Source organism: Klebsiella sp. HMSC16A12 (assembly GCF_001808265.1).
Classification (GTDB): Bacteria; Pseudomonadota; Gammaproteobacteria; order Enterobacterales; family Enterobacteriaceae; genus Klebsiella; species Klebsiella pneumoniae.
Genome location: NZ_KV792528.1, coordinates 1 through 54,661, shown reverse-complemented (window position 1 = coordinate 54,661; position 54,661 = coordinate 1). Strand labels below are relative to the sequence as shown.

Sequence of the window (54,661 nt, the reverse complement as noted above, 5' to 3'; positions counted from 1 at the left end):
GGCTGAAAAATAAGACCCGTGATGCTCGCTGGCGAAGAAATATCCTTGTGGTTCAGTAAAATATATCCGGAATGAGTAAAAGTTCCGCAATCGCATGCAATGTGCAAGAAAAGTGACGTTTACCTCTTGCCACATCCCCTCCCTGCCGCTAATATGCGTCCCCGTTGTCACCACAACATTGCGTTCGTAGCTCAGTTGGTTAGAGCACCACCTTGACATGGTGGGGGTCGTTGGTTCGAGTCCAATCGAACGCACCATAATGCGTTTATAGCTCAGTTGGTTAGAGCACCACCTTGACATGGTGGGGGTCGATGGTTCGAGTCCATTCAGACGCACCAATCATCTTTCCTTCTGTAATTCCTGAATTTTATCACCTGCTCCCCGTTGGTATTGCTGACTTAAAATGTTGTGTTTTGGCAAAGCGTTTTCCTTGCATAGTCCATACTAGTCCACATGAGTGCTAAGGAAGCCAACCCTTTTAATGAGCATCAAAAATCGATCAACAGACCACGCCGTTTAATTTCTTAATGATAATCATTCCATTCATCATAAATATATGCATATGCAAATCGATATATCAGATACCCCACCAGGAATTCCACAACTGAAAGTAAACCCCAGAGAAATTTATATTCATTTACTGAGAAAAAAAAGAACCAGCCAGCCAGCGCGATACCTGAAGCACCTAATCCCATCCCAGCCCCTCTGATAACACGGGAAAGCAGGATGAGTAATGTTCGTTTTATATTCATAGTCCACCAAAGAAATATTCACATATTTTGTTAAATTCTGCTGGATTCTTATCACTGACCATACACGCTGTTTCGAAAGGTTTTACAATATCCTCAACAAGAAAATACAGAAGATCCAGATCTCCCAGATTTTGCAGTTTATCATGCAGTACCGGATTTCTGCGCTTCAGATATCGGGACGTGTATATTGCTCTGGATGTTTCAGCTCCAACGGATAATAATAATCCGGCAAGACTTCCTGCAAAAAAAGCGGACACTCCTCTTGAGGCGTTCCCCTCTTCCTCATCCCGCTCCGCGTCAGGTGCTGCGGCTTCGGTCCTGCCGCCATATGGGTTAACAGTTGCTGATTCAGCAGGCTGTCGATATTGCGCCCCCCCAGTGAACAACCATCCGGTAGCGTGACTGCCCCGGCGGTTGCTTTACCAAACTGGTTGCATCGTTTGTCAGCCTGTTCCTCATCGCTTCACTCCATCTTTTCTGGCGTTAAAATTCATCATTACGACCTCCATTCGTTACCCTTCGCCACCCACTGGCCGCGCTATCGCACCCGCCTGCTTTCGCGAACGCTACCGCCCGTCGCTGTCTCCCTACAGGAATCCAAAGCGCACTGGGTAAGGCAGAACGGTGATCTTTTATTTAACGCCCGGAATAGCAGTCGCTCAGCAATACATGCACAAGAAAATCCCGTTCGTATCCGCGTACTGCCGGAGTATATTCAGTTTGAATTCAGCGGAATCTCGGTTCAGATCGGGAGTGACTGCGTAATGCTGAAAAAGACGATAAACAGAATAAAACAAATAAACTGATAATATTTTGTAAGACGAGAGATGGAGGCCGTCTGGACGCAGGGCGGAAGCGGTGGCTTCGTAACAACAATATTCCATACTGAAAACTATTCCCTGGTGTAAAAAAGCGAGCGCGCGGTACAACCGGGAGGAAACCATGCCACAGTAAAATAAAGAAAGTCCAGCCCCGACCGGGCCAGACTAACTTTTTAAGATTAACGCCCGAATTACATTGAGAATTTACATATAAATGACCTGAGCCATTGATCATCTAATAATATAGCGGACGGATCGCACACATCCAGAATAAGCTACGAAAACGCACCATGAAATACATTGCTGTCCTGATTTATATCAGTAAATCTCCCCCGACCGTATATCGTATAACAGCTCATATTATCCAGGCGATCCTGACAGGGATAATATTCCCCGACCATAAAGCGCAGCGGCAGCTTGCGCACCCACCGTCTGACAGACAAGTCCCGCATATTGCCTTCAGACAAGGCGATGACTGGCCTGCGCCATCGCCAGGGCGTCTTCCCCTGCCGGCAGCCGCGAAGGGGCATCAGCATCATGCACCATTCGCCAGACGGCCTGAGCGACATCCGTCGCCTGCGTCACGCTGGCGTTATCCTGCATGCTGTCGAAGATCTGCTGGCCGAGCGCCGCATAGCTCTCCGGGAGCTGCCCCATCGTCCGGCGGGCGTTTTCCTCGAACCGGGTCTGCGGGGCGCGTCCCGGGAGGATCAGCCCGACGCGAATATTAAAAGCACGGAGCTCCAGCGCCAGCGACTCTGTGAAGGCATTCACCGCCGCCTTACTCGCGGTGTAGACAGCCAGCAGGGGCATCGGTTGCAGGGTGACCGCCGAGGTAATATTAACGATGGTCCCGCTTCGGCGCGCTCTGAACCGGGGGATCACCGCCTGGGTCATGGCAATCGTTCCCAGGGTATTGGTGGCAAACAGGTTGGCTATCGCCTCGCGCGGGGCGCCCTCGAGGGCATTAAGCATCCCCACCCCGGCGTTGTTAACCAGCACATCAATCTCTCCAGCCTCGGCAATGGCCTCTGCGATACTCTGCGCCGAAGTGACGTCAAGACGTACCAGCCGCAGGCGGTCGCTGGCGGGTAACACACCTTCCTGCGGAGCGCGCATCGTGGCAATAACCTTCCAGCCTTGCTCGAGAAAATAACGCGCCGTCTCCAGGCCAAAACCCGATGAACAGCCGGTGATCATTATCGTTTGCATATCTCTGTCTCCGAATGGCTTCTTCCTTTTCATCATAGACAGGCCGTGCCGGACGATATAGGGTCAATAATCCATCATTCTTTAGCAGGAGTCCGGAAATGAGCGATCCGCTGGCGGAGGTCATCGCGATGTTAAATCTCAGAGCGGTGCTGACCAAAACCATCGAGGGGGCGGGAGACTGGCGAGTCCGGCGCTCGGATCAGGGGTTGTCATTTTATGGCGTCGTGCTGGAAGGCGGCTGTCGGCTGGAAATTGACCAGCATGAGCCGCAGATCCTGCGCGCCGGGGATTTTATTCTGATCCCGGCGGCGTACCGCTTCTCGCTAACCAGCCTGACCCCGCCTCCTTCACCGGCGCTGGAAACCATCCCGGTGCAACTGGCGGAGGGACACTTTCGTCTGGGCGCCCTCGACAAGCCTGCGCAGATGCAGGCGCTGATTGGCCACTGCGCTTCCGGTTCAACGAACGCCAGCCTGCTGGCCTCGCTGTTGCCAGCCTTTGTGGTGGTCCGCAATCAACCGCGGCTGGCCATCTTTGTCGGGCTGCTGAAAGAGGAAGCGCAGGCGGATCGCGCGGGCAAATCTTTCGTTCTGGCGCGAATGGTTGAGCTGCTTTTTATCGAGGCCATCCGTTCCTCCGGCACGCTCGCGACCCCCGGTCTGATGCGCGGGCTGAGCGACCCGCGGGTCGCCCAGGCAATCCGTCTGCTGCATCAGGCCCCCGCCAGACGCTGGACGGTCAACGCCCTGGCCGCCGACTGCGCGCTGTCTCGCTCGACGTTATTTGAACGCTTTACCGACCTGACCGGGATGACCCCGATGGGCTATCTGTTAGGCTGGCGAATGACCCTGGCCATGCAGTGGCTGAGCGAGACGGGCATCAGCATTGCGGATATCGCCGAGCGCATCGGCTATGGCTCGGCCAGCGCGTTCAGCGTAGCTTTTACCCGTTATACCGGGATATCGCCGGGCAAATATGCCCGCCAGCGGGCGGCGCGAAATGTCTCCCGGCCAGCTCTGACTTAACCTGCCGCAATCTCCGTCTGCAGCCAGCGCTCAAACATCTGCAGCGCTGGCTCCCCCTCCCCGCCGCCGGGTTTGATCAAGCAGAAGCGCTTAGCCAGCGTCGGGGAGCCCGGCCACGGGGCAACCAGCGTTCCGGCGCTCAGCTCGCTTTCCACATACATCTTCGGCACCAGTGCCACACCCTGCTGGCTAAGTACCGCGGCGATCGCCATCTCATGCAGATCGTAGCGCGGCCCCTGGGCGGGGTTATCCAGCGCCAGATCGCACTCGCGGGCATAGTGCAGCCAGGCGTCCGGGTTTTGCCGCCGGTGAATGCGCGTTAGCCGGTTAAGCAGCCCCGGAAGATCGTCATCCGTCAGCAGCGCAGCATGGCAGACCGGCAGCAAATACTCCGCAAATAAAAACGTCACCTCCATTCCGGTCCACGCCGGGTGTTCAAAATGGATGGCGGCATCAAATCCGCTTCCCGGCAGAATGAAGGGATCGCTGCGGGCGGCGATATTGACCACGATATGCGGATGCTGCGCCGCAAAGCGCCCGAGCCGGGGAATTAACCAGCGGCTGGCGAAGGTGGGGAGCACGGCGATCTCCAGGCTGCGGCCATCGACGGGCATCCCGCTGACGTCATGGGTGTCCCGTTCCAGACGAGCGAGGATCTCGCGGACCTGACGAGCATAGCGGGCGCCTGCCGGATTGAGCCGCACCCGGCTCCCCGTCCTGTCGAAGAGTTTACTGTCGAGGAGCGCTTCCAGACGGGCAATCTGCCGGCTGATGGCCCCTTCCGTTAACGCGAGCTCCGCCGCCGCGCGGGCAAAGTTGCCGTGACGAGCCGCGGCCTCAAAAGCCAGTAGCGCAGCGCTGCTGGGGATTTTACGACGCATAGCCAATGCTCCTTGTGCAGGCTCACCGAAAGTCAGTGACAGAATATCACTAAGCCTTGAATTAACATCGTTTTTCAGCACCATTTTTAGCCGATAGGATGATGAAAACTCACTAAAGCGCCTTGTGCGCCACATCATCTGTTCATCGAGGTCACTATGCTCTATGTCGTCGAATGCGCCTACACCGATCCCCAAAGTGAAGCGGCGTGGAATACCTTTTACAATCAGGAAAAACTACCGGCGCTGGTCTCTGTGCCCGGTTTCTACGCCTCCCAGCGCTTCCGCGCTCTTAGCGAGGGCTGCCCCTGCTACCTGGCGCTGCACGATATCCACGATGCTACCGTCATCGACAGCGACGCCTACCGCCGCAACGGCGGCGGCCATTTTGCCCGCTGGCAATCGGCGATCGCCGACTGGCATCGCCATCTCTATCTAACGAATAATACGCTGCGGGAGGTTGCCCCGGATGAAGTGCTGCTGCTGGGCGATACCGCGGAGGACTTGCCCGTCGCTGCGCCGATACACCTGCAGCCAGGCGGCCTGGCGACTGAACAAACCCGGTATGCCGCCATCCTCCCACGAGACAACCTGCATCACCTGGCCACGACTGCCGCCGTCTTTATCTATCAGCCCATCACCGCCCGGTTACGCAACCCGGCGCAGCGCGCGTGAGGTCGCCATGTCACCTGCTCCCTTTTATACGTTGACCGCTGGCGACCTGACGGTGACTGCCGTGAGTGATGGTCTGATGTCAGCGCCGCTGTCCTTACTCTCGGGTATCTCACGGGAGGAGGCGGAACATCTGCAGCGGCATTCAGGATTAGCCTCACCAGAGACCATTGCGATTGGCGCCTATCTGATCCGCGGTCGCGGGAATACGGTGCTGGTGGATACCGGCACCGGCGGAGCCAATGGCGTTGGCGGCGAACTTATCGCCAATCTGGCGCGGCTCGGCGTTGGTCCCGAGGAGATCGACGCCATCCTTCTCACCCACGCCCATCCGGACCATATCGGCGGCCTGCTGTCCGCCGCTGGTACGCCAGCGTATCCCAACGCCACGGTGTTCCTGCCTACGCGGGAAAGCGCTTACTGGCTGGCAACATCCACGTTCGACAACGCCAGCGATCGCGGCCGGCGCAACGTGCTGCTTGTTCGCCGTGTACTGGCGAACTGCGCGGCGCAAATCAGCGGGGTTGATGATGAGGAGGTGATCGCCGGGATCCGCCCGTGCCCTCTGCCCGGCCATACGCCCGGGCATACCGGGTATCGTCTCGAAGCGGGCGATACCTCGCTGCTGATCTGGGGGGATATCGTCCATTTCCCGTCCATTCAGTCTGCGCGGCCAGAAGCCTCGGTCGCCTTCGACGTCGATCCTGAACAGGCCCGGCGTACCAGGGAGATCCTGCTGCGCCAGGCCGCCAGCGAACGGTGGTTGATTGCCGGTATGCATCTTGGCCTGCCGGGATTCGCCAGAGTGGAGAACACCGCCTCAGGCTATTGTCTGCGCTCGGTGTGATCGTTGAGCAGAACAATGACCACAGTAAAACCCGGGTCGCGGCATGAGCACGACCGGGGCGTTTTGTCCGGGAAAGTGGACGAGCCGTTAACCGCGGCTCTTCCAGCCTTTTTTACTTTTGCAGCTAGCTTTGGTGGCGACCCACGGGTGACGTAGCTGAGTCAACTGAAGATCCTGGGAGGCCGGGCTGGCCGACCAGCGTTTGTTGCACAGAGGCTTACGAGTTGCAATGACCATAAAAACGCTCCTAAAAAAAAATGAAACATTCCCTGGGTAGTTCCACAAGTTCAGAATTAGCGTATCACCGCGTAACGGAAGTTATTTCAATCTTTGTTTTAGAATGTAAATGGTCATCGCCCTCTGAAATAGCTTAAATTGATCCAAATCAATTTAAGTGCATTTATTTTTCGATGCCACCTATATTTTCAAGCGCTTACCTTCGCCAGTCGCCTGATTAAGACTTTTCCTATACCGCATAATACAACACAATCAAGCGATATTATCAGATTTTTATTCTAGTTATGTATGGCTGTGTGGTTATTTGTTTTGATTATTCTAACTGATAAAATTCACTTGGTCAGTCAGCAGCGGGCAGGTACTCTGCACCGGCAAGAAGAGGATTTGTCAGGGAGTGGTGGATGACTAAAGGCTATAAACTACTTGGCTATAAGTTAGCGGATAATATTTTCTACTGCCTGCATCATCGGGAAATTATCACGCTGCGCGGGACACGGACGCAAGTCCAGCTACGCAGCACCATGGCCTGTTTACTGGAGTACCTGCTGGCGCACGGCAGAGAACGTCTGGTCAGCGATGAAGAGTTAATGATTAACGTTTGGGAAAAAAATAATCTCCGCCCTTCCGCGCAGCGCCTATGGCAGGTTATTCAGAGCTTAAAGTCTCGCTTACACCAGGCTGGCGTGGAGAGCGCGTTAATCATCCGCGTTAAGTGCGCGGGGTATTATATTAATAACGTTTACGTAGCCGAAATTTATTCATACAAACCGCCGGGGATGATGAATTATATAAACACTTCGCCTGCTGATATGAATAAGCTTCTGGTACGCAGCTAATCCCCTCCCCGCGCCGTTTACATCGCCAGCAACAGGGTTTATTCGTTGAATATTTTAATTCACAGCAATAATATTTATTTTAATATCGGTATCGCCCAGTGTTTTCGGGATATTCAGAAAACAGCGCCCGAATTAAAGGTTATTCACTCCCTGCCCCTCAGCCATCTTCCAGAACTGTCCGGGCTGGATGTGATTATTTTGTCACTGGAAAACTATCATGATTACCTGGCTGCCGCTGAAATCGCTCAGCACTTTCAGGGCCTGGTCATTGGCTTTACGTCAGCCGGCAATGTAAGGCGCGGACGCGCCTTTTTCGCGGATACCCTACTGTGGGTCAGCCAGCGCGAAGCGGTACGTGAAGTGAACCGCCTTCTGCGCTGCCTGGCCGAGCGCCGCTGGCCACTCGTGCCGCGTCACCAACGTCAGAGCGTTTCTTTCCGTCAACGAGCCCCGCTCAACCGCCTGGAGATGCGGATGATTGATGCCACCATGAAGGGTCAGTCGGTTCATCAAATGGCCGCTACGCTGGGGATTAATCGCAAGCGGGTCTATAACGGCCTGGAAAGGATTAAAGTGAATTTCCGCCTGGTCAGTCATAGCCATTTTCATCATTTCATGACCGACAGGCTCTCTTTTAGTCGCCTGTCTGCCGACCTCCGATGCCTGACCACAGCAGCTAATGCAACCCTGCCGCCGCGCGCAGACTCGCGACCGGCGGAAAATCATTCATATTATTTGAAATAGTTTCGCAAATTGTTTTGATTTTAGGCTCCAGCAATCAAGCGTATTCTTTATCACATCAGGGCAACAGGCCCTTTATCAGACACCAAATTAAGGAATACGACCATGAAATTCATCAAAACTTTCGTTGCTGTTGCTGCGCTGTCTCTGTTCTCTGCTGCCAGCTTTGCTCAGAGCGTCAGCGCCACTGCCTCCACGCTGGACCGCGCGGAAGCTAAAATTGCCGCCCAGGCCGCAGAACAGGGTGCATCCTATAAAATTACCAGCGCCCAATTTAACAACCGTGTTCATATGACGGCTGAACTGAGCAAATAAACCCTTGCCCCTAAACGTTTCCTAAAGCGCCGCCTGGACGGCGCTTTAGTTTTTCCCCTTCCTGACCTTTCCCGGCAGGTCCATGCGGCATTCGCCGGATCCCGGACAATACTGACTCTCAGCACAAAAAGAGCCTGATAGCAATAAATACCCGATTGGCTGGATTATCTGCGGCTTGTCGGCGTAAAGCGGAGAGGTCTGTCGCCGCGAATCAGTCGGAGGCCTTCCGCTGTCTGCAAAGCGGCGCCCATTTTGGCAAAATTTGCGTGGCGTGGTGAGGGTTTGCAGGGCCTCCGTGCCCTGGAAAGACTTTATTCGAAAAAGACGTCCGGATTTTCCGACAGCGAAACAAAGGATTTCGTGTTTTTATCCAGCGCCTGAATATCGCCGGTTTCGATGTCGTAGAACCAGCCATGCAGGCGCAGGGTATGGTCGCGCAGACCAACCGCCACCGAAGGATGGGTCTTGATGTTATTCAGTTGGGCGATGACGTTTTCCTGCACCATGCCGTTGACCTTATCGGTTTCGCTAGCCCAGGTTTTCTTTTCCACCACCGCTTTCGCGGCATCGGCATAGCGTAGCCAGTGAGACACCGCCGGCATCGGCTCAAGGCACTGACAGGTGGCGATCGCTTTCATCGCGCCGCAGTTGGAATGGCCGCAGATCACGATATCCGTCACGCCCAGCGCAACCACGGCATATTCGATGGTCGCGGAAACGCCGCCCGGCTCCGGCCCGAAAGACGGCACGATATTCCCGGCATTACGAATGACAAAGAGCTGTCCCGGCTCCTGCTGGGTAACCAGTTCCGGCACCAGACGGCTGTCAGAACAGGAGATGAAAAGCGCTTTGGGATTCTGGCTGGAGGCCAGGCTGCGGAAGAGTTCTTTACGCTGGGGGAAGATCTCTTTCTGGAAGTTGAGGAAGCCCTCAATGATATGTTGCATAGCAGTGTCTCTTCTCTGTAGTTATTACGGTATGACAAAGATCACAGTTATTCAGTTTACCATCGATGACAAGAATGGGAATCGTTATTCAAACAGTTGCGCAGAAAACGCGCGCCGCCAACGCCTGCTTCTCCCCGTCTAATACACACCTTTTTGACGTGCTTTCCTGAACCAGTTTGCTACTCTGTCTGCTCCAACCGTCCACACGTTACCGACCGCCTGCCTGCGGCGGACATAACAGGAGTCGCTATGTTCCTATCCAGCCTGATGGCCATTGCCGCGGTGCTGATCATGGGCGTGATCAGTCCCGGCCCAAGCTTTATTTTTGTCGCGCGCAATGCCGTCGCTCGCTCGCGTCTGCACGGTATGGTGACCGCCCTCGGTACCGGCGCCGGTGCGGCCATTTTCTCCATTATGGCGATGCTGGGCCTGCAGAAGGTGCTCACCGCGGTGCCGGAGCTGTTTATTGGTTTGAAGGTGGCGGGCGGGCTCTATCTGCTGTGGCTGGGCTATAAAATTTTTCGCGGGTCGGCGCAGCCGATGGACTTTTCCGCCAGCGGGATGGCCGGCAACCGCTCTTTGCTGAAGACCTTCCGCGACGGGCTGTATACTCAGCTCAGCAATCCCAAAACTGCGCTGGTGTTCGCCTCAATTTTTACCGCCCTGCTGCCGGCGCAGATCCCCACCGCCTTCTATTACATCGTGCCGCTGATGAGCTTTCTGATCGACGTCAGCTGGTATTCGCTGGTGGCGCTGGTGCTGTCTGCCGACCGCCCGCGCCGCGTCTACCTGCGGCTGAAGCGGCGGATCGACATCGCCACCGCGACGGTGCTGGGGGCGCTGGGCCTGCGGCTTATCGCCACCTCCCTCACCCGCTAGCGGGTTACACGGTATAGATGCGAATATCGTGCTGCTGAAAGGCAACGCGATATTCGCGACTGATATTCTCTTCCACCACCAGCACATCGATATCGCTGCTGGCGGCCACCACAAACCGCGCTGCGGCCGGAATTTTATCCGAAGTCAGACCAACAATAATTTCGCTGCACTGTTTAATGACCGCTTTCTTGAACTCGCAGTCGGCATAGTCAAAGCCGGTCAGGCCCGACTCTGGCGCCATCGCGCAGCCGCCGATAAACCCCTGGTCGAATAACATGCCCTGCACCTGAGCCACCGCCGCGGCGCCGACGCAACCGCCGCTCGCGCGCTGTACCTGGCCGCCAAGCATCACCACGTCATACAGCGGTTTTTTCACCAGTACCGCGGCGATCTCCGGCGAGTTCGTTACCACCGTCAGCGCCAGCTCGGTGGGCAGCGCCTCGGCCATCGCCAGATTGGTGGTCCCGGTATCAATGAAAATAGTGCCGCCGGGCTTCACCAGCCGGGCACACTGTTGCGCGATCCTGAGCTTTATCGCGCGGTTTTTATCTTTCCGCTCACTGTAATCCCCCGCTTCCGGCAGACTCAGCACCGCCCCGCCATACACCTTTTTACAGAATCCCTCGCGGCTGAGCTCATGCAGATCGCGGCGGATGGTATGCTCCGACACCTGAAGACGCGCCGCCAGCTCCGCGCACACCACTCTGCCGTTTTCCTGCAGGATCTGGCAAATCAGCGCTTGTCGCTGTTGAGGGAAAGCAGCATAATCGAGCATAACACAATCCTTAAATGATCAAAACCGAGCAGTAGCAAGCATGATCGTCTGCCCTGCTCTGGTTGTCAACGTTCCTGCCCGGAGGTTTACCATGAAAATTGCCCATTTCGCCCTGTGGACCCAACAGCTCGACGTCCAGGCCCGCTTCTGGGTGGACTTCTTTGCCGCCAGCATCAATGAAAAATACCTTAGCCAGACCAACCCCGGCTTTGCCTCCTATTTTGTTACTATCGACGACGAGGTGGTGATCGAGCTGATGACCAAGCCTGGCCTGCAGCAGGCCAGCGCGGATAACAACCATACCGGCTGGGCGCATCTGGCCCTCTCGGTGGGCGGGGCGGAACAGGTCGATGCCATCGCCCAACGCGCCGGGGCCGCCGGAATACTGATTTCGCCGCCGCGCACCACCGGCGACGGCTATTTTGAGGCGGTGATCGCCGATCCCGATGGCAACCTGATCGAAATCGTCGCATAGTCAGCAGAACGCCAGTATTCAGGAGGCATCCATGGCACATTACCGGATTATCGACACCGCATCCTGGCCCCGCCGGGATCATTTCACTTTTTACCGCCAATTCGCCAACCCCAGCTTTAATCTCTGCGTGCCGATAGCGGCGCAGCGCCTGTACGAATGTGCGAAGGACCGTCGGGTCTCGTTTTTTCAGCTCGCGCTCTATGCCCTGCTGCGCGCGGCCAACGGGGTACCGCAGCTACGCCAGCGCGTGCGGAACGATGAGGTGATTGAATATGACAGTCTGGCAGTAATGACGCCGGTGATGACCGTCGGAGAGGGATTCCGTCAGGTGTGGTGCGACAACGCCCCCGAGTTCACCGCCTTCAGCGCCGCGGCCACGCCGAAGATTGTCGCGGCAAGAGAGACATCCCCGGCGCCGCTCATCGTCGATGGCGAGCATTTTATCTGCGCCAGCTGTCTGCCATGGCTCCATTTCACCTCGATGACCCATGCGGAATATGCCGTCGGCGCGGCGGTCCCCGCGCTCACCTGGGGAAAACTGCAGAATGGCGTTGTCCCGGTGGCCGGGCGGTTTAACCATGCCTTCGTCGATGGTCTCCACGCCAGCCGCTTTTATGCCCTTGTCGAAGAGGGATTTAATGACCCCGAGCGGCTCTGGTTGCCGCTAACCGAAACCGCACCCTCCCTGCTGCCCCCAGCGGTGAAGGAGCGTTAACGTCTGCCCGGAACTGACCGCCAGGGAGCCTTACTCCCTGCATGGTGGTCGGTACGGGGCCACTATCATCGTTCCCTTTCAGCCGGCGAATACCGCGCAGGTGTGACGCCTGTTCAGAACCTCGCGATTGAAAAGCTGGGTCGCAGACAGCATGCTGACCAACCATCATCAGACAGCGGAAACCACTGCTTCATAGCCATAAAATGGGATTATATTGCCGATCCTTTGCTAAGGATAATTAGTTATAAATCATAGCGTTTCAGTGTTAGACAGGGCGAAGTGCGCCTCTTATCTTTCGTCATGAATTGTAAATAACCACGCAATCATTTGATGAGGTAGCACTTTTGTCCAGATTACAACAAGGATTAAAAACCAGACAAACCCGCTTCGCCCTGGCGCTAAAAGTGGCCCTGCTCGGCGGCGTGGTAGCATTTTCTTCTGCTGTCTTTGCTGAGGGTCTCCTGAAAGAAGGTATCACCCCGGCCACTGAAGCCAGCCAGATCCCGGCCAGCGCCAAACTGCGCACAGACACGGTGGTGGCCGGGATCTCCGAGCCGCAGGGGATCTTTAACCCCTACTTTTTCGTCAACGGCTGGGATGAGAACGTGACTAACGTCATTTTTTCACGCCTGATCGACTGGGACAGCCAGGGCAAGCTGGTCCCGGGACTGGCGGAGAGCTGGACGGTCAGCCCGGATAACAAAGTCTATACCATCAAATTGCGCCCTGGTCTCACCTTTAGCGACGGCTCACCGCTGACGGCGGAAGATGTCGCCTTTACCCTGACGGTCCTGCTCGACCCCAGCTATGATGGCGATACCGACATCACCCTGGCCAATATCGCCGGCGGGGCGGACTACAAAGCCGGCAAGGCTGACAGCGTCAGCGGCCTGAAGGTCATCGACCCGCTCACCCTGCAGGTGACCACCACGCAGCCAGGCGCCACCACGCTGGCCAAAATTGGCGGGCCTGTACTGTCGAAAGCCTGGTACGGCAAAGGGTATCAGCGGGGGAATCTCGACTATCTGCGCTCACTGCACGGCAAGCCGCTGGGCAACGGCCCTTACGTGTACGACAAATATATTCCCGGTCAGGAAATACGCTTCCATGCCAATAGCCATTTTTACCGTGGGACGCCGCCAACGCCGCGCTTTATCTATCGCGTGACCAATCCGTCCACCAACTTCCAGCTGTTCCAGACCGGGGAGACCGACTACGACGCCTTTACCTCGCGCCCCGACGATATTGAGCAACTGAAGATGCTCGGCTTCGCCAATATTAATCTTTACGGCTCCAGCGACTACAGCCAGGTGGAATTCAACGTGCATCGCCCGGCGCTACAGGATAAGCGGGTGCGCCAGGCGCTGATTTACGGCCTGGATAGGCAGAAGCTGATCGACGTGGTCTATCAGGGATACGGCAAAGTCGCCATCGAACCGATCGCGCCGATCTCCTGGGCCTTTAACGCTGAAGGCGTCAACCCTTACCCTTACGATCCGGCCCAGGCCAAAAAGCTGCTGGATGAGGCCGGCTGGAAACCAGGCGCCGACGGTATCCGCGCCAAAGACGGCCAGCGCCTGGAGCTGACCCTGCTGGTGAGCAAGAAGGTGCTCAACGATGCGCTGATCCCCATCGCCAAGGAGAACTGGCGGCAGATCGGCGTGCTGCTGAAGCCGCAGGTGGTGGATTTCAACGCCCTGATGGCGCAGCGCAAAGCCGGAAATTACGATTTGGCCTCGTTCAGCACCAGCACCCTCAACGACCCGCACGACGGGGTATGGGATTTCTACAGCAGCGAAGCTAAAGAGTCCGGCTACCATAACGCGGAAGTCGATAAGCTGATTAACGCCGGCAACGCGGTGCTCGACATCGAACAGCGCAAGCCGATCTACCACCAGCTGTATAAAGTGCTGGCCGACGATCCGCCGGTGATCCTGCTCGGCTATCGCGAGATCCTTTCCGCCAGCAGCGCCCGCGTCAGCGGCTTTAAGCCGGATATCTACAACGGCCTGACCGGCAGCCTGCCGGATGTAAAAATCGTCAAATAAATCCCTGGCCGCCGGGTTAACCGGCGGCTGATGTGAGACCGTCATGAGAAATTTCATCCTGAGGCGCCTGCTGCAAACGCTGCCGATGCTGCTGCTGGCCTCCTTCATTATTTTTTTGCTGTTTGCCAAAACCCCTGGCGACTTTATCGATGGCAATATCACCCTGACCGCTGCCCGCGCCGCGGAGCTGAAGGCGATCTACGGCCTCGACCAGCCGCTGTTGACCCGCTACCTCCACTGGCTGGGACAGTTGCTGCGCGGTGATTTAGGCTTTTCGCTGCAGTATCAGATCCCGGTCAGCCAGTTGCTCAACCAGTACATCTGGAACTCTTTTCTGCTGGCCAGCGTCGCGCTGGTCTTTTACTGGGGCATCGGCCTGGCGGTGGGCGTGGTTTCTGCCCTGCGCCCTGGCTCCTGGTTTGATCATCTGGTGAGCGTCGCGGTGTTTGCCGCCATGTCGTTCCCCACCTTTTTCCTCTGCCTGCTGCTGATTAAATGGTTCGCCGTCGATCTCCACTGGCTGCCGGTAGGCGGGATGACCAATACCGGCAGCGACGAGAGCGGCTGGCAGTATGTGCTGCAGGTGGCTGCCCATCTGGCGCTGCCGGTGCTGGCGCTGGTGATGCTGCAGGCGGGCAGCCTGACGCGCTATGTGCGCGCCAGTATGCTCGACGTGGTGAAAATGGATTTTATCCGTACCGCCCGCGCCAAGGGGTTGCAGGAGCGCACGGTGATCCTCAAACATGCCCTGCGCAACACCCTGCTGCCGATTATCACCCTGCTGGGCTTCGAGCTGCCGGGGCTGTTCTCCGGGGCGATCATTACCGAAAAGGTATTCAACTGGCCGGGGGCGGGCCACATTCATATCGACTCGCTGGCCGCCCGCGACTATCCGGTACTGATGGGGTTTACCCTGTTTCTGGCGGTGCTGACGATAGTCGGGAATCTGCTCGCCGACGTGCTGTACGCCTGGGCCGATCCGCGTATTCGGGTGAGGTCATAATGATCCTGTCTTACTTAGCTTCCCGTCGCCGCCAGCGGCAGGCGGCTATCCCGGCGCTGGCGCACATTACCCCCTCTCCCTGGCGCCAGGGGTGGCGACAGCTGCGCCGTAACCGGCTGGCCATGTTCTGCCTGCTCCTGCTGGCGGTGATGGCGGTGTGGTGCGTGCTGGGGCCCGTCTGGTCGCCGTGGAGTGATGATGCCACCGACGCCCTGAGCATCAACCAGCCGCCCGGGGCGGAACACTGGCTGGGGACCGATTTCCTCGGTCGCGATGTCTACACCCGCCTGCTGCTGGCCGGGCGCATCTCGCTGATTATCGGCCTGCTGACCATGGTGATGTCGGTGTGCCTCGGCTACCTGCTCGGCGCCCTCTCGGGTTACGTCGGCGGGTTAACCGACAAACTGATCATGCGCGTGGCCGACCTGGTGATGACTATCCCTGGGTTACCGCTATTGATCGTCGCCGGGGCGATGCTTTCTGAGCTCGATTTTTCGCCGGACTCGCGCATTTATATGGTGGTGGTGATGCTCAGCCTGCTGGAGTGGCCCCGACTGGCGCGGCTGGTGCGCGGGCAATGTCTATCCCTGCGCGAACGCGATTTTATGCTGGCCACCCAGGTGCTGGGTCTGTCGGCGCGTCGCCGGCTGTTTGGCCACCTGCTGCCGAATACCATTCCGATTCTGGTGGTGATGGCGACCATGGCCGTCGCCAACGCCATTCTCAGTGAATCCGCGCTGAGCTATCTCGGCCTCGGCGTGGTGCCGCCGACGCCGTCGTGGGGCAATATGATGGATGCCGCTAACAGCCTGATCGATTTCCAGCGCCGCCCCTGGCTGTGGATGCCGCCGGGCATCGCCATCTTTATCACCGTGATCGCCATCAATGTGCTGGGCGATGGCCTGCGCGACGCCATGGATCCCAATATGAAACCGAGGCTGAAATGACCACGCCGTTAGTCTCCTTTAATCATCTCTCCGTCTCTTTCGCCGGCGAACGCTCTCGCGTGCGCGCGGTGCAGGAGGTCTCTTTCACCATTCAGGCCGGGCAAACCGTTGGCGTGGTGGGTGAATCCGGCTGCGGCAAAAGCGTCACCGCCATGGCGCTGATGGGCCTCCTGCCGCCGCAGACGGCGCGCATCGACGGCGGCGAGATCCGCTTCGCGGACCGCGATCTGCTGCGGCTGAAAGCCAGACAGATGGCCGATCTGCGCGGTCACCAGCTGGCAATGATTTTTCAGGAACCGATGTCGGCCCTCAACCCGGTGTTGACCATCGGGGAGCAGCTGTGCGAACCGCCGATCCGCCACCTCGGCGCCACGCCGAAAGCCGCCTGGCATCAGGCCATCCAGCTGTTAAGCGAGGTCGGCCTGGCGCGCGGGGACAGCCTGATGACCCGCTATCCTCACCAGCTTTCCGGCGGCATGCTGCAGCGGGTGATGATCGCCATGGCGCTGAGCTGTCGGCCCAAACTGCTGATCGCCGACGAACCCACCACCGCGCTCGACGTGACCGTGCAGGCGCAGATCCTACGCCTGCTGCGGGATCGGGCGCGGGCCAGCCAGATGGCGATGATGCTGATTACCCACGACCTGGGGGTGATCGCGCAGATGGCCGAGCAGGTGGTGGTGATGTATGCCGGACGAATTGTGGAACAAGGCGCCACCGCGGAAGTGCTACGGCATCCACAGCATCCCTACACGCGGGGGCTGATCGCCTCCCGACCGGTGCCCGGTGAGCGGCGTCGGCGGCTGTACTCAATTCCCGGCCAGGTGCCGGATCTGGCCGCCCTGCCGGCGGGCTGCGCCTTTGCCGGGCGCTGCGAGCGGGCGACGGCGCGCTGCCGGGAGGCGATTCCGCCGCTGCTCGGCGACCGCCAACGTGCCGCCTGCTTTTATAGCGAATTTGCGGAGGTGAAAGCATGAGCGAACGCTATGTCATTGAAGTGGATGGATTGAAAAAATATTTTCCGCTACGCGACGGCCTGTTTGGTCAGCAGACCGGCGAGCTTCGCGCGGTGGACGGCGTCAGCTTTAATATCCGTCCGGGCACCATTTTTGGCCTGGTGGGCGAGTCCGGCAGCGGTAAAACCACCGTCGGCCGGACCCTGCTTGGCCTGTACGAGAAGAGCGCCGGCAGCGTGAAATTTCACGGTCAGGAGCTGGCCGACCTGACCGCGCCTGCCCTGCGCGCTATCCGGCCCAGGATGCAGCTGGTGTTTCAGGACCCCTATAGCTCGCTGAACCCGCGGCTGCGTATTGGCGACGCGATTGGCGAAGCCATGCTGGAGCACAAACTGTGCGCCCGCAATGAGCTATATGACCGGGTAATCGACGTGATGAAGATCTGCGGCCTGGCGCCGGAACACTATGCCCGCTTCCCGCATCAGTTTTCCGGCGGCCAGCGTCAGCGGATCGGTATTGCCCGGGCGCTGATCCTCAACCCGGATTTTATCGTCGCCGATGAACCCATCTCGGCCCTTGATGTGTCGATTCAGGCGCAGATCATCAATTTGTTTTCCGACCTGCGCGACAACCGCGGGGTCACGTTTCTGTTTATCTCCCACGACCTCGGGGTGGTGGAGCATTTATGTGACGATGTGGCGGTGATGTATCTCGGGCAACTGGTGGAAAGCGCCAGCCGCGATGCGCTGTTCAACCGCCCCCTCCATCCCTACACCCGCGCCCTGCTGGCTGCGGTGCCGACCCTCGACCCGCACAGTGAACCGCAGGCGCTGGTGCAAGGCGAGATCCCGGATCCGGCCAATCCCCCCGCCGGCTGCCGCTTTTCATCCCGCTGCCCGCTGGCCAGCGAACGTTGCCGCAGAGAGCCTCCGGCGCTGCGCGAGGTGGCCCCGGGCCATCGGGTCGCCTGTCATTGGGTCGCATCCTGAGCGCGGTCAATGGGGTTATTTATTTCTAAACAACCGACCGATTGTGCGCGGCAGCGCCAGGATTTACTATCCGCCCCGTCTTGTGAGACGCGCGATAAATGAAGCGGAACATCTTTGTACTCTTTTGCCCAATGGCTTCGGGCATTTTTTCTCCACGCCCGGGAGCGATCCTCCCGGCAAGATATTTAGCGGGGCGCGGTCGCCCGTCTGTCAAAACGCAGCAATGGAATTGCTCGTCCGCGTCCCGCTACCCTTTTCCCGCCGCTAATTAAATAAGGGCAAAAAAATAAGACAACATGAGATTGCCTGGGGTATAGCTTTATCTTATTTTTTAAGCGTGTACTCCCTGTTAAGGTATCAACATCATGCTTAAGCGTCGCACTCTCAAAACAGCACTGGCGGCGGTTATTTCCCTTGCCGTCATGGCCGCGCCAGCGTATGCCAACCCGGGTAATGGCAATGGCAACGGCGGTGGGAATCACGGGAACAGTGGTAACCATGGCAATAGCGGCAATCATGGTAACAACGGTAACAGTGGCGACCATGGCAATAAAGGGCAAAATAAAGGCCAGTCCACTGAAGATCACGGCAAACGGAAAAACTACGGCAAGCCCGACCACGTCGACAGCGATATTAGCTTCTCACGGGCGCGCTCCCTTGCCGTGAACTACGGTCTGGTCGGCTATCAGGCGCTGCCGCCGGGTATCGCCAAAAATGTCGCCCGCGGCAAACCACTCCCTCCGGGGATCGCCAAAAAGACCCTGCCAGCTTCTATGATTAACGACCTGCCCTATTATCCGGGCTATGAATGGCGGGCGGTCGGCGATGATCTGGTGCTGGTGGCCCTGAGCACCGCGATCGTCACCGCCGTGATTAACGGTGTGTTTGACTAAATCATCTGCTTATTGAAAAGCCTCGCCTCGGCGAGGCTTTTTTGTGCCTGATGCCGGTGAGTGACGGCTCACCGGCATAACCAGTATGATAACGGTTCAACCAACCCGGGACCGACTATGGACAAAGACACAGTAGTAACGCTGTTGAAATACAAGCGCTGGATTGACCTTGCCACCTTACAGGCGATCCGCGCGATTGACGGAACGGTACATGGCGAAAAGCGTCACCTGACCATCAGGCTGATGAACCATATCCATGTCGTTGATATGATTTTCCGGGCGAACCTGCGCGGCAGGCCGCACGGCTACACCGCGCTGAATACCCCTGAGACGCCAACCGTTGATGAGCTGGAAACGGCCATGACCGCCTGTACGGACGAATACATTCAGTACGTCAGCGCCATGACCCCCGCCGATTTCCACGAACGTATCGCCTTCAAATTTGTCGACGGCGGCGACGGCAATATGACCGCGATGGAGATGCTGAACCACATGCTCTTTCACGGCGCCTATCACCGCGGCGCGGTGGGCTGGATGATTGGCGAATGCGGCGGCGTGCCGCCGAAAGAGGTGCTGACCGTTTTCCTGCGCGACCATCATTCCTGACCGAGCGAAACCATTCACCGTCGATTACGCGGAGAATCAGCAGGAGCTCTGCCTGATGTCGAGTATGGGTTTTCTGGTACAGGGCGCTAAGGTGGGTTCTGATCGTGGCGATAGATACGCCCAGATGTAAGGCTATCAAGGGGGTTCAGGATCCACTGTCGCGGGTTTGGATAGCGCCCCCCTTCCGGCATAACGTCAGCCAGATCGTCAGGGCGCACAGCAGGGTGACGACCGCCAGCCCGCTAAACAGTAGCGTATAAGCAGAGTCATAGCTCTCGCGCAGCACCCGGAGGGAAAAATCAGGCAAAAGCGCAGCCGCCTGCGGCATATTGCCGGCCCCCAGCCAGCCTGCGGCGCGGTGAATCACCTCGGGGGCATACCCGTGAACGCGACTCTGCAGGGTCAGGGTATTGCTTGCCGTTAATACCGCGGAGACGACCGCCAGGGCGATCCCCTCGCCGGCAACGCGTACGGTGTTGAACAGGCCTGCCGCCATACCGGCTTTGGCGACCGGCACAGCGGATATCGCCATGCCATCCATCAGTCCCCAGGGAAGCGCCGCCCCCGCCCCACAGAGGATCAGCGCCAGCACCAGTTGCGGGAGGTGGTTACTGTGAAAAGCATCGCCCAGCAACAACAACCCGACGGAGGCCATCATCAGTCCCGCCGTGGACACCTGCCCCGGTGAAAACCAGCGGGTGAGCAGGGCCGCAACGGATGGGAAAACCAGCATCGGCGTGGTCAGCGCCATCAGATACAGTGCGCTCTGCGACTCACTCATCCCCTCTCCGCCCATAAAATGCAGTGGAACAATAATCAGCAGGACCACGTAGCAACAGCAGGTGGCGACAGGCAACAACAGTACGCCGACAAAACGCGGATGACGCAGCAGGGAGAGTTCCAGCACCGGGTTGTTCACCCTCCGGCAGCGTACGACAAAGGCCACGAACAGCCCCCCCGACGCGATGAGCAAGGCCAGCGTGGTCAGGGATAAAAAACCGCGGGCCGGAATGACCATAAGCGATGCAGTAAACAGCATCAGGGCCAGCGTAAACAGGGTTAAGCCCAGGTTGTCGGGTGTCCGCGGCTCGCTTTTTTCTGTCGCAGGCAGAGATACCAGGCCTATAAGCAGAACCCCTGCCGAGAGCAGCGCAAACAGGGCGTATACGCCGCGCCAACCCACCGCGTCGATCATGAAGCCGATCAGCAGCGGACCGAACGCCAGACCAATGCCGAACACCGTGCCGAGGATGCTGAATGCCCTGGTCCGCTGGGCGCCATCATACAGCTGGGCCAGCGCCGCACTGCCGCTGGCTAAAATCATCGCCGCGGCCAGGCCCTGCAGCGCCCTCAACACGCCTGACAGGAAGAGATTGTGCGTCAGACAAAACAGCAGGCTGCTCAGGCAAAACAGCGCGGCGCCGGCGATAAAAATACGTTTTCTGTCGATGGCATCCGCCGTCACCCCTGCGGCCAGCAAAAAGCTGCCGAAAGTCAGCATAAAGCCATTGGTCAGCCACGACAGCGCAGCGGGAGAGCCGCCCAGCGACTGCTGTATCGCGGGGGTGGTCATGACGCCGCCGGTAAAACTTAACGGCAGCAGCAAGGCCGCCATAAAGACAGAAAGCGCGGCCAGGGCGCTGGCGTATCGGGAAGGTGTTCTGGCGGTGAGTAACATCGGGCGGCCCTCATCAGTCGGCAAGAAAGAATAAACTGTCGCCATCCTATTGCGGATGTTAATGCCGATAAATAGACTGAAAATATCTTCTTAAAAGACATAAGGTTTATAATCAATGGACAGCCTCACCTCGCTGACGTCCTTTGTCCGCACCGCCGAAACGCTAAGCTTTGTTCAGGCCGCCAGGCTGCTGGGCATATCTGCCTCGGCGGTGGGTAAGAATGTCGCCCGGCTTGAGCATAAACTGGGGGTCCGGCTGTTCAACCGCAGCACCAGAAACGTCAGCCTGACGGCGGAGGGGGCCGCATTTCTGACCCGCTGTCAGAGTATCCTGGAGCTGATCCAGGAGGCCGAGTCAGAGCTGACCAGCAGTCTCTCACAGCCCACCGGCAAACTGAGGATTTCACTGCCTGTCATTGGCTACCGCCTGTTACTCCCCGCCCTCACCGCCTTTAGCCGTCTTTATCCGCAGGTTGAACTGGATCTCGACTTTAGCGACCGGCTGGTCAATCTGATCGATGAGGGAGTTGATGTTGCTATCCGCAGCGGTGAATTAGCGGACTCCCGCTTGATCGCCAGAACGCTGGGAGGCTTTCGTTTTGTGCTCTGTGCCAGCCCGGCCTATCTGGCGGAATACGGCGTTCCCGGCTCACCAGCGGAATTGGCGGCGCACAAGTGCATTTTTTTCCGCTTCCCCGCGACGGGGCTGATCCAGCCCTGGGAACTGCGCGGTATGCGACTGACGGCAGATTTCAGGGCCGCTGCCGTGATGACGGTCAATAACATTGAGGCCGCCATTCGCTTAAGCGCGGCGGGGATGGGCATCGCTTATGTGCCTGATTTTGTCGTGCGCGAGGCAATGGATGAGGGACAACTGCAGGAGGTGTTGCCCGGCTGTTGCGTCAAGGATGGGCATTTCTCGGTCCTGTGGCCCGCCAGCCGCTACCTGTCACCAAGAATACGCTGTTTTATCGATTTTATAGCTGCGGCGGAGATACCTTTGTCTCCCGCATCGGCAAGCCCTACCACCTGAAAAGCCCAACGCCAGATATCCTGCCGCCCGGCCAGCGAAAGCCGGCGGCAGGTATACCATTCAAGAGCGCATCTTACCCTTTGGCGAAATTGGCCTGGATCCGCTGCTGCAGATAATCCTCGGCGCTGATGGGCGGGTACTTCCTCTGCGGCCCGAGGATCTCGACATCTTTATTGGCCTGGCAGAAAAACGCCAGGCTGTAGCGCGGCCCCTGATATTCGTGGGGCAGCGGGTTTCTCACCCGGTGGAAGTTAGACGGCAGCTGGTCGTCGCTCCAGCGCATCAGCATATCGCCGATATTACAGGTGATCACCTCCTCGCGCGGCTCAATGCTGGTCCACTGCTGGCTTTCGCGGTCTTTACCGGGACAAACCTGCAGGCCGCCCTGGCCGGGGCGCTGGAACAGCAGCGTCAGACAGTCAAAATCGGTGTGCGCGCCGGCCCGCCACATCCCCTGCTGCGACTGCTCGGTTGCATAGTAATGCAGCATGCGCAAGGTGCTCTGATAGGTGTCACGCTGCGGATCGTGCGCGGTGGTGAAAAACGATTCCGGAAAACCGAGCTTCAAAGCAAAGCAGGAGAGGATCTTCATCCCTAGCTGCCAGCACTGCGATTCAAACCCGAGCATCGTCTGCCGGAAGCCTGGCAACTCCCGATCGCTGGGCCAGCGCCCGGCCATCAGCGGCCGGGTGATCTGATACGACTCTTTTTGATCCGGGGGGCGGGTCGACGGCCGAACCTGCGCTTTGCTTTCCCAGCCGGCGTTGCCGGCTAGCGGATACTGGCGCTTCACCTCGTCGGGCAGGTCGAAAAACGCCTCGGTCATGCTGAACGCCTGGCGGATATCCGCCAGCGGAATACCGTGATGGCTGACCTGGAAGAAGCCAATCTCTACCGCCGCCTCCCACAGTTGTTCGGCAATGTCATTTTTTCTTGCGGCAAAGTTCGACAGGTCGATACAGCGCACTTCGCGGGCGAAGGTCTCTTCGCCCTCGGCGCCCATCAGCGCCTCTTTTTCCAGTTCCTGTAAGGCATAGCGTTGATTCTGGGTGGTTGCGTTCATCGTCATTATCCTGTTATCAGTTAAACAGCGGCGCGCTGTTGGAGGGTACGGACGGCCGCCAGCGCGTCGTGGCGCATCGCGTCAAGGTCGAGACCGGGAATGGCGTCGTCTTCCACGATGGGGCGGCCATTGAGCAGCAGCGCCTTTAGCGCGGCGCGCCCACCGCAGGCCACCGGCCCAATGGCCATATCGTGCAGGCCGAAGTAGCGCGGATCGTCCAGCCGGTAAATGGCAAGGTCCGCCTGCATGCCGACCTGCAGGGTGCCGCTCTGCGCTAAGCCGAGGATCTGCGCCCCTCCGGCGCTGCCCCAGCGCACTACATCCTCCACCGTGGCCGCATCGGCCCCACCCTCAAAGGTGCCCCCGGCGTAGCGCGGCTGCGCCAGCATCCCCTTGCGCGCGCGCTGCAGCAGCCATGCGGCATGGGCTTCGCTTTGCATATCCGCCGCTTCATTCGAGGCGGCGCCGTCCACCCCCAGCGAGACCGGGACCCCGGCCTGCTCTAACGCCAGCAGATCGGCGATGCCGCTGCCCAGCCGGCCGTTGCTTTGCGGGCAGTGGGCGATGCCGGTTCCGGTACGGCCCAGCAGGGCAATCTCCTCCGGCAGCAGCTTCACCAGATGGGCAAACCACACGTCATTTCCCAGCCAGTCGTGTTCCGCGCAGAACTGCACCGGCGTCATGGCGAATTTCTGCCGCGCGGCGTCGAGATAATCGACGGTTTCCGATAAATGGCTGTGCAACCGGATCCCCAGCTGGCGGGCCAGCTTTGCCATCTCCCGCAGCTGGGCGCCCGGCGCGGAGTGCAGGACGGTAGTGGGCGCCATCACCACCCGGCGCAGAGACTCGGGCCGGGGGTCGTGATAGCGGCTGACCAGCCGTTCGACATCCGCCATATAGCCGTCGAAGGTTTCCGGACGCAGCGCCACCGGCAGATCCTGTTCCACCGCCCGGCCCTGGGTCGCCCCACCCCGGCACAGGACGATGCGCATCCCCAGCGCTTCCCCTTCGCTGAAGACAATCTCCGAGGTATCGAAAGGCATATCCGGCCAGTACAGGTAGTTGTGATCCGCCACGCTGGCGCAGCCCGAGCGCAGAAGCTCCACCAGGCCAATGCGCACCGCCAGACGAAAGGTATGTTCATCGAAAGCCGCGCGAAAGCGGTACGGCGTGGCGCTCAGCCAGGCCGTCAGGCTCTGGTTCAGCCCCTGCGGCTCGCCCTTCAGCAGCGACTGAAAAAGATGGTGGTGCGTGTTCACCCACGCCGGATAGATCACGCAGTCGCGGGCATCGATCTGTCGCTCTTCCGGCAGCGGCGTCAGGCTGCCGATGGCGGCAATCTTGCCGTCGCGGATGCGAATATCCGGCCCGGCCAGCCGCGCCGCCTCTCCGGGCAGACCGCTGAGGATGGCATGGGCATTTTTAATCATTAATGACATGGCGTCGCTCCTCAGGGTTTAACCTGCATGGCCTGAACAAATTCGGTGGTGTAGGCCTGTTTCCAGTCGGTAGCCGCCGCCAGCAGACCGGCGCTGACCATAAAGTCGCGGGTCTTCTGCCAGCGCGCGTCGGTCATCGTCCCCCAGCCCTGGCTGGCGGCATCCCCGCCGTCGATCAGGTGATGCTCACGGATCTGGGTCACGCCCCAGGCGAGCAGATCGTCGGTCATTTTCGGGTTGTCCTGCTTAATCAACGCATTTCCCGGCGCCGGATTGTTGAGGTAACTCACCCAACCCTCCATTGAGGCGCGCACAAACTTCGCCATCGCCGCTTTACGCTCGGCGATGGTATCCGGGCGGGCGATAAGGATGCCGCCGTAGGGGGGATAGCCGTGTTCGGAAAAGAGGAAGAAGTTCGCCTTCACTCCGGCCTTCTGCACCTGGAACACCTCGGAGCTGACATAGGCCTGCTGGGCGACAGCGTCATCGACGACAAAGGGTTGAATATTGAAGGTATAGGGGCGAACCTGCGCGTCGCTCAGCTGGTATTGCGCCTTCAGCCACGGCCACCACGTCGCCTGACCGGAGCTGGAGACCAGCAGGGTTTTGTCTTTCAGCCCCTGCAGGGAGGTGACATCGGCATGGGTCAGCAGCCCCTGGGGATCGTACTGAAAGGGCGCGGCAATGGCCTTTGCCTGGAAGCCGCGCTGAATGCCTTCCAGCAGCTGCAGGTCGTAACCGATGATCACATCGGCCCGCTTCGACAACAGCAACTGCATGCCGTTGACCTGCGGTCCGCCGGAGCGGATCTCGACGTCGAGACCATATTTTTGTACAGCCCGGTGGCCTGAGCCTGATAATAACCCCCCTGCTCCGCCTGGGCGTACCAGGAGGTCAGCAGAACGATTTTCTCCTCGGCCTGAACGGCCAGCGAGACACTGCCGAGAGCCATCAGGCCCAGCCAGCGTATGCCCCGGGGAAGGCGTGCGCCTGTTTTCATATCCCTCTCCTCTTTACGCCGGGAGGGGGAGCGAGCGAATGTGGCTCAGCCTCCCATCCCGGTCAACATTGAACCGCGACATGGTGACTGAGCAATGTCCCGTATGGATAACCCGTACTGACCGCTTCTACTCACACTCAGCTATACAAAAACAATGCCAGATTTTATCGCCCGCGAGCGGCCGCGAGAAATCGCCTGCGCCGCCCCCCTTGGGCATGCAACCTTTGATTCATGCCCACAAGAAACGCACCATAATGGTGCGCTAATGAATGATTTTAGTGCCTGCCCGACATTTCACAGCTGGCTGAAGAGCATCTCCAGCTGGTTCAGCATCATCGAGGCGGCAAGGGAAAGCTGGCGGGCGGGCGAGACGCACAGCGCCAGGGTGAAAGGCTTAAGCTGCGGATCGGTTAGCGGCACAAACGCCAACTGGCCGGACTCAATCTCATCGAGAATATCCAGCCGGCACAGAATGCCGATGCCCATCTGCTCTTTGATCAGGGTGCGGATCATGTGAATGTTATTCGATACCGCCACCTCCTTTACCTCGTTGCCGCTGATGTTCACCAGCGCCTCCACCGGCTCGCTGATCATCAATGGGGCGGACGGCAGGATAAAGGGGTAGTCGAGGCACTGACTAAAGCGCACCGCGCTGCGGCTGGCCAGCGGATGGCCGGTGGGCACCACAATCCCCATATTCATCTCGGCAAACGCCCGCACCTGCAGTTCACGAGAGGTCTGGGGATTGAGCATGATGCCGAAATCCGCCTCGCCGGAGATCAGCGCCTGCTGGATGTGGATATTGTTGATGGTGGTCAATGTAAAAGAGATGTTGGGATAATGTTTATGCACCTCTTTGAGCATCGTCGAAAAGAAATGCCGGTTAATGGCATCGATGGTGGCGATGCGCACATGCCCCCGCCGCAACCCGCGCAGATCGTCCAGCTGCTCACAGACCCGGGTAAAGTCCTTTTTCCAGTTATTGGCCGCGTGCAGGAGCAGCTCCCCGGCGGCGGTCAGCCTCAGCCCGGTGGGATGGCGCTCGAAGAGCGGCATCGCCAGCTCCTGTTCCACGCGCAAAATCTGACGGTCGATGGAAGACGCCGACACATGCAGCGCCTCTGACGCTTTACGAAACGATCCCTGACGGGCCACTTCGGTGAAATAGAGCAGAAATCGGGAGAAGGCAAACATGGTTTGGGTGCTCTCTTTTTTGCAACGGGTTGTGCGAATCAAAGCTCTGGACGCAACAGTTTTATCACAATACCGTAGCATTCATAGCGGAGAAACGATCGTTTCACCCATTTTCTTGCACGCCGGACAGTTCACCGCGAAGGGGAGTTATCTCTTCGCCGCCCCTGGCCGCCCTGCAGACAGCGGAGTGAGGGAGAGTAAACGGTAATGCACAGCCACGATCTTATTTCGGTCTCGGTCGGGGAAATACGCCCCAATGGACAGGGAAATCTATCATTAATATTGCAGGCGGCGGCCGGGGAAATATTACCGGCCTACTCCGCCGGGGCGCATATCGATATTATTATTCCCGGCGTCGGTCCGCGGCAGTATTCCCTGTGCGGCACGCCTGACCGCAGTAATACTTATGAAATTTGCGTCAGGCTGACTGATGCTTCCACCGGCGGCTCACGCTATTTGCACCAGCAGCTCAAAGCCGGCGATCGGCTCGCCATTTCGCCGCCGCGCAACCATTTTCCCCTGCCGCAGGCCGGGCGCTACCTGCTGTTTGCCGGCGGTATCGGCATCACGCCTTTGCTGGCGATGGCTGAAGCGATTGCCGCCAGAAAGGGGGCGCTGGAGCTGCATTATTATGTCGCCAGTTCGCGCCAGACCGCCTTCTCCCCGCGCCTGAACCAGCTGACTGCGAACGGCACGGTGGCCATTCACTGCAGCGAGGAAGGCGCGTCGCTTCGCCAGCGGGTCCCCGAATGCTTAACTGTGCCCCACCCTGATACCGCAGTAATAGCCTGCGGCCCGGAGGGTTTTATTCAGAGACTGCGGTCGGTCATGGAGGAATATCGCTGGTCGCCGTCGCAGTTCGTATTCGAGCGTTTTACTCCCGCGGCGGAAAATAATACTGCGGCGAAAAATGCGTTTTATATTGAGCTGGCCTCCAGCGGGCAGCGCCTGCAGGTGGCCGCGGATCAAACCATTGCTCAGGTATTACAGCACGCCGGGGTGGAGGTAATGCTCTCCTGCGAACAGGGAATGTGCGGCTCCTGTATTACCGGGGTCCTCGACGGGATCCCCGAGCACCGGGACAGCGTGCTGACGGCGGAAGAGAAAGCTGGCAACGACCAGATCACGCTCTGCTGTTCGCGGGCGAAATCCCCGCTTCTGGTTTTGGATCTGTGAGGAGACTGACGATGACGCTCCCCTCCTCTTGCGCGCCGCTCACCGGTATCAGCCGCGCCCGACTCCCGGCCTGGGCGCTGCCCGACGGCTGGCCGACGCAGGCCAACGGTGAACCGCTGCTGGCGGACCTGGCCTTTCGCGACGGCCGGATCGCCGCACTGACCCCAACCGACCAGCCGACTCCCGGCCTGTGGGACCTGGCGGGAGCCCTGACGCTCCCCGGCCTGGTGGAACCCCATGCCCATCTGGACAAGACATTCACTATTGAACGCTGCCGTCCAGCGCAGGCCGGGCTGCTGCCGGCGATCCACGCCATGCATGAGGATCGCCGACACTGGTCCAGGGCGGATATTCAACGCCGAGCGTCCACCGCGCTGGCCCGGGCGGCAGCGAATGGCGTGACCCATTTGCGCAGCCATGTCGACTGGTTTACCGCCGACGCGCCGGACGCCTGGCAGGAGATCGCCCGCCTCGATACCGTCGGCCTCACCCTGGAGCGGGTGGCGCTGGTCCCGCTGCCCCTGTTTCGCGAGCTGGCGCAAGCGGAGGCCATCGCCCGGACGGTCGCCAACAGCGGAGAGCGCTGCCTGCTGGGCGGCTTCATCCACTCCTCCAACTGGGACGCCACCGCCATGGAAAATCTGCTGTACAGCGCGGCCCGCTGGGATCTGGATCTGGATTTGCATATTGATGAGGAGCTCAGCGAAGTGTCTCAGGGGCTGACCTGGCTGGCGGATCATCTCTCCCGCCACCCTTTTCCCGGGCATATCTGCTGCAGCCACGGCTGCGCACTGGCCGCCGGCAGCGACGAACAGGCGGCGCCGATCCTGCGCCAGCTGGCGGCGCACGGCGTCACCCTTATCGCTCTGCCGATGACCAACCTGCTGCTGCAGGATGCGACGTTCGGCCGCACGCCGCGCCAGCGGGGGATCACCCTGCTGCACGAGGCGCAGGCCGCCGGCGTGGCCACCCTGCTCGGCTGCGACAACGTGCAGGATGCCTTCTGCCCGGCGGGGAGCTATGACCCGCTGGACACCCTGGCCTGCGGTCTGTTCAGCGCTCAGCTCAGCGACCTGTTCGACCGGCAGTCGCGGCTGATCTGCGATCGCGCGGCGCTAACCGGTTCGCCGGCAGACGCGGCGCCTTTTGCCGTCGGGGCGGCGGCCAGCGTAGTGATTTTCCCGGGTAGCGACCGTTTTACCTGGCCTTTAAACAGCGCCGCCCGTCTGGTGGTTAACCACGGCAGGTTAACCCACCGGCGCGTGTGGCAGGAGGAGATGGCACATGAGTCTTGAAGCAGGCGCCGGGGCGCCGCTGGCGCGGTATGCCGCCTGGCGCAGAGCCGGCGATTTTATCTTTCTCTCCGGCATTATTCCGGTCAATCCCCTGACCGGCACCATCGTCAACGGCTTTCAGGATGTGCCTGAGCCGGTGCGGGAGCTGCTGGGGGCGACCGGCGAATTTTCGACCGATGCGAAACAGGGCCCGATCCTCGCCCAGAGCTGGTACGTCCTGGAGAGCATCCGCCGCACCGTGGCGTCCGCGGGAGGGCAGATGAGCGACGTTATCAAGCTGGTGCAGTACTTTCGCAACCTTGACCATTTTCCCTATTACAGCCGGGTCAGGAAGCTGTTTTACCCCGACCAGCCGCCCGTTTCCACCGTGGTGCAGGTCAGCGAAATGCTGCCCGACGCCACGGTACTGATTGAAGTCGAAGCGACCGTCTGGTTACCCCCGTCATTTAACTCCGAGGCACCGCGATGATTAACGGTTACATTCCTGCCGCGCGCTTTCTTCCTTTTCTGAGCTGGACGGACGTGGCCGCCCTGCCGGATAAAAGCAATACGGTTATCGTCCTCCCCACCGGGGCGATCGAACAGCACGGCCCGCATCTGCCCTGCTCGGTGGACAGCGTGATATCTTCCGGCGTGGCGGGCCATGCCCTCGCCAGGCTGCCGGCGACGATCCCGGCCTACGCCATTCCGCCGATCGTCTACGGTAAGTCCGAGGAGCATCTGCATTTTCCCGGCACCCTGACCCTTAGCGGCGATACGCTGCTGCATACCCTGCTGGAGATCGCCGAATCTCTCTATCGGGCCGGTTTTCGCAAGCTGCTGATGATCAACGGCCACGGCGGCCAGCCGCAGATCCTGCAGATCGCCTGCCGGGAAATGCGCCTGCGCCACGGGGATTTCATCGCCATCCCCCACGACGTGTTCAACGTGCCCAACTGCGAAAAACAGTTTCTCAGCCCGCATGAACAGCGGATGGCGATGCACGCCGGGCATAGCGAAACGGCGCTGATGCTGGCGCTGGCGCCGGAGTGCGTCCATATGGAACGGGCCGGCGCTAATTTCCCCCCGGAATTCCCCTGCCCGACCCTGTCGAAAGGCCGCCCGGCGGCGGCGTGGGCGTCGTATGACTTTGGCCCCAGCGGGGTGATTGGCGACCCGACCCCGGCGACGCGGGAGCAAGGCGAAGGGCTTCTCGACTCCCTCGCCGCCAGCTGGGCGCAGGCGATCATCGAGATCCACCGCATGGCCTGGGTCGAACGTCGCGAACCGACCTGGGGCAAACAGCACTGGCACGGCTTTGTGCAGTCCCTACCACCTTCTTTCGCTGCTGAATCCAGGGAGCCCTGATGAATACCAGATTGACGCCCGTTTTTACCCTGCTGACCGTGGCCGCCCTCGCGACCTCAGCCTCCTGCTTCGCGGCGGAGAAGTTTACCTTTCTCACCAACTGGTATGCCCAGGCCGAACACGGCGGGTTTTACCAGGCCCAGGCCACCGGGCTGTATCAACACGCCGGTCTCGATGTCGAAATTAAAATGGGCGGCCCGCAGGCCAACGTCATGCAGCTGATGGCGGCCGGTCAGGCGGACTGCACCCTTGGCGACAACGGCCAGGCGCTGGAGACCTGGCAGGCCGGGGTGCACGCGGTGACCGTCGCCACCGTGTTCCAGCACTCGCCGACGGTGTTTATCACCCATGACAAGGTGGAGAACCCGGCGGAACTTAAAGACAAAACCTTCCTGCTCGCCACCGAGGCCTCTACCTCCTTCTGGCCGTGGGCGAAAAGCGAGCTGGGTCTGGCTGGTAGCAAAGTGCGCCCCTATACCTTTAACGTTCAGCCGTTCCTCGCCGATAAAAACCTGGTGCAGCAGGGCTACGTGACCTCCGAGCCGTTCTCCGTCGCCAAAGGCGGGCAGCCGTTCTATGTCTATCCGCTCAGCGACTGGGGCTACCCGCCCTACGGCAACTCGATTATCTGTATGGCCGACACCATCCGCAAACGTCCGGCGGCGGTGGCGGCCTTCGTCAAAGCCTCCATGGAAGGCTGGAAAAGCTACCTGCAGGATCCCGCCCCCGGCAACAGCCTGATCGGCAAAGCGAATCCGCAGATGGGCGCCGAGCAGATCGCCTTTGGCATTGCCCAGATGAAGCAGTACCAGCTGGTGACCGGCGGCGATGCTAAGACCGGCGGCATCGGCATCATCACCGAGCCGCGGCTGAAAAAAACCTGGGACATGCTAGTGAAAAACAAACTGATCGACGCCAGCAAGGTGCCGTTTGAGCAGACTTACACCCTGGAGATGGTCAAAGACGCCGGAGTGATGCCATGAATACCGCCCCGAAACTGACCGTGATGAGCGATACCCGCTTTATGCCTGCCGCTGCCACCCCGGCCATCGAGGTGCTGTCGGCGGAGAAAATCTACAGCAACGGCACCCGGGCGCTGCTGCCCGTCAACCTGACCATCAATCAGGGGGAGTTTATTACCCTGCTCGGCCCGTCCGGCTGCGGTAAAAGCACCCTGCTGAAGATGGTCGCCGGCCTGGTGGAGCCCAGCGACGGCAAGCTGATGCTGTGGCGGCGCGACAGTCGGGAAAAGGCCCAGCATCCGCTGTCGTTCGTCTTCCAGGAAGCCACCCTGATGCCGTGGAGCAGCGTGCGCAATAACGTCAGGCTGCCGCTGGATCTGGCCGGCGTGCCGCGGGCGGAGGGCAATACCCGGGTGAATGAAGTCCTTGAGCTGGTGGGCCTCGGCAAGTTCGCCGACGTCCTGCCGCGCGAACTCTCCGGCGGCATGCAAATGCGCGTCTCCATCGCCCGCGGCCTGGTCACCCGCCCAAAGCTGCTGCTGATGGATGAGCCCTTCGGCGCGCTGGATGAAATTACGCGTAACAAACTCGACAGCGACCTGCTGCGTCTCTGGCAGGAGCAGAACCTGACGGTAGTGTTCGTCACCCACTCGATCCACGAAGCGGTGTTTCTCTCCCAGCGGGTGATCATGATGGCGGCCCGTCCCGGACGGGTGGTCGAAGATATCCCCATCCGCGAGCCGTTCCCGCGCAGCGAGGCGTTCCGCGTCAGCCCGGCCTTTTCCCTATATGCCCGTCAGCTGCAGGACAGTCTGTTACAGGCCAGCCAGTCTGGTATGGAGCCATAATATGAAAACCACAACCGCAACGCCGTGGATCCAGCATCCGCGTTTTCTCAAAATTCTCTATCCGACCCTCGTCGCGGTGGCGATGGTGCTCCTGTGGCAGGGCGCGGTGAGCTATTTCCGTATCCCGGCCTTTCTGGTGCCGTCGCCGCTGGTGATGCTGGAAAGCCTGTGGACGCATCTCACGCCGCTGCTGCTGGCGCTGCTGTTCACCCTCAAGATCACCCTGATCTCGTTTCTGCTGTCGATTGTCATCGGCGCCGCGGTGGCGTTTATCCTGGTGCAGAACCGCTTTGTGGAAACCGCCCTGTTTCCCTACATCGTGTTTTTGCAGGTGACGCCGATCGTCGCCATCGCCCCGCTGATCATCATCTGGGTGAAAGATGCCACGCTCTCGCTGGTGGTGTGCGCCACCCTGATGGCGGTGTTTCCCATCATCTCCAATACCACTCAGGGACTGCGCAGCGTCTCCCCCGGCCTGCTGAGCTATTTTCGCCTCAATCACGCCAGCCGCTGGCAAACGCTGGTGCGGCTGCGTATCCCCTCGGCGCTGCCCTATTTCTTCGGCGCGCTGCGTATTTCCAGTGGGCTGTCGCTGATTGGCGCGGTGGTGGCGGAGTTTGTCGCCGGGACCGGCGGGACCAATACCGGGCTGGCCTATCAGATCCTACAGGCCGGCTACCAGCTGGATATCCCGCTGATGTTTGCCGCGCTGCTGCTGATCTCTCTCGCCGGTATCGCGCTGTTTGGCGTGATGTCCTGGGTCTCGCGCCGGGCGCTCAGCGCCTGGCATGAAAGCGAAGCCGTGCAATCTCATTAATATTTTGCTGACGAACAGGAAAAAGAATGATGACTGATGAACAGCGTCAACACGCGGTCGCGGCGATCCAGCAGGCACTCCCGGCGCTGGAGTGGACCTTACAGCCGGCGAAGATCAAACGGCTCTCCCGCGATTTTCACTGGTTCAGTCCGCTACTCACCGAGCAACTGGCGGGGAAACAGGCGGACGCGGTGGTTCGCCCGCGCGACGAAGAGGAGCTGCGCCAGCTGGTCTGCGCCTGCGCGCAGCACCAGCTGCCGCTGACCCTGCGCGGCAGCGCCACCGGCAACTACGGACAGCTGGTCCCCCTCGAAGGCGGGCTGCTGGTGGATATGACCGGGCTCAACCAGATCGTCGCCCTCGGCAACGGCACAGTGAGGGCCCAGGCCGGCATTCGCCTGGCGGACATCGAAACCGCCGCCCGCCCGACGGGCTGGGAGCTGCGCTGTATGCCATCGACCTATCGACTGGCGAGCCTGGGCGGTCTCTACGGCGGCGGGTTCGGCGGTATCGGCTCCATCAACTATGGGCCGCTGGCGGCGCCCGGCAATGTGCTCAGCGTCAAAGTGATGACCGTCGAGCCGGTCCCCCGCGTGCTGACCGTCCCGGCTCCCGAAGCGCTGCTGCTGCATCACGCCTACGGCACCAACGGCATTATCCTGGAGGTTGAGCTGGCGCTGGCGCCTGCGCACCAGTGGATTGAACGTCTGGACGTGTTTGACGATTTCGCCGATGCGCTGAACTATGCCAACGCCTGCGTCCGCTCGCCGGGGCTGGTGAAGCGCCAGGTGGCGCTGCTGGCCACGCCGATCGCTGACTATTTTAGCCACCTCAACGATCGTTACCGCGCCGGGCAGCATGCGGTTATCAGCCTGATCGCCGAGGAGAGCGAAGGACTCTGCGCCAGCCTGTTACCGCGCCATCGCGGGAGCAACGCCATCCGGCAGGCCAGCGAGGAGGCCCGGACGCGCAACGGCTCGTTAATGGAATACTGCTGGAACCACACCACCCTGCATGCGCTCAAGGTGGACAATACGCTGACCTATCTGCAGACGGCGTTTGATCCGCTGCGCTATCCGCAGCAAATTTTACAGATGGAGCAGCACTTCGCCGGGGAGGTGATGTCCCATATTGAATTCCTGCGCGATATCGAGGGCAATCTCACCGCCAGCGGTCTGCAGCTGGTGCGCTATACCACGCCCGAACGTCTTAACGCCATCATGCAGATATTTCGCGACAACGACGTCAAGATTAACAACCCCCACGTGCTGCAGGTTGAGGACGGCAAACAGGGCGTGATTCGTCCCGACGTCGTGGCGGTGAAACAGTCTCTCGACCCGGCGGGATTGCTTAACCCCGGCAAGCTGCGCGGCTGGGCGCTGCGCGACCAGCTGGAACTCGACAGCAACCCGCTGACGCGGGCCACCCGCGAAAGCCCCACGACCTGATGGTCCCCGGTCCGGTTGGGCGCTAACGGGTCGCTGGCCCGTTGCCGCCCAACCTCATCCTGCGCCGGACAGTCCCGCCATATGGACGATAAGCCCTACTGCGGCGGCGGCGGCCAGTACCCAGGTCAGCTTCCACTTATAACGAAACAGCAGCCCGGCGGCGCCCAGGGCTATGGCTGCGGACCACGGGTCGAAACCGGATGGTCCCCAGACGCTATGCCAGATAAAAAACAGCGCCAGATTCAGGATAACGCCCACCACCGCGGCGGTGATGGCGGTCAACGGCGCGGTAAATCCCACCTTATTATGGGTCGTTTCAATAAACGGCCCGCCGGCGAGAATAAAGATAAACGAGGGTAAAAAAGTAAACCATGTCACCAGGCACGCCGCCGCAATGCCCCCCAGCAGCACATCATCGACGCCCAACACCGCTTTGGTGTAGCCGCCGACAAACCCGACAAAGGTCACCACCATGATCAACGGTCCGGGGGTCGACTCCCCAAGGGCGAGGCCATCCATCATCTGCCCTGCCGTCAGCCAGCCATAGTGGGTCACCGCCCCCTGGTAAACATAAGGTAGGACGGCATATGCCCCGCCAAAGGTCATCAGCGCGGCTTTGGTAAAGAACCAGCTCATCTGGGTCAGCGGATGCGCCCAGCCCAGCATTAGCGTCAGGGCGGCCATCGGCACCAGCCACAGCAGCATCCCGGCGATCAGCACCTGAGAGGTGCGCCGCCAGCTGAAAATGGCATGGGCCGGGATCGGCGTCGTGTCATCAATGATGGCGGCTCCGCCAGGGTGACTCTGCGCACGGTGGGCGTCGGCTTTGCCGAATATCGTCGGCGCCAGCCGTCCGCCGATAAAACCCACCAGTGCCGCGGCGAGGACGATCAGCGGAAAAGGAACGTTCAGCGCAAAAATAGCGACAAAGGCCGCGGCGGCGATGGCCCAGTAGGCGCCATTTTTCAGCGCCCGCGAGCCGATGCGGTGCGCCGCCTGCAGCACGATCGCCGCCACGGCGGGTTTGATGCCATAAAAAATCCCCGCCACCACCGCGACATCTCCCCAGACGAGGTAGATCCACGCCAGGGCGATGAGCAACACCAGCGAGGGCAAGATAAACAGCACCCCGGCGATGACGCCTCCCCAGGTTTTATGCATCAGCCAGCCGATATAGGTCGCCAGCTGCTGAGCCTCCGGGCCCGGCAGGACCATACAAAAGTTGAGCGCGTGCAGGAATCGCCCTTCCGAGATCCAGCGTCGGTTATCCACCAGCTCCTGGTGCATCATGGCGATCTGCCCGGCAGGCCCGCCGAAGCTGATGAAGCCGAGCTTCAGCCAGAAGCGAATTGCCTGCCAGAAGGGGACGGAAGCGACGACGGAAGGGCTGTCACTCTGCGGAAGAACGACCGTTTTGCTCATGATTACCAGACCTCATTTCACAGGACTTCAGTAAGCCGTCGAACAGCGAGCAGGCTGCCGCCAGCAGTTGGTCATCGTCCGTAATGGTTTCCCGCAGCCCTGCCAGAATGCTTTCCACCCCCGCCGCCTCCGGGGTCGGTTCCCCACCGACGTCCAGGAAGTGGATCAGCCGCCCCAGGGCGTCGGGGATCGCGGCCTCCAGAGCAAAGCGCCGGACCAGAACTTCGAAGGTCACCCGCGTGCCGACGTGGCTGAACGGCGCCCCGTCAAAATCAAAACCGACCGCCGTCGCCGGACAGGTCTCGGGCGCGGCCAGCCACAGGAACCGCGCCTCGTCGTCAATAAAGCGCCGGATAAGCCAGGCGCTGGCCAGACGATCGACCCACGGGCGTCGGCGGGTGGCCCACAGCCGGCCGCGAAAGGCGCCTCTGTCCAGCAGGCTCAGTTCGCCCGCCACCGACTGCGGCTCGTTCGGCGATAGCCGCTGATTAATGACCTGCTCGATAGTGGCCAGTCGCTCAGCGGCTTGCTCCCGGGCGGCCCCCGGAAAGAAATCAATGGCCTCGATCCGCCGGTAGTCACGCTGAATTTTACGCAGTTGTTTGAGCTGAGCCGCCAGTTCGTCGTTGGATAACGTCCCCTGCAGCGCCTGCAGATCCTGCAACAGCGCGTCGTACTGTTCACGACGATCGAATAGCGGCCTGAGCGCCTCTTCTTCCGCCGCCTCAATCGTGAAAACATACCCGGTCCCCCCTTCCGCGCGGATCGCCTGGCAGGTGCTGAGGAAAGTGTCATAGCCCTGGCGCACGTCGGGCAGCAGATAGACCCCATCGCGCAGGACCACCGCCCCGCTCTGCTTCAGGGTTCGCCAGACACGCATGCGCAGCGTGGCTTGAGACGTTGTCAGGTTAAGGATCAAGAGATGCATTGTCATGTTGTAGAGATTACTACAGCATGTAGCGTCTGTGACGTTTTTACGCGCAAGGAGTCAGATGAATTTCAGCAATGCATAGCTGAAAAAAGCAAAAGACGGCCTGCGCAGCGGCAGGCCAGGCGCTAAGCGCGGGATGGGGATAAGGGGCGCAGCAGCAGGGTCAACAACGCCACCGCAACCGGGACCAGGGAGCCCCACAGCACGGCGTTCCAGCCGAAGGCGTTGAGCAGAACCCCGGACGAAAACGACCCCACGATCATCACGCCGAAGACCAGAAAATCGTTGAGCGACTGAACCTGGGTCTTCTCTTCCGGGCGGTGGAAATCGATGATTTTCGCCGAGGCGCCGGTGAAGCCAAAGTTCCAGCCGATGCCGAGCAAAATCAGCGACAGCCAGTAATGATACACGCCGAGACCGCTGAGACCGACCGCCACCGACGCGGCGGTGATCAGCAATCCCGCCGCCGCCATTCGCACTGCGCCGAAGCGCTGGATCAGCCGGCCGGTGAAAAATCCCGGGCCGTACATCGCCATCACATGCCACTGGATCCCAAGGTTGGCGGCCTGCTGGGAAAGACCGTGCATATGCATGGAGAGCGGCGCGGCGGTCATCAGAAAATTCATCACCATATAGGCCACCGCGCCGCTGAATACCGTAGTGGCAAAACCCGGCTGGCGGACAATCTCGCGCAGCGGCCGCCCTCCGCGCACGCTGGCCGCGGTGGGCTCCGCCGGCGTCACCCCTCTCAACAAAAAGGCGGCCAGCACTGCAACCAGCGCCTGAGCGAGGAAGGTGACGGCGAAGGTATGTGCCGGCCAGAGGTGCATGGTGCCGGTGACCAGCATCGGGCCAATGATCCCGGCGGCCACACCGCCGCCCATCACCAGCGACAGCGCACGGGCGCGACGCGCCGGGGCGACGCCGTCGGTGGCGGCAAAACGAAAACTGAGCGCCACGGCAGCATAGGCGCCGCCAAGCATCGCGGCTAGACAAAACAGCAGAAAAGAATTCAGCACTACCGCCAGGGCGGCCGCCAGTCCGGTCACCATCCCGGCGCCGGTGCCGAGCCTGAACGCCGCTTTGCGGCCCCGCGTTCGCGCCAGCGCGCCGAAAGGCAGAATGGAGGCCGCCATCCCCAGCACAAACAGGGTGATCGGCAGCGTGGCCAGCGACGGGCTGGGGGCAATCGCGTTACCCACTATCGCGCCGGTAGCGTAGAAGACCACCGAGTTGGCGCCGGCCAGCGCCTGAGCGGCAGCCAGGCGAAAGATGTTTTTGTTCTGCACCGCCAGCGGCAGCATGTGTTCTGTAGACATCCGTTGTTTTCACCGGTTTGAGAGTGGCGCCAGGCTGGCCGTCTGGCATCGCGCCCTGTTTGTTGGGTTCCCTGACCGTTACCTTAGCCGCAAAATACGCTTTTGCACCATAGCGAATCGCAATATTACCCGGCGATCTGGCCCCTCTTCTGCGTCAGATCGCCGGGCCGGGCTTCGCCGCGCGTTTTATTCCGGGGATCCGTCGCGCCGCGCGGCGGCAAATTTCGCCGCGATCATTGCGGCCGTCGGCTGGACGCCGCCCAGACTCCACTGCTCCGGGTCATGTTCGTCAATGCGGATCCAGACGGACTGACGGAACTGCGGATCGCCCTGCCCCTCAATCTCCACCAGCAGATCGGTCATCCGTCGCAGCAGCTCACTTTTCTGTTCCGCGGTCATGATCCCTTTAATGGTTTGCACGTTAACAAATGGCACGCTATTCTCCTTAGCATCTAGGTCTAAAATTCAAACTCAGAGTAGAAGGTCAATCTCGCGATGTCAAAAAATAAATCACTGCCCTACCTCGACCCGGCGCTGTGCGGCCTGGCGGAAGGAGCCAAAATACTCGGCGACCGCTGGGTGCTGCTGATCCTACGCGAGGCGTTTTACGGCGTGACGCGCTTTGAAACGTTGCTGTCGCACACCCATATTACCCGCCAGACGCTCACCACCCGGTTAAAAACCATGACCGAAACGGGATTGCTCAACAAAGTGCCCTACCGGGAAGCCGGCTCCCGCGAACGGTATGAATATGTTCTGACTGATAAAAGCCGTAGCCTGGCGCTGGTGCTGTTCGCCCTGATGGAATGGGGCCACCAGCACGTGCTGCACAGTGCGCCGCATATAGCATTGGTGGACAGCGCCAGCGGCGAGGCTGTCCATCCGGGGTTTATTACTGCCAGCGGCACCGTGGCGAGCCCCGCCGCCCTGCAGATCGTCAAGGCAGACGAACGCTAATAGCGCCGCTACAGAACTTTCGTACGCCTCTGGCGAAAGCCGCCGCAAGCGGGTATGTTGCATAGCCACGGTACCCGACGAGCGCGGGACATTTTTGTTTCATCGAACTGTGCGATAAAGGATGAAGGTATCCGGTGACCATTCCGACGCGCAGATCGCGCATGCTAAAGGTAGAAAATGTCGCTTCGTTCTCTGCGGGCTTTATGTCTGACCAGCTTTTTTATTGCCGACGTGCGCGACGGCCTCGGCCCGTTTCTGGGGATCTTTCTCACCCAGCGTCACTGGCAGGCGGAGGACATTGGCCTGCTGATGTCCGTCGGCGGTATCGCCGGCCTGCTGGCGACCCTGCCCGCCGGCTTCATCACCGACAGCTCGCGGCATAAGCGCTTGCTGCTGGCCGGGGTCTGCCTGGTGATCACCCTCACCACCCTGCTGCTCTGGTTTAGTCAGAAGACCAGCGTGGTCGCCCTCTCGCAAGTCGCCAGCGGCATCTGCGCGGCCTTTGTCGGACCGCTGATCGCCGGGATTACCCTCGGTCTTGCCAGACAGCGCGGCTTTAGCGCCCAGATGGGGAAAAACGAAGCCTTCAACCACGCGGGAAATTTCTTCACCGCGCTAATGGCCGGGGCTATCGCCTGGTACTGGGGCATCGGCGGCATTTTCATTCTGATGGCCTGTACCACGCTGCTTACCCTGGTCGCCCTGCTGGCGATCCGCGGCGGCGATATCGACGATGATGCCGCCCGCGGCATCGAAGCGGCATCCACGCCCTCCCTGCCGGGGTTTGCCATCCTGTTCCGCCATACGCCGCTGCTGATCGCCGGCGTAACCCTGATGCTGTTCCATCTCGCCAATGCCGCACTGTTGCCGATGCTGAGCATGCGGATCGCCGCCGCGCCGGGACACCTCAATCCCGGACTGTTTGCCGCCGCCACGGTGATTATTTCGCAGGTGGTGATGATCCCGGTGGCCATCCGGGTCGCCGGCAGCATCGACAAATATGGTTACTGGCGATGCATCCTGCTGGCGCTGCTGATCATGCCCATCCGGGCGGCGCTGGCGGCGTCCAGCGACGCCCCGGCGATGATGGTCCCGGTGCAAATTCTTGATGGCCTGGCGGCAGGGATTTTGGGGGTGGCGGTGCCCAGCTTTATCGTCTCGCTGCTGCGCGGCAGCGGGCACGTTAACGCTGGACAGAGCGTGGTGATGCTGATGCAGGGCGCCGGGGCGGCAATGAGTCCGGCGTTAACCGGGTCTATCGCCGGGCACTACTCCTATGCCACCGCCTTCGGCGTGCTGAGCGTTATCGCGATTGTCGCCCTGATGGTATGGTGGCGCAGCGCTCCGCTGCTCACCGTCTCCGCGTCACCGCCAGTCGGCGAGAGCGGGCAGTAACCTACGGCACAGCGACCTGGGGAGAGAGGAAATCGCCAGCCGGGCAGCAGCCCCCTGCTGCCCGCCTGACGTGTGAGTGGCGTTAATTCACCCGCGCAGGCAAGGTAATTTGCTGCAGGGCATTCGCCATATTAATCTGAATCAGCTCTTTAAGACCTTCGCGCTTAATAAACTGGCTCCGGTGCTTACTTTTCACCTCTTCAATACTCTTTTTGATCTCTTGCGCCGGCAGTTTATACCAGCCGCGAGCCTGTTTCTCACCGCCCATTTCCAGCCACAGCGATGAATAACTGGCTTTCACCAGATCGCTTTTCACGTGATAATCAGAATCGATGGCGTAGACCGTGGAGATGTTGAAATATCGCAGCAAACCATACAGCACGCTCATGATGATATTTTTCGGCCGCGCGCCATGCAGCTCTTTAGTCAGCACCTTCACTTCGTCATTGGTGATATCTTTCCCGCCCTGGATGCCGCCGATATAAGCGCGGCCATCGTCGGTGCAGGAAAAACAGACGCTATAGACGCGCCGGTCGCCAAGAAACAGCTGCAGCATCAGCTCCCCTTCCTCCTGAAACGGCGAGGCCAGCAGCTTAACGTCAAGCTTATCGCCATTTTTCAAGGGAATAGAAAACATCTCGCGGCCAAAATCCGCGACATTGTAGAGCTGCGGCAGGACATCAGGGTGAAACGTTTTCTCGATGAAATTCAGTGAACCATGGGCAATATCCAGTTTGCGTCGTTTTGACAGCCGTTTATTGAGATACGCTTTAAACGGTTTATCCTCAAAAGGCACCAGTCCTTTGGTCACCGCGGTCAACCGCGCGCACTGATATTTCGCACAAAGTCCTTGATATTCTCTGTATTTACCTCCTGCGAGCGAGAGCTCTCTGCATTTTCGTAAAATTTTTTTATAGCTTATTTTGACCTGACCGATCACTTTATTATGTTTACGCCATTCTTTGATGGCGCCTGCAACAGTATGTTCCATTGATTAAGATCCATAGATTCATCCATAATCGCGGCCATATTAACATAAAAGCGTTTCGTCAACGCTTAATTACTCCTTCGTTGTCCTTTCATTTAATATTTAGGCAGGAAATTATCCTGGCGACGTTATTTGTCGTTAAACTTATTCTGTCAACGATGAATTATGGTAGGTAATGCCCTCCATTCAGCGACTTAACGCTCTGTGCCTTCGGCGCGAAGCGCGGCTACATCCGCTGGCGGTTATGCCCTATACTTGACCCTGATTCAAAACCAGCAACGATAGGTAACTTATGGAAATTGATCTCGACAACCTGGTCTTCAGCGGCCTGGATGAAGCGGAAGAGCGCAACGCGGAGCGTCTGGAAGAAGCGGACAAAAAAGCCCAGGCGATCGTTGCCGACGACGACTGCGGCGACGCCTGCAAAATCTGATTGTCAAACCGGCCAGCAGGCCGGTTTTTTTTTGACGCCCACACCTTCAGGTGGGTAAAAACCCTTTCAGCGTATCCAGCAGCGCCTGCGCCGCCTTCGACAGCGGCAGATGTCCGGCATGGATCGCGCCGACGCACTTCTCAATCGGCGGATCGCTGAGCGGGATGCAGACGGCGCCCAACGATGCCATCTGCGTTTTACACAGCGCCGGCACCGCGCTGCCCCCCAGGCCGCTGGCCACCATCCTCCCCACCGTCACCAGCTGATGACTCTCCAGCGCCACGTCCAGCTGACGTCCGCTGCGCGCCAGCGCCTCCTCCAGCATCAGGCGTACCGCCGAGGGGCGCTGCAGGGTAATAAAGTCGAGGGTCAACAGCTCCTGCCAGCTGAGCTGCTTTTTCTTCGCCAGCGGGGATTGTTGGGGAACGATCGCCACGAAGCGGTCCACCGCCAGCGGGGTAAACAGCAGGTTGTGGTTGGGCGATGGCTCGAAAGCGATGCCCATCTCCACCCGCCCCTCGCGCACCATCTCGATCACCTGCTCATTAATCACGTCATGCACCGTAACGTTCACCCCGGCATAGCGGTCGCGAAAGGCTTTCAGCGCCTCCGGTAGAACGTTGGCGGCAAACGACGGCATCGCGGCGACCGAGATTTTACCCCGCTGCAGGGTAAAGCTCTGACGCATGGCCTCCTCGACGTTATCCCAGTCGGCCAGCAGCTGACGGGCCATCGGCAGAAAGAGTTCCCCCTCCTGGGTGAGGGTCACTTTGCGGGTGCTGCGCTGCAGCAGCGCGCCGCCCAGCGCCTCCTCCAACCCTTTGATGGTCAGGCTGAGAGCTGGCTGCGACAGATTCAGCCTTTCGCTGGCGTGGGCGAAATTCAGAGTGTGAGCTACCGCTAAAAACGCGCGTAACTGTTTGACACTCATTCTCATTTTTCATCCTGTTAACTAATTGAAAAAAATTAGTTAACAGGAAATTAATTAAAATTCCAAATGAGTGAGTCACAAATTCAAAATTATCAAATCAGTCGCCTGCGCCAATGATAAGGCTATCGCAAGGCAGGAGAGACAAGATGGCAGGACTGGATAAACGCGTCGCCAGTTACGAAGCGGCGCTGGAAGGGTTAACGGACGGCATGACGCTGCTCGCCGGCGGCTTCGGCCTGTGCGGCATTCCCGAGAACTTGATCGCCGAGGTGCAGCGTCGCCAGGTGCAGGGGCTGACGGTGGTCTCCAACAACTGCGGGGTCGACGGTTTCGGTCTCGGCATGCTGCTGGAGTCGCGCCAGGTCAGCAAGGTGGTGGCCTCTTACGTCGGGGAAAACGCGCTGTTTGAACAGCTGGTGCTGAGCGGCGAGCTGGCGGTAGAACTCACCCCGCAGGGAACGCTGGCGGAAAAAATCCGCGCCGGCGGCGCTGGCATCCCCGGCTTTTACACCGCCACCGGGTATGGCACCCCGGTCGCCGAAGGCAAAGAGGTGCGCCAGTTCGACGGCCGACACTACATCCTTGAAGAGGCGATCCGCGGCGATTTCGCGCTGGTCAAAGGCTGGAAAGCCGACTGGTACGGCAATGTGGTCTATCGCCACACCGCGCAGAATTTCAACCCGCTGATGGCCACCGCCGGGCGCATTACGGTGGTGGAGGTGGAAGAGATTGTGCCGCCGGGCGAACTGCCCCCCTCCGCCATCCATACTCCGGGGATCTATGTCGACCGGCTGATCGTCGGGCAATTCGAAAAACGTATTGAACAGCGCACCCTGCGCGCCGGAGGGCACTGAGATGCTGACCCGTGAACAAATGGCGATGCGCGTCGCCCAGGAGCTGCGCGACGGCGACTACGTCAACCTCGGGATCGGTATCCCGACGCTGGTGGCCAACTACATTCCCGCCGGCATTGAAGTGATGCTCCAGTCGGAGAACGGCCTGCTGGGGATGGGCGAATTTCCCGATGAGGAAACCATCGACGCCGACATGATTAACGCCGGTAAACAAACCGTCACCGCGCAAACCGGGGCGGCGATCTTCGATTCCGCCCAGTCGTTCGCCATGATCCGCGGCGGCCACGTCGACCTGACCGTTCTTGGCGCTTTTGAGGTCGACGTCGCGGGCAACATCGCCTCATGGATGATCCCTGGAAAAATGGTCAAGGGGATGGGCGGCGCCATGGACCTGGTGGTCGGCGCGCAGAACATCATCGTGGTGATGACCCACGCCTCAAAAAACGGCGAATCCAAACTGCTGCCGCAGTGCACCCTGCCGCTCACCGGCGTGGGCTGTATTCGCCGGGTACTCACCGATCTGGCCCTGCTGGAGATTGTCGACGGCGCGTTTGTCCTGCGCGAAGTGGCCCCGGGGGTCAGCCCCGACGAGGTGATACGTAAAACGGCGGGACGGCTGATCGTCGCCGACGACGTGCGCGAAATGCGCTTCAGTTAAGGAGAGACCATGACCGATATTGCCATTGTTGCTGCAGTACGCACCCCGGTAGGCAGCTTTCGCGGCGCCTTCGCCCCTCTTTCCGCCGTCGACCTCGGCGCAGCGGTGGTGCGCGGCCTGCTTGAACGCTGCCAGCTGCCCGCCGCAGCGGTCGACGAACTAATTTTCGGCCAGGTGCTTACCGCCGGCTGCGGGCAAAACCCGGCGCGCCAGACCGCGCTGCGGGCCGGCCTGCCGGTCGACACTCCGGCGGTCACCGTCAATCTGGTCTGCGGCTCCGGACTGAAAGCGGTTCAGCAGGCGGTGCAGGCGATCCGCTGCGGCGACGCCGGGATCGTTATCGCCGGCGGCCAGGAGAGCATGAGCAATGCTCCCTATCTGATGCATGGCGCCCGCGACGGCCTGCGTTTCGGCCACGCCAGCCTGCAGGACAGCATGATCCAGGACGGCCTGTGGGACGCCTTTAACGACTACCACATGGGCATTACCGCCGAGAACCTCGCCGACGCCTTCGACATCAGCCGCGAGCGCCAGGACGCCTTCGCCGCCAGCTCCCAGCGCAAAGCGGCGGCCGCTATCGCCGCCGGGCGCTTTCGCGAGGAGATCGTTCCGGTCAGCGTCCCGCAGGGCAAAAAGCCGCCGCGAGTCGTGACTGACGATGAGCAACCGCGCCCGGAGACCAGCGAGCAGCAGCTGGCCCAGCTGCGCCCGGCGTTTCGCCCGGCTGACGGCAGCGTCACCGCCGGGAATGCCTCGTCGCTGAACGACGGCGCCGCGGCGGTCCTGCTGATGCGTGTCGATAAAGCGCGCGAGCTTGGGCTGCCGGTGCTGGCGCGCATTGTCAGCTCAGCGGTCGCCGGGGTCGACCCGTCGGTGATGGGCATCGGCCCGGTGAGCGCCTGCCGCCAGGCGCTGCAGCGCGCCGGCTGGACGCTGGACGAGGTGGACCTTATCGAAGCCAACGAGGCTTTTGCCGTCCAGGCGCTGGCCGTCGGTCAGCTGCTTGAGTGGGATAGCGAGAAGGTCAACGTCAACGGCGGCGCCATCGCCCTGGGCCATCCCATCGGCGCCTCCGGCTGCCGGATCCTCGTCAGCCTGGTGCATGAGATGCAGCGCCGGGGCGCCAGCAAAGGGCTGGCAACCCTGTGCGTCGGCGGCGGCCAGGGCATCGCCATGACCCTACAACGTTAACAGGAGCCACTATGTTTACACCACGCCTGGCGGTACTCGGCGCGGGACTGATGGGCGTCGGTATCGCCTGCCATTTCGCCCGTCACGGTCACGCCGTCCGCCTGTATGACACCGACCCGCAGCGTCTCGCTGAGGTTCCGGCGGTGGCCAGCGCCATCCTGCGCGAGCTGGAGGCCAGCGGTCAACAGGATCCCGCCGACCGCGACGCGGTGCTGGCCCGTCTGACCCCCACCCCGACGCTGAATGCCCTGGCCGATGCCACGCTGCTGATTGAAGCGATCCCCGAGCGGCTGGCGCTGAAGCACGCCCTGTACGCCGAGCTGGAAACGCTGATCGCCGACGAGACGATTATCGCCAGCAACACCAGCGGCCTGCCGCCGGATCGGCTGGCGCAGGGCATGCGCCACCCTGAACGGTTGCTGATCGCCCATTTCTGGCATCCGCCGCACCTGATCCCGCTGGTGGAAGTGGTGCCCGGGAGCGCCACGCTGCCTCATCTGGCACGCCAGGTGAGCGACTTTTGCGCCGCCTGCGCGCTGGAGGCAGTGGTGCTCAACCGCGCCGCGCCGGGCTTTGTCGGCAACCGGCTGCAGTTCGCCCTGCTGCGCGAAGCACTGCATATCGTCCACAGCGGCATCGCTTCCCCGGAGGTGGTGGACCAGGTGATGCGCGCCTCGCTGGGCCGCCGCTATGCGATGGTCGGCCCGCTGGAGGCTGCGGACATGACCGGCCTGGCGACGGTCCAGGATATCTGCCAGCACCTGCTGCCGGAGCTGGCCAGCGGCACGGAGATGATGTCGCTGGTGGCGGAGAAAGTGGCGCGAGGCGACACCGGCGCCCGCAGCGGGCAAGGCTTTTACCGCTGGGACGAGGCCCGGCACCAGCGCATCCAGTCGCGCCGGGAACACCAGCTGCGCTTCGCCCTGAAACCCTAGTATCGCGTTCTGTACCCCTACAATAACAATGAGAGTGAGACGTCGTGATGAGTGTAATAATAGCCCTGGCCGCGCTGGCGTTACTGATGCTGGCAGCCTACCGTGGATACAGCGTGATCCTCTTTGCGCCGATCGCCGCCCTCGGCGCGGTGCTGCTCACCGACCCGGGCGCGGTCGGCCCGGCCTTTACCGGCCTGTTTATGGAAAAAATGGTCGGCTTTGTGAAGCTCTATTTCCCGGTGTTTCTGCTGGGCGCGGTATTCGGCAAGCTGATTGAGCTGTCGGGATTCTCTCGTTCGATTGTCGCCGCCGCCATCCGCATCCTTGGGCGCCGCCACGCAATCCCGGTGATCGTGCTGGTGTGCGCCCTGCTGACCTACGGCGGGGTGTCGCTGTTTGTGGTGGCCTTTGCCGTCTACCCTTTCGCCGCCGAACTATTTCGCCAGAGCGGGATCCCCAAACGGCTGATCCCCGCCACCGTCGCCCTCGGGGCATTCTCGTTTACCATGGACGCCCTGCCCGGCACGCCGCAGATCCAGAATATTATTCCCACCAGTTTCTTCGGCACCAACGCCTGGGCGGCCCCCTGGCTGGGGCTTATCGGCTCGCTGTTCATTATCATCTTCGGTTTGCTGTGGCTGGAGCGTCAGCGCCGCAAAGCGCAGGCCCGCGGCGAAGGCTATGGGACCGACCTGCAAAATGAGCCGGAGACCCCGGATGACATCGATCTGCCGCATCCGCTAATCGCTATCGCCCCGTTGCTGCTGGTGGGGGTGCTGAATTTGCTGTTCACCCACTGGATCCCGCAGTGGTACGGCGCCAGCCATGAGCTCAACCTGCCGGGCCTGGCGAAGCCTGTCGTCACCGAAGTGGGGAAAATCACCGCCATCTGGGCGGTGCAGGCGGCGCTGCTCTCCGGCATTGTGCTGGTGCTGGTTTGCGGCTATCGCAATATCCGCGGCCGGCTGGCGGAGGGAAGTCGGACGGCGGTGGGCGGGGCTATTCTCGCGGCGATGAACACCGCCTCTGAGTATGGCTTCGGCGCGGTTATCGCCGCCCTGCCGGGTTTCCTGGTGCTGTCAAAAGCCCTCGTGGCCATTCCCAATCCGCTGTTAAACGAGGCGATCAGCGTCACGGTGCTGGCCGGGATCACTGGCTCGGCCTCCGGGGGGATGAGCATCGCCCTGGCGGCGATGTCCGAGACCTTTGTCGCCGCCGCCCACGCCGCCAATATTCCGCTCGAGGTACTGCACCGTGTCGCCGCCATGGCCAGCGGCGGCATGGACACCCTGCCGCACAACGGGGCGGTGATCACCCTGCTGGCGATCACCGGCCTGAGCCATCGCCAGGCCTACGGCGGCATTTTCGCCATCACGGTGATCAAAAGCCTCGCGGTACTGTTTGTCATTGCCACGTTCTATGTGACCGGCATTGTCTGATACCAGATTGAAGGAGTAATACAATGAACTTACACGGTAAAACGGCGCTGGTCACCGGCTCCACCAGCGGCATCGGTTTAGGGATCGCCAAAGTGCTGGCGCAGGCAGGCGCCCAGCTGGTGCTCAATGGCTTCGGCGACAGCAGCCACGCCCGGGCTGAAGTCGCCGCGCTGGGCAAGATCCCCGGCTATCACGACGCCGACCTGCGCGACGTCGGGCAGATCGAGGCGATGATGCACTATGCCGAAAGCACCTTCGGCGGCGTCGATATCGTGATCAATAACGCCGGCATCCAGCACGTGGCCCCGGTGGAGCAGTTCCCGGTGGACAAATGGAACGATATTCTCGCCATCAATCTCTCCAGCGTCTTCCACACCACCCGCCTGGCGCTGCCGGGTATGCGCCAGCGCAACTGGGGGCGCATCATCAACATTGCCTCAGTGCATGGCCTGGTGGCGTCGAAAGAGAAATCGGCCTACGTCGCCGCCAAGCACGCGGTGGTCGGGCTGACCAAAACCGTGGCCCTGGAAACCGCGCGCAGCGGCATCACCTGCAACGCCATCTGCCCGGGCTGGGTGCTAACCCCGCTGGTGCAGCAGCAGATCGATAAGCGCATCGCCGAGGGGGTCGACCCGGAGCAGGCCAGCGCCCAGCTGCTGGCGGAAAAACAGCCCTCCGGGGAGTTTGTCACCCCGCAACAGCTGGGCGAAATGGCGCTGTTTCTGTGCAGCGACGCCGCCGCCCAGGTGCGCGGCGCCGCATGGAACATGGATGGCGGCTGGGTGGCGCAGTAAGCCGCTGGCGCCGCGAAGATCAGAACATCGCCAGAAAGCGTTTCACCGTACGCGAGCGCTCGAAGCGCCGCCAGGCGATGGCGATATCGGTCTTCAGCGGCGCCCCGCTAAGCGGGTGATAGCTGACGTTCGGCTGCTGGATGCAGGTCATCGACTGCGGAACCAGCGCGAAGCCGAAGCCTGCATTGACCATGCTCAGCGACGATGAAATTTGCGACGACTGCCAGGCGCGCTCCATATCGATCCCGGCGCGCAGGCAACTGTTATACACCAGCTCATACAGCCCGGGGGCCACCTCCCGCGGGAAGAGGATCGGCGCCACGTCGCGCAGCTGCTCCAGGGCAAGGGTCGGCTGCGTCGCCAGCGGATTATCGCGCGGCAGCGCGATAACCATCGGCTCCTCATCGATAATCCGCAGATTAAAGGCTTTACTGCTCTCGCACGGCAGGCGGACGAAGGCGATATCCAGCTCGGCCTCGCTCAGGGCGGTCATCAGATTGGCCATATTGTCTTCCATCTGGTGCAGGGTCACCCCGGGGTGGTCGAGCTGAAAACGGTGCAGCAGCGTGAAGATTTGCGGATGGAAAGCATCAGAACTGGTAATGCCTAGCGACAGGCTGCCGTTCATCCCGCGCGCAATGCCCTTGGCCTTCTCCAGCGCCGCATCGCTCATGGCGAGGATCTGGCGGGCATCCTCATAGAAAGACTCTCCCGCTTCCGTCAGCTCCACCCCGCGGGTTAAACGCCGGAACAGCGGGGTCCCCACTTCGCGCTCAAGCCGCTGAATTTGCTGACTTAACGGAGGCTGTGAAATACCCAGCTCCTTGGCGGCCTGGGTGAAGTGCCGCGTCCTGGCGACGGCGACAAAATAGCGAAGATAACGAAGTTCCATATCGAAAACGTCTCAAACCAGCATGGTTTCTATATTGGAACTGTGAGCTGAATCGGGTCAACATTTATTTAACCTTTCTTATATTTGTTGAACGAGGAAGTGGTATATGAATCATTCTGCTGAATGCACCTGCGAAGAGAGTCTATGCGAAACCCTGCGGGCGTTTTCCGCGCAGCATCCCGAGAGCGTGCTCTATCAGACATCGCTCATGAGCGCCCTGCTGAGCGGGGTTTACGAAGGCAGCACCACCATCGCGGACCTGCTGAAACACGGCGATTTCGGCCTCGGCACCTTTAATGAGCTGGACGGGGAGCTGATCGCCTTCAGCAGTCAGGTCTATCAGCTGCGCGCCGACGGCAGCGCGCGCAAAGCCCAGCCGGAGCAGAAAACGCCGTTCGCGGTGATGACCTGGTTCCAGCCGCAGTACCGGAAAACCTTTGACCATCCGGTGAGCCGCCAGAAGCTGCACGAGGTGATCGACCAGCAAATCCCCTCTGACAACCTGTTCTGCGCCCTGCGCATCGACGGCCATTTCCGCCATGCCCATACCCGCACCGTGCCGCGCCAGACGCCGCCGTACCGGGCGATGACCGACGTCCTCGACGATCAGCCGGTGTTCCGCTTTAACCAGCGCGAAGGGGTGCTGGTCGGCTTCCGGACCCCGCAGCATATGCAGGGGATCAACGTCGCCGGGTATCACGAGCACTTTATTACCGATGACCGCAAAGGCGGCGGTCACCTGCTGGATTACCAGCTCGACCACGGGGTGCTGACCTTCGGCGAAATTCACAAGCTGATGATCGACCTGCCCGCCGACAGCGCGTTCCTGCAGGCTAATCTGCATCCCGATAATCTCGATGCCGCCATCCGTTCCGTAGAAAGTTAAGGGGGGTCACATGGACAAACAGTATCCGGTACGCCAGTGGGCGCACGGCGCCGATCTCGTCGTCAGTCAGCTGGAAGCTCAGGGAGTACGCCAGGTGTTCGGCATCCCCGGCGCCAAAATTGACAAGGTCTTCGATTCACTGCTGGATTCCTCCATTCGCATTATTCCGGTACGCCACGAAGCCAACGCCGCATTTATGGCCGCCGCCGTCGGACGCATTACCGGCAAAGCGGGCGTGGCGCTGGTCACCTCCGGTCCGGGCTGTTCCAACCTGATCACCGGCATGGCCACCGCGAACAGCGAAGGCGACCCGGTGGTAGCCCTGGGCGGCGCGGTAAAACGCGCCGATAAAGCGAAGCAGGTCCACCAGAGTATGGATACGGTGGCGATGTTCAGCCCGGTCACCAAATACGCCGTCGAGGTGACGGCGCCGGATGCGCTGGCGGAAGTGGTCTCCAACGCCTTCCGCGCCGCCGAGCAGGGCCGGCCGGGCAGCGCGTTCGTTAGCCTGCCGCAGGATGTGGTCGATGGCCCGGTCAGCGGCAAAGTGCTGCCGGCCAGCGGGGCCCCGCAGATGGGCGCCGCGCCGGATGATGCCATCGACCAGGTGGCGAAACTTATCGCCCAGGCGAAGAACCCGATCTTCCTGCTCGGCCTGATGGCCAGCCAGCCGGAAAACAGCAAGGCGCTGCGCCGTTTGCTGGAGACCAGCCATATTCCAGTCACCAGCACCTATCAGGCCGCCGGAGCGGTGAATCAGGATAACTTCTCTCGCTTCGCCGGCCGGGTTGGGCTGTTTAACAACCAGGCCGGGGACCGTCTGCTGCAGCTTGCCGACCTGGTGATCTGCATCGGCTACAGCCCGGTGGAATACGAACCGGCGATGTGGAACAGCGGCAACGCGACGCTGGTGCACATCGACGTGCTGCCCGCCTATGAAGAGCGCAACTACACCCCGGATGTCGAGCTGGTGGGCGATATCGCCGGCACTCTCAACAAGCTGGCGCAAAATATCGATCATCGGCTGGTGCTCTCCCCGCAGGCGGCGGAGATCCTCCGCGACCGCCAGCACCAGCGCGAGCTGCTGGACCGCCGCGGCGCGCAGCTCAACCAGTTTGCCCTGCATCCCCTGCGCATCGTTCGCGCCATGCAGGACATCGTCAACAGCGACGTCACGTTGACCGTGGACATGGGCAGCTTCCATATCTGGATTGCCCGCTACCTGTACAGCTTCCGCGCCCGCCAGGTGATGATCTCCAACGGCCAGCAGACCATGGGCGTCGCCCTGCCCTGGGCCATCGGCGCCTGGCTGGTCAATCCTGAGCGCAAAGTGGTCTCCGTCTCCGGCGACGGCGGCTTCCTGCAGTCGAGCATGGAGCTGGAGACCGCCGTCCGCCTGAAAGCCAACGTGCTGCATCTTATCTGGGTCGATAACGGCTACAACATGGTCGCTATCCAGGAAGAGAAAAAATATCAGCGCCTGTCCGGCGTCGAGTTCGGGCCGATGGATTTTAAAGCCTATGCCGAATCCTTCGGCGCGAAAGGGTTTGCCGTGGAAAGCGCCGAGGCGCTGGAGCCGACCCTGCGCGCGGCGATGGACGTCGACGGCCCGGCGGTAGTGGCCATCCCGGTAGATTATCGCGATAACCCGCTGCTGATGGGCCAGCTGCATCTGAGTCAGATTCTGTAAGTCATCACAATAAGGAAAGGAAAATGAAAAAAGTCGCACTTGTTACCGGCGCCGGCCAGGGGATTGGTAAAGCTATCGCCCTTCGTCTGGTGAAGGATGGATTTGCCGTGGCCATTGCCGATTATAACGACGCCACCGCCAAAGCGGTCGCCTCCGAAATCAACCAGGCCGGCGGCCGCGCCATGGCGGTGAAAGTGGATGTCTCCGACCGCGACCAGGTATTCGCCGCCGTCGAACAGGCGCGCAAAACGCTGGGCGGCTTCGACGTCATCGTCAACAACGCCGGCGTGGCGCCGTCCACGCCGATCGAGTCCATTACCCCGGAGATTGTCGACAAAGTCTACAATATCAACGTCAAAGGGGTGATCTGGGGCATCCAGGCGGCGGTCGAGGCCTTTAAGAAAGAGGGTCACGGCGGGAAAATCATCAACGCCTGTTCCCAGGCCGGCCACGTCGGCAACCCGGAGCTGGCGGTATATAGCTCGAGTAAATTCGCCGTACGCGGCTTAACCCAGACCGCCGCTCGCGACCTCGCGCCGCTGGGCATCACGGTCAACGGCTACTGCCCGGGGATTGTCAAAACGCCGATGTGGGCCGAAATTGACCGCCAGGTGTCCGAAGCCGCCGGTAAACCGCTGGGCTACGGTACCGCCGAGTTCGCCAAACGCATCACCCTCGGCCGCCTGTCCGAGCCGGAAGATGTCGCCGCCTGCGTCTCCTATCTTGCCAGCCCGGATTCTGATTATATGACCGGTCAGTCATTGCTGATCGACGGCGGGATGGTGTTTAACTAATAAAAAAAAGCTCTGACATGGCTTGCCCCTGCTTTCGCGCAGGGGCTTTTTTTTGGTTTGTAAGTGTAAGCATCCCGGGGAAACGAAGCATCAATATTTGCGGGCTTCTGGCGTTCCTACTTGCGCTTCTGGCACGACGTGGGCAATCTGACTGGGATGAAGGTCTGATTTGAGCGAGGAGCGGAAGTTCGGGAACGGGATAGCTCCATTGATGACTTTATGCTACGTGTTAAACCACAGGTAATGGAGTTGCTGCCGGAGAAAGTAGTATTCTTTAGACTGAGATCTTTTGAAAGGAACAGTAGTTGCTATAAAATTGAGGAACCAAATTCTTTAGCTTTTAAAAAATAAAATATTATCTCTTTTAGAAATTAGATAAGCAGGAGAAAAGCTATGATATCGGTAATAAAGGACCTATTTAGTAACCAAGTGGTTTCCGCAGTCATTCTTACTATCATTGGAGCGATTACAAAAAAGTATATTCAGTTTCATCGCAGAGACTTTTTTCACGCTCATCCTCCGAGCAGATAAAAGCAGTCGAATGGCTTAGAACCTCTTCTGTACCCATCTCCGATCCGTTAGCAAAGGCGGAACAGCAGTTCCGCCTACAGTCGTTCGGACTGCATAGAGATTGGCATTTATCTTATAAAATCATATGCTTGAGTTCCGATTATGCACAGTCATTGATTCCGTCCTTGAAGGCAGTCTTGCGTTATCAGGGCATGTACACAATTACTAACGGGAATATATACCCTCATAAATTCCATAAGTGAATAATACCTTTTGTGTTAATATCGTTGCTATTATATATCGGTGCTGAGATATACAGAGGTTCTTCACAGAGTGATGGTATAGAGATTTTGAAATCTCTATACGTCGTTATTGTGGCTTTTATAGTATGGTGTTGGGTCGCTGCTTGTGCTCTGAGAGTATCAAGCATCAGTAAAAAGCTCAATGCCTATATCCCACCCGCAAACGATTTTAAATCCAAGACATACGATTTCAGTTCAATACTCAATAATAGATATCCCTAGCCTGGCTGATCTGCTTCCCGTAAATACTGATACCTGGCAGTAAGCGAGATCCGCTTCTGGCACGGCGCGAACTGTTAACTGAGCCAAAGGTCCGCCATGAGCGAGGAGCGGACATTTTTCTTCGTCCTCTACTTCGTCCATTCTTTATGCAGTAACGCATAGATGTATGTGTCGTCATACCTTGCCTTACCCTCCTCGTTTTCAAAGGAGACAAATTCTGGTAATGACTCCAACTTACTGATAGTGTTT

54 protein-coding genes, 2 tRNA genes and 5 pseudogenes are annotated in these 54,661 nt (G+C 59.9%); 40 read left to right on the top strand and 21 right to left on the bottom strand.

What is annotated here, in order from left to right; genetic code table 11:
* The first annotated feature begins 180 nt into the window (after positions 1–180).
* Both HMPREF3140_RS01970 and HMPREF3140_RS01965 read left to right on the top strand, forming a co-directional pair.
* Positions 181–257, top strand: a tRNA-Val gene (locus tag HMPREF3140_RS01970).
* 4 nt (positions 258–261) lie between these two features.
* A tRNA-Val gene (locus tag HMPREF3140_RS01965) sits at positions 262–338 on the top strand.
* Positions 339–524: 186 nt separating this feature from the next.
* Here HMPREF3140_RS01965 and HMPREF3140_RS01960 read toward each other — a convergent pair.
* The 3 genes and pseudogenes from HMPREF3140_RS01960 to HMPREF3140_RS01950 form a co-directional block, all read right to left on the bottom strand.
* Complete coding sequence (locus HMPREF3140_RS01960; protein ID WP_077250274.1) at positions 525–752, bottom strand: hypothetical protein; 228 nt, start codon at positions 750–752, stop codon at positions 525–527.
* Positions 749–1,018: pseudogene (locus tag HMPREF3140_RS29535) on the bottom strand (hypothetical protein); the annotation flags it as partial. The gene HMPREF3140_RS01960 and the pseudogene HMPREF3140_RS29535, both read right to left, overlap by 4 nt.
* Before the next feature lie 1,014 nt (positions 1,019–2,032).
* Complete coding sequence (locus HMPREF3140_RS01950; protein ID WP_032411647.1) at positions 2,033–2,785, bottom strand: SDR family oxidoreductase; 753 nt, start codon at positions 2,783–2,785, stop codon at positions 2,033–2,035.
* Between the two features lie 98 nt (positions 2,786–2,883).
* Between HMPREF3140_RS01950 and HMPREF3140_RS01945 the strand changes: the two genes are divergently transcribed.
* Positions 2,884–3,810 (top strand): AraC family transcriptional regulator, encoded by a 927-nt coding sequence (locus tag HMPREF3140_RS01945; RefSeq protein ID WP_032411649.1) that lies wholly within the window; start codon positions 2,884–2,886, stop codon positions 3,808–3,810.
* Here the strand turns inward: HMPREF3140_RS01945 and HMPREF3140_RS01940 are convergent.
* Positions 3,807–4,691, bottom strand: coding sequence for a LysR substrate-binding domain-containing protein (locus tag HMPREF3140_RS01940; protein WP_032411651.1), 885 nt, complete (start codon positions 4,689–4,691; stop codon positions 3,807–3,809). The two genes, HMPREF3140_RS01945 and HMPREF3140_RS01940, sit on opposite strands and share 4 nt — an antisense overlap.
* 156 nt (positions 4,692–4,847) lie before the next feature.
* Here HMPREF3140_RS01940 and HMPREF3140_RS01935 point away from each other — a divergent pair, with 156 nt between their 5' ends.
* Both HMPREF3140_RS01935 and HMPREF3140_RS01930 read left to right on the top strand, forming a co-directional pair.
* Positions 4,848–5,363, top strand: coding sequence for a DUF4286 family protein (locus tag HMPREF3140_RS01935; RefSeq protein ID WP_014907478.1), 516 nt, complete (start codon positions 4,848–4,850; stop codon positions 5,361–5,363).
* Positions 5,364–5,370: 7 nt separating this feature from the next.
* A complete protein-coding gene (locus HMPREF3140_RS01930; protein ID WP_004180178.1) occupies positions 5,371–6,207 on the top strand; it encodes an MBL fold metallo-hydrolase in 837 nt (278 codons plus the stop codon).
* Positions 6,208–6,294: 87 nt separating this feature from the next.
* Here the strand turns inward: HMPREF3140_RS01930 and HMPREF3140_RS28540 are convergent, their stop codons facing one another.
* Positions 6,295–6,444, bottom strand: coding sequence for a hypothetical protein (locus tag HMPREF3140_RS28540; RefSeq protein ID WP_002907802.1), 150 nt, complete (start codon positions 6,442–6,444; stop codon positions 6,295–6,297).
* Between the two features lie 401 nt (positions 6,445–6,845).
* Here HMPREF3140_RS28540 and HMPREF3140_RS01920 point away from each other — a divergent pair, with 401 nt between their 5' ends.
* The 3 genes from HMPREF3140_RS01920 (at position 6,846) to HMPREF3140_RS01910 (ending at position 8,336) form a co-directional block, all read left to right on the top strand.
* Complete coding sequence (locus HMPREF3140_RS01920) at positions 6,846–7,280, top strand: winged helix-turn-helix domain-containing protein (protein WP_004143863.1); 435 nt, start codon at positions 6,846–6,848, stop codon at positions 7,278–7,280.
* Between the two features lie 45 nt (positions 7,281–7,325).
* Entirely contained in the window at positions 7,326–8,024 is a 699-nt protein-coding gene (locus HMPREF3140_RS01915) for a hypothetical protein (RefSeq protein WP_032411653.1), read from the top strand.
* Between the two features lie 102 nt (positions 8,025–8,126).
* Entirely contained in the window at positions 8,127–8,336 is a 210-nt protein-coding gene (locus HMPREF3140_RS01910; protein ID WP_002907807.1) for a YdgH/BhsA/McbA-like domain containing protein, read from the top strand.
* 311 nt (positions 8,337–8,647) lie between these two features.
* Here HMPREF3140_RS01910 and HMPREF3140_RS01900 read toward each other — a convergent pair whose 3' ends face one another.
* On the bottom strand, positions 8,648–9,283 hold the full coding sequence (locus HMPREF3140_RS01900; RefSeq protein WP_002907811.1) for a carbonic anhydrase: 636 nt from the start codon (positions 9,281–9,283) through the stop codon (positions 8,648–8,650).
* Positions 9,284–9,532: 249 nt separating this feature from the next.
* Between HMPREF3140_RS01900 and HMPREF3140_RS01895 the strand changes: the two genes are divergently transcribed.
* Positions 9,533–10,162, top strand: a complete 630-nt coding sequence (locus HMPREF3140_RS01895) for a LysE family translocator (protein ID WP_002907812.1) — start codon at positions 9,533–9,535, stop codon at positions 10,160–10,162.
* A 4-nt stretch (positions 10,163–10,166) separates the two neighbouring features.
* Here HMPREF3140_RS01895 and HMPREF3140_RS01890 read toward each other — a convergent pair whose 3' ends face one another.
* A complete protein-coding gene (locus HMPREF3140_RS01890) occupies positions 10,167–10,937 on the bottom strand; it encodes a DeoR/GlpR family DNA-binding transcription regulator (protein ID WP_004184291.1) in 771 nt (256 codons plus the stop codon).
* 91 nt (positions 10,938–11,028) lie between these two features.
* On the opposite strand from HMPREF3140_RS01890, the gene HMPREF3140_RS01885 reads away from it, so the two are divergent.
* The 9 genes from HMPREF3140_RS01885 (at position 11,029) to HMPREF3140_RS01845 (ending at position 19,569) form a co-directional block, all read left to right on the top strand.
* The gene (locus HMPREF3140_RS01885; RefSeq protein WP_023342772.1) at positions 11,029–11,412 is read left to right on the top strand and encodes a VOC family protein; all 384 of its coding nucleotides are present in this window, start codon (positions 11,029–11,031) and stop codon (positions 11,410–11,412) included.
* 31 nt (positions 11,413–11,443) lie between these two features.
* Positions 11,444–12,127, top strand: a complete 684-nt coding sequence (locus tag HMPREF3140_RS01880) for a CatA-like O-acetyltransferase, family 1 (RefSeq protein WP_023342771.1) — start codon at positions 11,444–11,446, stop codon at positions 12,125–12,127.
* A 344-nt stretch (positions 12,128–12,471) separates the two neighbouring features.
* Positions 12,472–14,175, top strand: coding sequence for an ABC transporter substrate-binding protein (locus HMPREF3140_RS01875; protein ID WP_032411661.1), 1,704 nt, complete (start codon positions 12,472–12,474; stop codon positions 14,173–14,175).
* Between the two features lie 43 nt (positions 14,176–14,218).
* Positions 14,219–15,178: an ABC transporter permease gene (locus HMPREF3140_RS01870; protein ID WP_032411663.1), complete on the top strand. Its 960-nt coding sequence runs from the start codon at positions 14,219–14,221 to the stop codon at positions 15,176–15,178.
* Positions 15,175–16,125 carry an oligopeptide ABC transporter permease gene (gene opp4C / locus HMPREF3140_RS01865; RefSeq protein ID WP_014907471.1) on the top strand — a complete coding sequence of 317 codons (951 nt, stop codon included), beginning with the start codon at positions 15,175–15,177 and terminating at the stop codon, positions 16,123–16,125. The genes HMPREF3140_RS01870 and opp4C overlap by 4 nt, the downstream gene beginning before the upstream one ends.
* A complete protein-coding gene (locus HMPREF3140_RS01860; RefSeq protein ID WP_009486397.1) occupies positions 16,122–17,102 on the top strand; it encodes an ABC transporter ATP-binding protein in 981 nt (326 codons plus the stop codon). Before opp4C ends, HMPREF3140_RS01860 begins: the two co-directional genes overlap by 4 nt.
* Positions 17,099–18,070, top strand: coding sequence for an ABC transporter ATP-binding protein (locus HMPREF3140_RS01855; protein WP_032411665.1), 972 nt, complete (start codon positions 17,099–17,101; stop codon positions 18,068–18,070). Before HMPREF3140_RS01860 ends, HMPREF3140_RS01855 begins: the two co-directional genes overlap by 4 nt.
* Positions 18,071–18,435: 365 nt before the next feature.
* On the top strand, positions 18,436–18,963 hold the full coding sequence (locus tag HMPREF3140_RS01850; protein ID WP_002907918.1) for an anti-virulence regulator CigR family protein: 528 nt from the start codon (positions 18,436–18,438) through the stop codon (positions 18,961–18,963).
* 117 nt (positions 18,964–19,080) lie between these two features.
* Positions 19,081–19,569: a DinB family protein gene (locus HMPREF3140_RS01845; RefSeq protein WP_004175817.1), complete on the top strand. Its 489-nt coding sequence runs from the start codon at positions 19,081–19,083 to the stop codon at positions 19,567–19,569.
* 36 nt (positions 19,570–19,605) lie between these two features.
* On the opposite strand, the pseudogene HMPREF3140_RS26795 reads toward HMPREF3140_RS01845, so the two are convergent.
* Both HMPREF3140_RS26795 and HMPREF3140_RS01840 read right to left on the bottom strand, forming a co-directional pair.
* Positions 19,606–19,701 (bottom strand): annotated as a pseudogene (locus HMPREF3140_RS26795) (transcriptional regulator); the annotation flags it as partial.
* A 13-nt stretch (positions 19,702–19,714) separates the two neighbouring features.
* A complete protein-coding gene (locus HMPREF3140_RS01840; RefSeq protein WP_032411668.1) occupies positions 19,715–21,247 on the bottom strand; it encodes an MFS transporter in 1,533 nt (510 codons plus the stop codon).
* Positions 21,248–21,362: 115 nt separating this feature from the next.
* On the opposite strand from HMPREF3140_RS01840, the gene HMPREF3140_RS01835 reads away from it, so the two are divergent.
* Positions 21,363–22,280 carry a LysR family transcriptional regulator gene (locus HMPREF3140_RS01835; protein ID WP_032411670.1) on the top strand — a complete coding sequence of 306 codons (918 nt, stop codon included), beginning with the start codon at positions 21,363–21,365 and terminating at the stop codon, positions 22,278–22,280.
* 73 nt (positions 22,281–22,353) lie between these two features.
* Here HMPREF3140_RS01835 and HMPREF3140_RS01830 read toward each other — a convergent pair whose 3' ends face one another.
* The 4 genes and pseudogenes from HMPREF3140_RS01830 to HMPREF3140_RS01815 all read right to left on the bottom strand — a co-directional run bounded on the left by HMPREF3140_RS01830 (position 22,354) and on the right by HMPREF3140_RS01815 (position 26,976).
* A complete protein-coding gene (locus HMPREF3140_RS01830; RefSeq protein WP_077270440.1) occupies positions 22,354–23,343 on the bottom strand; it encodes an isopenicillin N synthase family dioxygenase in 990 nt (329 codons plus the stop codon).
* 20 nt (positions 23,344–23,363) lie between these two features.
* Entirely contained in the window at positions 23,364–24,782 is a 1,419-nt protein-coding gene (locus HMPREF3140_RS01825) for an amidohydrolase family protein (RefSeq protein WP_004210086.1), read from the bottom strand.
* 11 nt (positions 24,783–24,793) lie between these two features.
* Positions 24,794–25,782 (bottom strand): annotated as a pseudogene (locus HMPREF3140_RS01820) (ABC transporter substrate-binding protein).
* Between the two features lie 294 nt (positions 25,783–26,076).
* On the bottom strand, positions 26,077–26,976 hold the full coding sequence (locus HMPREF3140_RS01815) for a LysR family transcriptional regulator (RefSeq protein WP_002908057.1): 900 nt from the start codon (positions 26,974–26,976) through the stop codon (positions 26,077–26,079).
* Positions 26,977–27,183: 207 nt separating this feature from the next.
* Between HMPREF3140_RS01815 and HMPREF3140_RS01805 the strand changes: the two genes are divergently transcribed.
* Genes HMPREF3140_RS01805 through HMPREF3140_RS01770 form a run of 8 tightly spaced genes read left to right on the top strand, consistent with a single transcriptional unit; the run spans position 27,184 to position 34,869 of the window.
* Positions 27,184–28,152: a PDR/VanB family oxidoreductase gene (locus HMPREF3140_RS01805; RefSeq protein ID WP_032411678.1), complete on the top strand. Its 969-nt coding sequence runs from the start codon at positions 27,184–27,186 to the stop codon at positions 28,150–28,152.
* A gap of 11 nt (positions 28,153–28,163) precedes the next feature.
* On the top strand, positions 28,164–29,447 hold the full coding sequence (locus HMPREF3140_RS01800; RefSeq protein WP_032411680.1) for an amidohydrolase family protein: 1,284 nt from the start codon (positions 28,164–28,166) through the stop codon (positions 29,445–29,447).
* On the top strand, positions 29,437–29,916 hold the full coding sequence (locus HMPREF3140_RS01795; RefSeq protein WP_002908128.1) for a RidA family protein: 480 nt from the start codon (positions 29,437–29,439) through the stop codon (positions 29,914–29,916). Before HMPREF3140_RS01800 ends, HMPREF3140_RS01795 begins: the two co-directional genes overlap by 11 nt.
* Positions 29,913–30,794 (top strand): creatininase family protein, encoded by an 882-nt coding sequence (locus HMPREF3140_RS01790; RefSeq protein ID WP_032411683.1) that lies wholly within the window; start codon positions 29,913–29,915, stop codon positions 30,792–30,794. The genes HMPREF3140_RS01795 and HMPREF3140_RS01790 overlap by 4 nt, the downstream gene beginning before the upstream one ends.
* Positions 30,794–31,777 carry an ABC transporter substrate-binding protein gene (locus HMPREF3140_RS01785; protein ID WP_070552824.1) on the top strand — a complete coding sequence of 328 codons (984 nt, stop codon included), beginning with the start codon at positions 30,794–30,796 and terminating at the stop codon, positions 31,775–31,777. Before HMPREF3140_RS01790 ends, HMPREF3140_RS01785 begins: the two co-directional genes overlap by 1 nt.
* On the top strand, positions 31,774–32,604 hold the full coding sequence (locus HMPREF3140_RS01780) for an ABC transporter ATP-binding protein (RefSeq protein WP_023280203.1): 831 nt from the start codon (positions 31,774–31,776) through the stop codon (positions 32,602–32,604). The genes HMPREF3140_RS01785 and HMPREF3140_RS01780 overlap by 4 nt, the downstream gene beginning before the upstream one ends.
* Before the next feature lies 1 nt (position 32,605).
* The gene (locus HMPREF3140_RS01775) at positions 32,606–33,421 is read left to right on the top strand and encodes an ABC transporter permease (RefSeq protein ID WP_004145364.1); all 816 of its coding nucleotides are present in this window, start codon (positions 32,606–32,608) and stop codon (positions 33,419–33,421) included.
* Positions 33,422–33,447: 26 nt separating this feature from the next.
* Complete coding sequence (locus HMPREF3140_RS01770; protein WP_032411686.1) at positions 33,448–34,869, top strand: FAD-binding oxidoreductase; 1,422 nt, start codon at positions 33,448–33,450, stop codon at positions 34,867–34,869.
* 54 nt (positions 34,870–34,923) lie between these two features.
* Here HMPREF3140_RS01770 and chrA read toward each other — a convergent pair whose 3' ends face one another.
* From chrA to HMPREF3140_RS01750, 4 genes are all read right to left on the bottom strand, one after another.
* On the bottom strand, positions 34,924–36,291 hold the full coding sequence (gene chrA, locus HMPREF3140_RS01765; protein WP_023278927.1) for a chromate efflux transporter: 1,368 nt from the start codon (positions 36,289–36,291) through the stop codon (positions 34,924–34,926).
* On the bottom strand, positions 36,260–37,219 hold the full coding sequence (locus HMPREF3140_RS01760) for a chromate resistance protein ChrB domain-containing protein (protein WP_023278926.1): 960 nt from the start codon (positions 37,217–37,219) through the stop codon (positions 36,260–36,262). The genes chrA and HMPREF3140_RS01760 overlap by 32 nt, the downstream gene beginning before the upstream one ends.
* Before the next feature lie 128 nt (positions 37,220–37,347).
* Positions 37,348–38,541: an MFS transporter gene (locus tag HMPREF3140_RS01755; protein ID WP_024264441.1), complete on the bottom strand. Its 1,194-nt coding sequence runs from the start codon at positions 38,539–38,541 to the stop codon at positions 37,348–37,350.
* A 186-nt stretch (positions 38,542–38,727) separates the two neighbouring features.
* Entirely contained in the window at positions 38,728–38,976 is a 249-nt protein-coding gene (locus tag HMPREF3140_RS01750; RefSeq protein WP_004175772.1) for a tautomerase family protein, read from the bottom strand.
* Positions 38,977–39,036: 60 nt separating this feature from the next.
* Between HMPREF3140_RS01750 and HMPREF3140_RS01745 the strand changes: the two genes are divergently transcribed.
* Positions 39,037–39,498 carry a winged helix-turn-helix transcriptional regulator gene (locus HMPREF3140_RS01745; RefSeq protein WP_004175770.1) on the top strand — a complete coding sequence of 154 codons (462 nt, stop codon included), beginning with the start codon at positions 39,037–39,039 and terminating at the stop codon, positions 39,496–39,498.
* Between the two features lie 177 nt (positions 39,499–39,675).
* Positions 39,676–40,893: an MFS transporter gene (locus HMPREF3140_RS01740; protein WP_004189586.1), complete on the top strand. Its 1,218-nt coding sequence runs from the start codon at positions 39,676–39,678 to the stop codon at positions 40,891–40,893.
* Positions 40,894–40,975: 82 nt separating this feature from the next.
* Here the strand turns inward: HMPREF3140_RS01740 and HMPREF3140_RS01735 are convergent, their stop codons facing one another.
* On the bottom strand, positions 40,976–41,884 hold the full coding sequence (locus HMPREF3140_RS01735; protein WP_004180248.1) for a DUF535 family protein: 909 nt from the start codon (positions 41,882–41,884) through the stop codon (positions 40,976–40,978).
* 289 nt (positions 41,885–42,173) lie between these two features.
* Between HMPREF3140_RS01735 and HMPREF3140_RS28065 the strand changes: the two genes are divergently transcribed.
* Positions 42,174–42,314: a hypothetical protein gene (locus HMPREF3140_RS28065; RefSeq protein ID WP_002908189.1), complete on the top strand. Its 141-nt coding sequence runs from the start codon at positions 42,174–42,176 to the stop codon at positions 42,312–42,314.
* Positions 42,315–42,360: 46 nt separating this feature from the next.
* On the opposite strand, the gene HMPREF3140_RS01725 is transcribed toward HMPREF3140_RS28065, so the two are convergent.
* Positions 42,361–43,251: a LysR family transcriptional regulator gene (locus HMPREF3140_RS01725; protein WP_004180250.1), complete on the bottom strand. Its 891-nt coding sequence runs from the start codon at positions 43,249–43,251 to the stop codon at positions 42,361–42,363.
* A 140-nt stretch (positions 43,252–43,391) separates the two neighbouring features.
* Here HMPREF3140_RS01725 and HMPREF3140_RS01720 point away from each other — a divergent pair, with 140 nt between their 5' ends.
* Genes HMPREF3140_RS01720 through HMPREF3140_RS01695 form a run of 6 tightly spaced genes read left to right on the top strand, consistent with a single transcriptional unit; the run spans position 43,392 to position 49,116 of the window.
* Positions 43,392–44,099 carry a CoA transferase subunit A gene (locus HMPREF3140_RS01720; protein WP_004175762.1) on the top strand — a complete coding sequence of 236 codons (708 nt, stop codon included), beginning with the start codon at positions 43,392–43,394 and terminating at the stop codon, positions 44,097–44,099.
* Position 44,100: 1 nt separating this feature from the next.
* Complete coding sequence (locus tag HMPREF3140_RS01715; protein ID WP_032411688.1) at positions 44,101–44,757, top strand: CoA transferase subunit B; 657 nt, start codon at positions 44,101–44,103, stop codon at positions 44,755–44,757.
* 9 nt (positions 44,758–44,766) lie between these two features.
* Positions 44,767–45,948 carry an acetyl-CoA C-acetyltransferase gene (locus tag HMPREF3140_RS01710; RefSeq protein ID WP_004151182.1) on the top strand — a complete coding sequence of 394 codons (1,182 nt, stop codon included), beginning with the start codon at positions 44,767–44,769 and terminating at the stop codon, positions 45,946–45,948.
* An 11-nt stretch (positions 45,949–45,959) separates the two neighbouring features.
* Complete coding sequence (locus HMPREF3140_RS01705) at positions 45,960–46,883, top strand: 3-hydroxyacyl-CoA dehydrogenase family protein (RefSeq protein WP_023282682.1); 924 nt, start codon at positions 45,960–45,962, stop codon at positions 46,881–46,883.
* Positions 46,884–46,927: 44 nt separating this feature from the next.
* Positions 46,928–48,322, top strand: a complete 1,395-nt coding sequence (locus tag HMPREF3140_RS01700) for a GntP family permease (RefSeq protein WP_196528069.1) — start codon at positions 46,928–46,930, stop codon at positions 48,320–48,322.
* A 23-nt stretch (positions 48,323–48,345) separates the two neighbouring features.
* Positions 48,346–49,116, top strand: coding sequence for a 3-hydroxybutyrate dehydrogenase (locus HMPREF3140_RS01695; RefSeq protein WP_004189574.1), 771 nt, complete (start codon positions 48,346–48,348; stop codon positions 49,114–49,116).
* Positions 49,117–49,135: 19 nt separating this feature from the next.
* On the opposite strand, the gene HMPREF3140_RS01690 is transcribed toward HMPREF3140_RS01695, so the two are convergent.
* Positions 49,136–50,008, bottom strand: coding sequence for a LysR family transcriptional regulator (locus HMPREF3140_RS01690; protein ID WP_004145376.1), 873 nt, complete (start codon positions 50,006–50,008; stop codon positions 49,136–49,138).
* 106 nt (positions 50,009–50,114) lie between these two features.
* On the opposite strand from HMPREF3140_RS01690, the gene budA reads away from it, so the two are divergent.
* The 4 genes and pseudogenes from budA (at position 50,115) to HMPREF3140_RS29175 (ending at position 54,412) form a co-directional block, all read left to right on the top strand.
* On the top strand, positions 50,115–50,894 hold the full coding sequence (gene budA, locus HMPREF3140_RS01685; protein ID WP_004180260.1) for an acetolactate decarboxylase: 780 nt from the start codon (positions 50,115–50,117) through the stop codon (positions 50,892–50,894).
* 10 nt (positions 50,895–50,904) lie between these two features.
* Positions 50,905–52,584, top strand: a complete 1,680-nt coding sequence (alsS, locus tag HMPREF3140_RS01680) for an acetolactate synthase AlsS (protein ID WP_004175750.1) — start codon at positions 50,905–50,907, stop codon at positions 52,582–52,584.
* 23 nt (positions 52,585–52,607) lie between these two features.
* Positions 52,608–53,378 (top strand): (S)-acetoin forming diacetyl reductase, encoded by a 771-nt coding sequence (locus HMPREF3140_RS01675; RefSeq protein ID WP_004151179.1) that lies wholly within the window; start codon positions 52,608–52,610, stop codon positions 53,376–53,378.
* A gap of 393 nt (positions 53,379–53,771) precedes the next feature.
* A pseudogene (locus HMPREF3140_RS29175) lies at positions 53,772–54,412 on the top strand (hypothetical protein).
* A 128-nt stretch (positions 54,413–54,540) separates the two neighbouring features.
* Here HMPREF3140_RS29175 and HMPREF3140_RS29170 read toward each other — a convergent pair.
* Positions 54,541–54,661: pseudogene (locus HMPREF3140_RS29170) on the bottom strand (hypothetical protein); the annotation flags it as partial.

Bases quoted from the DNA above. Each gene is read 5' to 3' on its own strand.
- HMPREF3140_RS01960 (WP_077250274.1), bottom strand. From the start codon at position 752: ATGAATATAAAACGAACATTACTCATCCTGCTTTCCCGTGTTATCAGA.
- HMPREF3140_RS01950 (WP_032411647.1), bottom strand. From the start codon at position 2,785: ATGCAAACGATAATGATCACCGGCTGTTCATCGGGTTTTGGCCTGGAG.
- HMPREF3140_RS01945 (WP_032411649.1), top strand. From the start codon at position 2,884: ATGAGCGATCCGCTGGCGGAGGTCATCGCGATGTTAAATCTCAGAGCG.
- HMPREF3140_RS01940 (WP_032411651.1), bottom strand. From the start codon at position 4,691: ATGCGTCGTAAAATCCCCAGCAGCGCTGCGCTACTGGCTTTTGAGGCC.
- HMPREF3140_RS01935 (WP_014907478.1), top strand. From the start codon at position 4,848: ATGCTCTATGTCGTCGAATGCGCCTACACCGATCCCCAAAGTGAAGCG.
- HMPREF3140_RS01930 (WP_004180178.1), top strand. From the start codon at position 5,371: ATGTCACCTGCTCCCTTTTATACGTTGACCGCTGGCGACCTGACGGTG.
- HMPREF3140_RS28540 (WP_002907802.1), bottom strand. From the start codon at position 6,444: ATGGTCATTGCAACTCGTAAGCCTCTGTGCAACAAACGCTGGTCGGCC.
- HMPREF3140_RS01920 (WP_004143863.1), top strand. From the start codon at position 6,846: ATGACTAAAGGCTATAAACTACTTGGCTATAAGTTAGCGGATAATATT.
- HMPREF3140_RS01910 (WP_002907807.1), top strand. From the start codon at position 8,127: ATGAAATTCATCAAAACTTTCGTTGCTGTTGCTGCGCTGTCTCTGTTC.
- HMPREF3140_RS01900 (WP_002907811.1), bottom strand. From the start codon at position 9,283: ATGCAACATATCATTGAGGGCTTCCTCAACTTCCAGAAAGAGATCTTC.
- HMPREF3140_RS01895 (WP_002907812.1), top strand. From the start codon at position 9,533: ATGTTCCTATCCAGCCTGATGGCCATTGCCGCGGTGCTGATCATGGGC.
- HMPREF3140_RS01890 (WP_004184291.1), bottom strand. From the start codon at position 10,937: ATGCTCGATTATGCTGCTTTCCCTCAACAGCGACAAGCGCTGATTTGC.
- HMPREF3140_RS01885 (WP_023342772.1), top strand. From the start codon at position 11,029: ATGAAAATTGCCCATTTCGCCCTGTGGACCCAACAGCTCGACGTCCAG.
- HMPREF3140_RS01880 (WP_023342771.1), top strand. From the start codon at position 11,444: ATGGCACATTACCGGATTATCGACACCGCATCCTGGCCCCGCCGGGAT.
- HMPREF3140_RS01870 (WP_032411663.1), top strand. From the start codon at position 14,219: ATGAGAAATTTCATCCTGAGGCGCCTGCTGCAAACGCTGCCGATGCTG.
- HMPREF3140_RS01860 (WP_009486397.1), top strand. From the start codon at position 16,122: ATGACCACGCCGTTAGTCTCCTTTAATCATCTCTCCGTCTCTTTCGCC.
- HMPREF3140_RS01855 (WP_032411665.1), top strand. From the start codon at position 17,099: ATGAGCGAACGCTATGTCATTGAAGTGGATGGATTGAAAAAATATTTT.
- HMPREF3140_RS01850 (WP_002907918.1), top strand. From the start codon at position 18,436: ATGCTTAAGCGTCGCACTCTCAAAACAGCACTGGCGGCGGTTATTTCC.
- HMPREF3140_RS01845 (WP_004175817.1), top strand. From the start codon at position 19,081: ATGGACAAAGACACAGTAGTAACGCTGTTGAAATACAAGCGCTGGATT.
- HMPREF3140_RS01840 (WP_032411668.1), bottom strand. From the start codon at position 21,247: ATGTTACTCACCGCCAGAACACCTTCCCGATACGCCAGCGCCCTGGCC.
- HMPREF3140_RS01835 (WP_032411670.1), top strand. From the start codon at position 21,363: ATGGACAGCCTCACCTCGCTGACGTCCTTTGTCCGCACCGCCGAAACG.
- HMPREF3140_RS01830 (WP_077270440.1), bottom strand. From the start codon at position 23,343: ATGAACGCAACCACCCAGAATCAACGCTATGCCTTACAGGAACTGGAA.
- HMPREF3140_RS01825 (WP_004210086.1), bottom strand. From the start codon at position 24,782: ATGTCATTAATGATTAAAAATGCCCATGCCATCCTCAGCGGTCTGCCC.
- HMPREF3140_RS01815 (WP_002908057.1), bottom strand. From the start codon at position 26,976: ATGTTTGCCTTCTCCCGATTTCTGCTCTATTTCACCGAAGTGGCCCGT.
- HMPREF3140_RS01805 (WP_032411678.1), top strand. From the start codon at position 27,184: ATGCACAGCCACGATCTTATTTCGGTCTCGGTCGGGGAAATACGCCCC.
- HMPREF3140_RS01800 (WP_032411680.1), top strand. From the start codon at position 28,164: ATGACGCTCCCCTCCTCTTGCGCGCCGCTCACCGGTATCAGCCGCGCC.
- HMPREF3140_RS01795 (WP_002908128.1), top strand. From the start codon at position 29,437: ATGAGTCTTGAAGCAGGCGCCGGGGCGCCGCTGGCGCGGTATGCCGCC.
- HMPREF3140_RS01790 (WP_032411683.1), top strand. From the start codon at position 29,913: ATGATTAACGGTTACATTCCTGCCGCGCGCTTTCTTCCTTTTCTGAGC.
- HMPREF3140_RS01785 (WP_070552824.1), top strand. From the start codon at position 30,794: ATGAATACCAGATTGACGCCCGTTTTTACCCTGCTGACCGTGGCCGCC.
- HMPREF3140_RS01780 (WP_023280203.1), top strand. From the start codon at position 31,774: ATGAATACCGCCCCGAAACTGACCGTGATGAGCGATACCCGCTTTATG.
- HMPREF3140_RS01775 (WP_004145364.1), top strand. From the start codon at position 32,606: ATGAAAACCACAACCGCAACGCCGTGGATCCAGCATCCGCGTTTTCTC.
- HMPREF3140_RS01770 (WP_032411686.1), top strand. From the start codon at position 33,448: ATGATGACTGATGAACAGCGTCAACACGCGGTCGCGGCGATCCAGCAG.
- chrA (WP_023278927.1), bottom strand. From the start codon at position 36,291: ATGAGCAAAACGGTCGTTCTTCCGCAGAGTGACAGCCCTTCCGTCGTC.
- HMPREF3140_RS01760 (WP_023278926.1), bottom strand. From the start codon at position 37,219: ATGCATCTCTTGATCCTTAACCTGACAACGTCTCAAGCCACGCTGCGC.
- HMPREF3140_RS01755 (WP_024264441.1), bottom strand. From the start codon at position 38,541: ATGTCTACAGAACACATGCTGCCGCTGGCGGTGCAGAACAAAAACATC.
- HMPREF3140_RS01745 (WP_004175770.1), top strand. From the start codon at position 39,037: ATGTCAAAAAATAAATCACTGCCCTACCTCGACCCGGCGCTGTGCGGC.
- HMPREF3140_RS01740 (WP_004189586.1), top strand. From the start codon at position 39,676: ATGTCGCTTCGTTCTCTGCGGGCTTTATGTCTGACCAGCTTTTTTATT.
- HMPREF3140_RS01735 (WP_004180248.1), bottom strand. From the start codon at position 41,884: ATGGAACATACTGTTGCAGGCGCCATCAAAGAATGGCGTAAACATAAT.
- HMPREF3140_RS28065 (WP_002908189.1), top strand. From the start codon at position 42,174: ATGGAAATTGATCTCGACAACCTGGTCTTCAGCGGCCTGGATGAAGCG.
- HMPREF3140_RS01725 (WP_004180250.1), bottom strand. From the start codon at position 43,251: ATGAGAATGAGTGTCAAACAGTTACGCGCGTTTTTAGCGGTAGCTCAC.
- HMPREF3140_RS01720 (WP_004175762.1), top strand. From the start codon at position 43,392: ATGGCAGGACTGGATAAACGCGTCGCCAGTTACGAAGCGGCGCTGGAA.
- HMPREF3140_RS01715 (WP_032411688.1), top strand. From the start codon at position 44,101: ATGCTGACCCGTGAACAAATGGCGATGCGCGTCGCCCAGGAGCTGCGC.
- HMPREF3140_RS01710 (WP_004151182.1), top strand. From the start codon at position 44,767: ATGACCGATATTGCCATTGTTGCTGCAGTACGCACCCCGGTAGGCAGC.
- HMPREF3140_RS01705 (WP_023282682.1), top strand. From the start codon at position 45,960: ATGTTTACACCACGCCTGGCGGTACTCGGCGCGGGACTGATGGGCGTC.
- HMPREF3140_RS01695 (WP_004189574.1), top strand. From the start codon at position 48,346: ATGAACTTACACGGTAAAACGGCGCTGGTCACCGGCTCCACCAGCGGC.
- HMPREF3140_RS01690 (WP_004145376.1), bottom strand. From the start codon at position 50,008: ATGGAACTTCGTTATCTTCGCTATTTTGTCGCCGTCGCCAGGACGCGG.
- budA (WP_004180260.1), top strand. From the start codon at position 50,115: ATGAATCATTCTGCTGAATGCACCTGCGAAGAGAGTCTATGCGAAACC.
- alsS (WP_004175750.1), top strand. From the start codon at position 50,905: ATGGACAAACAGTATCCGGTACGCCAGTGGGCGCACGGCGCCGATCTC.
- HMPREF3140_RS01675 (WP_004151179.1), top strand. From the start codon at position 52,608: ATGAAAAAAGTCGCACTTGTTACCGGCGCCGGCCAGGGGATTGGTAAA.